This window comes from Roseovarius sp. 10, from assembly GCF_033100315.1.
Lineage (GTDB): Bacteria > Pseudomonadota > Alphaproteobacteria > Rhodobacterales > Rhodobacteraceae > M30B80.
This window is the reverse complement of sequence record NZ_JAWLVH010000001.1, coordinates 285433-343103: the sequence shown is the minus strand read 5'-3', so window position 1 is coordinate 343103 and position 57671 is coordinate 285433. Positions and strand designations below refer to the sequence as shown.

Sequence of the window (57671 nt, the reverse complement as noted above, 5' to 3'; positions counted from 1 at the left end):
ATCGGAAAGCTTTCATTCTTCGCGCGCCATCCATGCTGCGATTGTCCGTGGCATTACTGAGGCTGGCCTGCCCGCAGAGGCCGTGCAAATCGTGCCAACACGGGATCGCGCGGCTGTCAGCGCCATGTTGAATGCACAAGGACAGATTGATGTCATCGTGCCGCGCGGTGGCAAGGCCTTGGTCGGTTTGGTGCAGGCTGAGGCCCGCGTGCCTGTCTTTGCCCATCTTGAAGGCATCTGCCACATCTATATCGACAAGGATGCCGATTTGGATAAGGCGCTGCGCGTGGTGTTAAATGCAAAAACCCGCCGCACAGGTATTTGTGGCGCGGCTGAATGTTTGCTGATCCATCAAGACGCGATCAATAGCCATGCGGAACCCATTATTGCCGCACTTCTTGCCGCAGGGGTTGAGGTGCGCGCCGATGGGGCCTTGGCAGATATCGCAGGCACAAACCGCGCCGCACCAGACGATTTTGGCAAGGAATTCTTGGATATGATCATCGCCGCCAAGCCCGTGGAAAACCTATCTGCTGCGATGGATCATATTGCCCAGTTTGGCTCGGGCCATACGGATGCGATCCTGACGGAAAACCCTAAGGCCGCGCAGATTTTTGCCGCGAATGTCGACAGCGCGATTGTGATGGTCAACGCCTCAACCCAATTCGCCGATGGTGGGGAATTTGGAATGGGCGCTGAAATCGGTATCGCCACAGGCAAAATGCACGCCCGCGGGCCCGTAGGCGCAGAGCAGCTGACCTCATTCAAATATATCGTCAAAGGAAATGGGACGACCCGCGCATGAGTAAAGATCCCAAAACCACCAGTCAGATCATCCGCCGCCAAGCCATGGATATTGGCGCGGCGCGGCCAGTGGCCACGCCTTTACACCAATCCGTGGTCTATGCCGCAGGCAGCCCTGACCAGCTGGATGCGCAATATAGTGGGCAATTAGCGGGCTATACCTATGCGCGCGAAGGTCATCCTAACGCAGCCGCATTGGCCGCGCGTATTGATGCCTTAGAAGGCGCAGAGGGCGGCCTGATCACGGGGTCTGGCATGGCCGCAATCACAGCCGCACTTCTGGGGCTTTTGAAGGCGGGTGATCACATGATCGGCGCTGACCAGCTATATGGCCGCTCCTTGCGGTTGATGTCGCAAGACCTGCCGCGTTTTGGAATCGAGACGGGTCAATTTGATCCGACCGATGCGCCAAGCCTCAAACGCGCCCTTCGCCCCAATACAAAATTGGTTTTGGTCGAGGCCCTCTCAAACCCCACCTTGCGTGTGGCCGATATGGCAGGCATTGCCAAGATTTGCACCCAACATGGTTTGATCATGGTGTTGGATAACACCTTCACCACGCCCGCAATGATGCGCAGCTATCAGGTCGGGGCAGATATCATCATCCATTCCGTGACCAAGCTTTTGGCGGGCCATGCCGATGTGACCTTGGGATATGTTGCCGCGAAAAACCCAGACCATCGCAAAGCGATCTATGATTTTGCGGTCACAACGGGCATGACGCCTGCACCCTATGAATGTTGGTTGGCCGAACGGGGTCTGTTCACCTTTGATCTGCGCTATGCGCGGGCACAGGAAAATGCCGCTGCCTTGTCCGAATTTTTGGCCCACCATCCAAAGGTAAAGCGCGTGCTATATCCAACGCGTCCTGACCACCCTGATCACAACCGCGCCATGGCGCTATTTGAGGGGCAGGGGGGCAATATGCTGTCCTTTGAGATTGAGGGCGGTCGCGAGGCGGCCAATCGCTTTGTGCAAGCGGCCCCCAATATCGCCTTTGCGCCCACATTGGGGGATGTGGCCTGCTCTCTTAGCCATCCCGCCTCGAGCAGTCACCGCGCCTTAACGCCAGAGGGGCGCGCGGCCCTTGGCATCAGCGAAGGCTTTTTCCGCCTGTCAGTCGGGATTGAAGATGTGACGCAACTGAAATCCGATTTCACAGCGGCATTGGCGGCGGTCTAAACCCTGATCTACCTGTCCTTATCGCCCAAAACCAACAGGCTAACCGTAAACCCCAAGGCCTGATTTTCCAGTTCTTGTCGGATCAAAGAGGGGTCAGGCAACTTATCGCAAATGACCACCAACCGCCCCCGAAATGCGGCCTTGCGCAGTTGAACCGCCAATTCAATCGCGTCAAATTTCGGGCCAATCAAGGGTGAGATCACCATATCAGGGCGCTCAGTGGCCAAAATTTCGGGCATTTTATCAATATTCGCCGCCATAACCATTTCCGCGGCATCAACCACCATGCGCGGCAAACGAGATGCGAGATTTGGGGGAACATCCACCAAAACCAAGTTGCGCATCTGACGCAACGCGGTGTCGTTATTCGAAGCCGATGACATCGTCCCGCACTCTCAATTCGGACATCTAAGCCCTAACGCCTAATCCATTATCCGCCGCAAAATCGTTACAGATGCAACGAATTAGAATGAAAAAGCACAAAAAAAAGGGGCGGTCGACATTTTCTGAAACTTGGCGAAGCTAAAGAGCGTATTGATTCGACCCTTTACCCCCCGAAAAGGCCCAGAAAATGACCAACACCCATTCCTTTGAGGCAATTGTGACAGCCATGTTCGATTGCGTGCCTGACCCAATGGTGCGCTTGGGGCCAAATGGTATTTTGCTCGAACAAAACGAAGAAGCTGAGGCCATGTTTGGAACATGGGCGCAAGGCCGCTCTTATGTGACACTGTTTCGCCAGCCTACTTTAGCACAGGCGATTGAGCAGGTTTTGCAATCTGGCGTCTCATCCGAGGCGGAATTTATCCAAACCAGCACCGCAGGGGCCGAGCGGTTTATCGTGCGCATCACGGCCTTGCCCGAAGCAAATCTGGGCATTGTTTTGCATTTCGAAGATGTCACCCATCTGACCGAGGTCGAAGAAATGCGCCGCGATTTTGTGGCCAATGTCAGTCACGAATTGCGCAGCCCGCTTACGGCAATTCTTGGGTTTATCGAAACACTGCGCGGGCCTGCCGCCAAAGACCCCGCAGCGCAATCGCGTTTCTTGCAGATCATGCAGGATGAAGCACAGCGGATGAACCGCCTGATCGGGGATCTTTTGTCGCTGTCACGGGTTGAATCGCAACAGCGTCAACGCCCCGATCAAGTGATTGACGTGATGCATGTTGTCTCGCGCGTGCAGGCAGCCTTGCGCCCCTTGGTCGAAGAAAGCGGCTGTCAGGTGATGATACAGCGCCCCGATGATGTCAGCACCGAATTGCGCGGCGACAGCGATCAACTGACACAGGTTTTCCGAAACCTTATTGAAAACGCCCTGAAATATGGCGGACAAAACAAGACCGTAACAATCAAGATGCGCCACGAGATGGGGCAGGGCAGCCTTAAGGGCAGGCTTTTATGTGTCGATGTCATCGATCAAGGGGAAGGAATTGATCCCTTGCACATCCCGCGCCTGACAGAGCGATTCTATCGCGTGGACAATCACCGCAGTCGCGCCATGGGGGGAACGGGTTTGGGCCTTGCGATTGTAAAACACATCGTCCAGCGCCATCGCGGGCGTTTGAAAATCACTTCGGAACAGGGGAAAGGCAGCTGCTTTTCCGTGATTCTTCCGAGCGAATAACCATCGAAATCCGCCGTTTTCCTAATGAAATGCTCAAAATTTCCAAATTTCGCAGAATTTTCACAAAATTTGGGCGATCCGAGGGCATTGTCACATAACTGTTACGTTTCTGTCACAAAAGCTTGGTGAACCACGCATAGGCAGGCCCACAAGAGCGCGGCACTGGTGCCCGTTCTGCCAACCCGAAAACCACTTGGAGTGACAGAAGAATGTCTTTCACAAAATTGACCGTTTCCGCCCTTGCCTTGGCGGCATTGTCCGCAACGGGCGCAGTCGCGCAAAGCCGTGACTATGTCAGCATCGCGGGCTCATCCACGGTTCTGCCTTATGCAAATATCGTTGCCGAAGCGTTTGGCGCTGAAACCGATTTCGCAACCCCCGTTGTTGAGGGTGGCGGTTCGTCCACTGGCCGCCGCATGCTGTGCGAAGGCGTTGGCGAAGGCACAATCGATATCGCGAACTCCTCTAGCTTGATGAAAGACTCCGAGCGCGAAGTATGCGCAGGCAACGGTGTAACCCCAATCGAAGTTCGCATTGGCTATGACGGCATCGTATTCGCCTCTGACATCAATGGCCCTTCTTTCGCTTTCACACCTGCAGATATCTACTTGGCGCTTGCCGCTGAGTTGCCTGTTGATGGCGCAATGGTTGCCAACCCAAATGCCAACTGGGCTGACGTAAATGGCGATCTTCCTTCTCAGGAAATCAACATGTTCGTTCCTGGCACGAACCACGGCACGCGCGAAGTTTTCGAAGAAAACGTGATCCTCGCAGGTTGTGAGGATACTGGCGCAGCAGAAGCAATGGCTGGTATGGGCATGGACGAAGATGCAGTTGAAGAAGCCTGCATGACCCTGCGCACCGATGGCCGTTCGGTTGATATCGAAGGCGACTATACACAGACGCTTGCAAATCTCGACAGCACCCCAACAGGTATTGGCGTATTCGGTCTGTCTTTCTATGAAAACAACACCGACCGTCTTCAGGTTGCGACTATGTCTGGCGTAACTCCAACCGTTGATGCAATTGCATCTGGCGAATACCCCGTATCGCGCCCTCTGCAGTTCTACGTCAAGCAAGAGCATATCGGCGTGATCCCAGGTTTGAAGGAATATGTTGAGTTCTTCATCTCTGACGAAATCGCAGGCCCTGGTGGCCCATTGGCTGAATACGGCCTTGTTCCTGATCCAGAATTGGCAGCGACCCAAGCAATGGTTGCAGGCCTCTAAGATCTGACGGCTTTCTAAATTCGGTCTGGGCGGTTCCACCGCCCAGATCCACCCCGCCCAAAGGGCAAAACTTAAAAGAGCAGAGCGGACGACCAAATGCCCCTGACAATCAGCATTTCGCTTGTTTTGGCCCTAATTGCAGTGCTTGCGATTGTGGGCTTTTTTATCGGGCGCGCCCGCGCGATTTCTGTCGCAAACGGGGTCGAGTCGAGCCTGCATTCACTTCCGAAACAGCATGGCATGCATGTGGTCCTTGCGGCCTCTGTGCCAGCACTGATTTTCATTATTCTCTGGTCGATTGGATCAGGGATTGCTTCGAACAGCTATACCGCTTCGATCATTGATCCCAATGCACCTGAATTGCAGTTATCCGCTGACGTTACCGATGGCTTGCCGCAGGACGAGATAGACGTCCGCCTTGCCGCGCAGCGCGATCTCTTCGTTGCGAATGTCAAAGGGTTGGCGGTTGCGATTGATGGCTATATCGCCAATGGCAACGCAACCGAAGCCGATGTTGAGGGCTGGCGTGTAGATTTCACCCCGTTGGCGCAGCGCTTGCGCGATGACGGGCAAATTATTGGCGCGAATATCTCGCAAAAAATGTTTGAGACCGCTTTGCGCCTGCGCGGCTTTAACGCCACGATCGAACTGATAGGGCGGCTCGGCGCAGTATTTTTGGCCATCGGCGGGTTTCTCTATGGTCTAAAATTGATCAACCGCGATTTCCGCGCCCGCATCTCGGTCGAGCGTTGGATTCTTGCCTTTTTGATCTTTGCCTCCACTATCGCCATTTTGACCACTGTTGGCATTCTGTCAGCCATCACATTCCCCACATTAGCCTTTTTCAAGGAATACGGGATTTTCAATTTCCTCTTTGGGATGGAGTGGGCCCCTGCAGGTGATGTTGCAGGCGCGCCTGAGGGGCCAGATGGCAGCTATGTCTCGGCGCTTGGCTTTTTGCCTTTGATATGGGGCACGCTTTACATTGCGCTTGTGGCACTTTTGGTTGCGGTTCCCTTAGGCCTCTCTGCGGCAATCTACCTGTCGGAATTCGCCCCAAGCGCGCTACGCGCCACGATCAAACCCGCGCTAGAGATCCTCGCGGGGATCCCGACAATCGTTTATGGTATCTTCGCCCTTGTGACAGTCGGCCCGTTTTTGCAGGCGGTGGTGGGGTCAACGATTATGCCCAACACGGTCTCTGTTCTGACCGCAGGCGTGGTGATGGGGATGATGTTGGTGCCGTTCGTCTCGTCATTGTCCGATGATGTGATCAATGCCGTGCCACAGGCGATGCGGGATGGCTCGCTTGGTCTGGGGGCGACACCCGCGGAAACGGTGACCAAGGTGATCTTGCCTGCCGCGCTGCCTGGCATTGTGGGCGCCATCGTTTTGGCCGCGTCCCGCGCGATTGGGGAAACCATGATTGTGGTTCTGGCCGCAGGCGCGCTGTCTTCGGTCACAGGGTTGGAGCCAAACCCATTCGGGGCGGTTGTGACTGTGACAACCCGCATTGTGGCCGTTCTCACGGGCGAGGGGTCAGGGTTCGACTCGATTGATGTTCTGGCGGTTTTCGCGCTGGCCTTTACACTCTTCTTCGTCACGCTGGGGTTGAACCTGCTCGCACAGCGGATTGTTGCCAAATATCGGGAGCAGTATGACTGATGACTGATCTGTCCAACCCCTCTGATCTGCCAAAGCGCAGGATGCAATCGTTGTATGCCCGCTCAGAACAGGTGCAAAAGCGCCACCAAAAGGGTCTTGCGCTGCGGATTCTTGGCATCTCGGCCATCACAGTGGTTTTGTTTTTCCTATGTGTGCTTCTGTGGTCAATCGTCTCGCGCGGCATTCCCGCGCTCTGGCAATATCAAGCCGAGATTGAACTCTATTACGACCCTGCAATTCTGAATGAAAACGGGGGCGAAGTTACGCCAGAGGAACTCGCTGACGTCAGCCTGCGCTCGGGGTTTGAGCGCGGGATTTACGCAAACTCTCTCAAGGCCACAATTGAGGCCGCAGGGATTGACGTCATGGCCACTGTGACCGCGCGCTACGCTGACCGTGCGGAGGAAATTCTTGCCCAAGCAGGGCTCATGGATGGGGCAGGGGTGCCTCTGTCGGATCTGCGAAACGGTGCTGTTGCAGGGGGTGATGTCGCCCGTATCTTCGGCCAAGCGGGCAGCGCTTTGCGCGGGGCACAATCTGCCCTTGAGGGCGACGATGTCGCGGCCGCAAATACCGCGCTTGAGGCCGCCGTTACGGCCCTTTCTGGTGCGGGCTTTGCATCTGCCGCGTCACAGGTTCAGGCCATTGCCGATGGGATCACGGTTGATGCCATGCCCGCTGCCGCCGCCGCATTGGCGCAAACAGGCCTGCAATCTGCCTTACTCGATGCCGCAGGTCTGATGCGCCAACCCGCTGAATTTGATGATGCGGCCTTGGCCTCGATGATCTATGCCGCCAATCGCCGTGATACGCGTGATTACCTCGTAGCTAATCCCAATCTGGTCGGCGAAACTGAATTCACAGGCGTGCCTGTTGCAATCTCGCTCACCCGCTATCTGACGGGTGAATTGCAAGGCCGCGGTCAGGCCGATATGCCACCTGGTTTTGGATTGGGTCATCTGGCCATGGCGGATGCAATGGTTGAGGCCGACATCATCAATCGCCATTTCCATTGGAAATTCTTCACCAATCTTTACTCGCAAAGCGGTGAGATTACGGGGATCGGCCCTGCCTTGATGGGCTCGCTCTATATGATGCTGGTGGTGTTGGTGTTCTCGCTGATTTTTGGGGTCGCAGCCTCGATTTATCTTGAGGAATTCGCGCCCAAAAACAAATTCACCGATTTCATCGAGATCAACATTGCCAACCTTGCGGCGGTGCCGTCCATCGTGTTCGGTATCCTTGGGGCCGCAATTTTGTTCGCGCTGACGGATCTTGGAATTACAACCTCCATTCGCGGCACGGCCTTGCTTGGTGGCTTTGTTCTGTCTTTGATGACACTGCCCACCATTGTGATCGCGACCCGCGCGGCCCTCAAGGCGGTGCCGCCTTCAATCCGCGAAGCAGCCCTTGGGGTAGGGGCCTCGAAGGTGCAGGCCATGTTCCACCATATTCTGCCCCTCGCAGCGCCTGGCATTCTAACGGGCACGATTATCGGTATCGCGCAGGCCCTTGGGGAAACCGCACCTTTGCTGTTGATTGGTCTGTCTGTATCAACGGGCGCGGATCTGCTATCCTCGCCCTTCAGCGGGGGTCTGTTGGAGCAGACACAATCGATGCCAACGGTTGTTTACCTTTTGGCACAAAATGAAGATGCGCCTGTGCGCGAAGGTTTGGCACAATCCGCGATTATCGTGATGCTGGCCCTTCTGTTCTTGTTGAACTTCCTCGCCATTATCCTGCGCCGTAAATTCGAGCGGAGGTGGTAAGTCATGGAGACGAAAGTGAATAATATGCAACTCGACACCCGTATTGCAGGCGAGGATGCCATCAAGATCGCCGCGCGCAATGTGCAGGTCTATTATGGCGACACCCATGCGATTAAGGATGTGAATGTCGACATTCTCGATAAAACTGTGACCGCCTTTATTGGGCCGTCAGGCTGTGGAAAATCGACCTTTCTGCGCTGCTTGAACCGCATGAATGACACCATCTCGATTGCGCGTATTGAGGGCGATATTCGCATTGATGGCGAGGATATTTACGACCGCCGCGTTGACCCTGTGCAATTGCGCGCCAAGGTGGGGATGGTGTTCCAAAAACCAAACCCGTTTCCGAAATCCATTTACGAAAACGTGGCCTATGGCCCGCGCATTCACGGCTTGGCCCGCAGCAAGGCTGATCTAGACGAGATTGTCGAAAAAAGTTTGCGCCGTGCGGCCCTGTGGGATGAGGTGAAAGACCGCCTTGATGCCCCGGGAACGGGTCTATCGGGCGGGCAGCAGCAGCGCCTTTGTATCGGGCGGGCTGTGGCCACCAACCCTGAGATTTTGTTGATGGACGAGCCTTGTTCAGCGCTTGACCCTATCGCGACCGCGCAGGTGGAAGAATTGATTGACGAGCTGCGCAGCAATTATTCGGTCGTGATTGTAACCCACTCGATGCAACAGGCCGCACGCGTCAGCCAAAAGACCGCGTTTTTCCACCTAGGAAACTTGGTTGAATTTGACGACACCTCAAAGATTTTCACCAATCCCGAAGACCCGCGCACCGAAAGCTATATCACGGGCCGTATCGGCTAATTCTCGGCTTGGAAGGGCTGCCATGAACACGAATGAACATATCGTTTCCTCATTTGACCGCGACCTAGAGAGCATTCAGGCGGGGATCATGAAGATGGGCGGGTTGGTCGAGGACTCGATCCATAAATCGGTCTTGGCTTTGGACACGCGCGACCCTGAACTGGCCGATCTGGTGCGGGCAGGGGACGCGGCCATTGATGCCTTGGAAACCCAAGTGAACGAGGAAGCCGCGCGCATTTTGGCCTTGCGCTCGCCGACAGCGTCCGATTTGCGCACGGTGCTTTCTGTTTTCCGCGTCTCGACCAATTTGGAACGGATTGGGGATTATTCCAAAAACATCGCCAAGCGCAGCCATGCGGTGATGGCGCAGCCCCCGATTGAGGGCGCAACTGCCTCACTGCGCCGAATGGCGCGCGAGGTGGAACTGATGCTTAAAGATGTGCTTGATGCCTATATCCAACGGGATCTGGGCTTGGCCGAAGATGTGCGCGAGCGCGATCTTGAAATTGATCAGATTTATTCTGCACTTTTCCGCGAATATCTGACCTTTATGATGGAAGATCCAAGATCAATTACGGCCTGTATGCATTTGCATTTTATGGCAAAAAATATTGAGCGCATGGGGGATCACGTCACCTCGATTGCAGAGCAGGTGGTCTATCTCGTAACAGGCGCAATGCCTGAGGATATCCGCCCCAAGCAAGATGTGATCTCTGAATCCTCTAACAAGTCGTAATCCAACAAAAAAGTAGCGTAACATGGCACATTCCCCCGTAATTTTGGTTGTCGAAGACGAACCCGCACAGCGCGAGGTTTTGGCCTATAATATCGCGGCCGAAGGGTTTGACGTGCTGACCGCCGATAGCGGTGATGAGGCATTGCTTATCGCGCGCGAAACACCGCCCGATTTGATTATCTTGGATTGGATGCTGCCCAATGTGTCAGGCATCGAAGTGTGTCGTCAGTTAAAGTCAGGCACGCAAACGGCGCGGATACCTGTGATCATGCTTTCTGCGCGATCCGAAGAGGTCGACAAAATTCGCGGCCTTGAGACGGGCGCAGATGACTATGTCACGAAACCTTATTCCTTGGCCGAACTTCTGGCCCGCACCCGCAGCCAGTTGCGCCGCACACGGCCATCTTCGGTGGGGGAGACATTGGAATATGAGGATATCAAACTCGACACCAGCGCACATCGCGCATTCCGCGGTGAAGCACAGATTAATCTTGGGCCGACTGAGTTTCGTTTGCTGACCGCCTTCATGGAACGTCCTGGTCGCGTTTGGAGCCGTGAACAATTACTCGACCGCGTCTGGGGCCGCGATATCTATGTCGACAGTCGCACAGTCGATGTTCATGTTGGCCGTCTGCGCAAGGCGCTGCGAGGCGGGGGCGAGGGCGACCCAATTCGCACTGTGCGCGGCGCCGGATACGCTCTTGGGTGATCAGAGGGGCGCGAGATTTTGCGCCCATCCATTTATCCGATAATCATGATTATGTTAATTATTGTAATGCGGAAACACGCAGGATCACTTCAATAAAGCAACGCAACCACCTAATTTAACGAAGAAATAATATTCGCTCGACAGCCATCCCCCCGCGCAGATACATTCAATTCGCTAAACTTGGGGGTTGTTATGGTTGATGCACGAACTGCGCGTTACTTAGCCTGCGCTGATGCCGAGAGCTTGGTCACGCTTCATCAAGAGATGCTGACGTCTTACGGCTTTCGCTGTTTCATATATGCCACCAACCCAATTGCTGCTGAATTTGGCAAAACGGGTCACGCGCATGACAACCGTATCCTGCACAACTGCCCTAAAACGTTGGTTGCGGGCTATGTTGGCGAAAATCTCTATCGCGTCTGTCCTATCGTCAAATGGGCCATGTCCAACACTGGTGCAGAACCTTGGACACATCTGTCATCAGCGACACCTGATGGAACCGCGTTATCTCGTGCCGAGCGCGAATTATATGAGCTTTTTGCGGCTCACGCGATTACAGCGGGATATACAGTTTCGCTGCCACAGCGCCACCATGCGGCAAATGCGGAATTCGGATTGATCGGCGCAGAACATATGACCCAAGAGGCACTTATCGACATCTGGGATGAATATGGTGCAGCTATCTTTGGCTATTGTCATCTGTTTCACCTATGCGCCACTGCACTGCCCGTATCGCCACATTTGCGAATCCTAACCGAACGACAGCGCGAAGCGTTGGAATTGGTAATCAAGGGACGCACCATGCGCGAGATAGCCTTTGCCATGGGGATAAATGTAACAACGGTTGAGAAACATCTACGCGGCGCACGAGATGTGCTACAGGCTGACACAACTGCGCAAGCCGCCGCTAAGGCACTGGTTTTAAATCAAATTTTTATTTGAGATTGATCGCAGAGCAAGTTTATTAACCAATTTTTAACCTATCTCACAGTTGCGTGACCATGGTCAGCCCTGAGGAATTCCTCAGTGTCGAATGTTCTTAAATTGAATATAATAACGCTATGTGTCGCGCGGTGTCCCCCGCAGGCACATACAGGTTGTACCTAGAGCAACCTGTCAGTCCCGCGTCCCCAAATTAAAAGCGGGCTGTTGGCGGCGTCATTCATGTCCCTGAGTGACGCCGTTTTCATTTAACAAGAAAAAAGGCAGGGGTTGCCCCCTGCCCTTCATTGTTTCGCAATTTGGTGCGGAGTTAGCCTTGGACGGCCTTCGCAACTTCTGCGGCGAAATCTTCTTTTTCCACCACAATGCCTTCACCAACCTCAAGGCGCACAAACCCTGTCAGCTCAACACCCGCTTCTTTCGCTGCAGCCGCGACAGTCAAGTCTGGGTTGATGACGAAGGCTTGGTTCACCAAGGTTACTTCGGAGAGGAATTTCTGCATACGGCCTTCGATCATCTTCTCGATGACAGCCTCTGGCTTGCCAGATTCACGCGCGATGTCGATTTGCACCTGACGCTCTTTTTCCACAATCGCAGGATCCAGATCATCCGTAGACAAGGATGCAGGGTTCACTGCTGCAACATGCATCGCCACCTGACGGGCAAAACCTTCATCGGTGCCATTGAACGCGACAAGAACGCCGATCTTGCCCATGCCATCAGCCGCGGCGTTGTGCACATAAGACACAACCGTCTGGCCCGACAATTTTGCCATGCGGCGCAGCGCCATGTTTTCACCGATTTTCGCAATCGCATCGGTGATCACTGTTTCAACAGGCTTGCCGCCCATATCCGCAGCTTTCAACGCATCTACATCATCCACGTCAAGCGCCGCTTGCGCGATGCTTGCAACCATGGATTGGAATTCAGCGTTTTTCGCAACGAAATCGGTTTCCGAGTTCACTTCAACCGCAACCGCGCTGCCGTTTGAAACAGCAACAGCAACCAAACCTTCGGCCGCAGTGCGACCAGATTTCTTGGCCGCCTTCGCCAAACCTTTGGTGCGCAACCAGTCAATCGCGGCGTCAAAATCGCCATCGGTTTCGGTCAGCGCTTTTTTTGCGTCCATCATGCCTGCGCCAGTTGCTTCGCGCAGGTCTTTTACCATTGCAGCTGTAATTGCCATGGTGAGAATCTCCTGATTTGTAAGTCAGGCGGGGATATGCCCCGCCGATATGTCACAGATATGTCAGTCGAGCGGGAAAGGCGCGCTTCCCCGCCAAACTTAGAACCCCTTAGGCAGAAGCGTCTTCTGCGGCTTCTTCAGCAGGTGCTGCTTCGGCCAAGGTTTCTTCGACAGTCTCTTCCATTGCGCCAAGGTCAACGCCAGCTGCATCCATCTGCGCGCTCATCCCATCAAGGGCTGCGCGCGAGATCAGATCACAGTAAAGGCTGATGGCACGCGCCGCGTCATCATTTCCAGGAATGACGTAATCCACGCCTGCGGGCGAACAGTTGCTATCAACAACCGCCACAACGGGAATGCCCAGCTTGTTGGCTTCGGCAATGGCGAGGTCTTCTTTGTTGACGTCAATCACAAAGATCAGATCAGGCAGGCCGCCCATTTCGCGGATACCGCCAAGCGAGGCTTGCAGCTTCGCCTGATCGCGCTCCATGCCAAGACGCTCTTTCTTGGTCAGGCCCTCAATACCATTTTGCATCGCTTCATCAATCTCGTTCAAACGCTTGATCGAGTTGGAAACAGTCTGCCAATTGGTCAGCGTGCCGCCCAACCAACGGTGGTTCATGTAATACTGTGCGCAACGCTCTGCCGCTTCGGCAATGGGGCGCTGTGCCTGACGCTTGGTGCCTACGAACAAGATGCTGCCGCCTTTGGCAACAGTTTCGCGCACAGCAACCAAAGCCTGCTCAAGCAGGTCAACAGTCTGGGTCAGGTCAAGAATGTGAATCCCATTGCGGTCGCCGTAGATATACGGAGCCATGCGAGGGTTCCAACGATGGGTCTGGTGACCAAAGTGAACGCCAGCTTCCAAAAGCTGACGCAAAGAAAAATCAGGAAGCGCCATAATAGTTTCCTTTCCGGTTTGCGCCTGAGCGAGGGATCAGGGGCCGTGCCCCAACCGGTGGATCGATAGGGATGTCTCCCCTATGCGACCCGCCCTCGCCTGTGAATTGCCCTTTCGGACAGGCGCGCTTTAGGGCATTTTCCCCCTGCCCGCAAGGGCCATCTGCAACAGCACTGCTGGGGCATAGACGTAGGCCGATAGGCGGGATAGAGACGCAGCCATGACAAAAAACAGCATTATCTGCATCGGATCGGTTCTGTGGGACGTGATTGGTCGCACAGATACGGCAATGGCCCTTGAGGATGATGTTGCGGGGCGTGTTACGCGCATCCCTGGCGGGGTGGCGTTGAATATTGCCATCGGGCTTGCCGCCTATGGGATGCAGCCCGTTTTGCTGACCATGATCGGGCGTGATGCCGAAGGCGCGGATTTGCTGGCCTTTTGCGAAAAGCGCGGCATGAATTGCGACCATGTTTTTCGCAGCTCTGAATGGCCGACCGACCACTACATGGCGATTGAGGCGCAAGGCCAAGTGATGGCTGCCATCGCCGATGCACATGGCCTTGAGGCCGCAGGCGCGCAGATTTTAGCCCCCCTAGAGCATGGCCCCTTGGGGGATGCCGCGGCCCCCTATCAAGGCGTAGTGGCGCTTGATGGCAATTTGACCGAGGCGCTTTTGGCTTATATTGCGGATGCCCCTGCCTTTCAGGCGGCGGATTTACGCATTGCGCCCGCATCACCCGGCAAGGCCACGCGTCTTTGCCCGCTTTTGCATCACCCAATGGCAAGCCTTTATGTCAACCGCCGTGAGGCCTGTTTGATTGCAGGGCAAGCGCCTGACCTCTCGGCCACAGAGGCCGCAGATGCGCTGATCGCGGCGGGGGCGGCGCGCGTGATCGTGACCGATGGTGCGGGCCTGACTGTAGACGCCAAGGCGGGTGCCGAAAAAGTAACGGGCACGCCACCACAGGTCACCGCCACCCGCGCGACAGGTGCAGGGGATCGGTTCATGGCCGCCCATATCGCCGCCGAAACCGGTGGTGCATCGCGTCAAGAGGCGCAAATGTTTGCACTCAACGAAGCCGCCGCTTATGTGGCGGGAAAGGATTAAGCATGCTTCCCCTCACCATAGCCCCGGATGTTGCGCATGCCCTAAAGACAGGCGGCGCTGTGGTTGCCCTTGAAAGCACCATCATCACCCATGGCATGCCCTACCCCGCCAATTTTGAAACCGCACAGGCCGTTGAGGCCGAAATTCGAGATCAGGGTGCGGTGCCTGCCACAATCGCAGTGGTTCAGGGGGAAATTAAAATTGGGCTTTCCGAGGCAGAGTTGCGCAACCTTGCGCAGGTCACGGGGGCTGCAAAACTTTCGCGGGCTGATTTGGCGGCGGCGCTTGTTCTTGGCCAGACAGGTGGCACCACAGTGGCCGCAACCATGATCTGCGCCCATCTTGCAGGCATTCGCGTGTTTGCTACGGGGGGCATTGGGGGCGTGCATCGCGGGGCGGAGCACAGTTTTGACATCTCTGCCGATTTGCCAGAACTGGCCGAAACGCCTGTGACGGTGGTCTGTGCGGGGGCAAAGGCCATTTTAGATTTGCCCAAAACATTTGAAACGCTCGAAACATTGGGCGTGCCTGTCATTGCCTATGGCCAAGAGATGATCCCTGCCTTTTGGTCACGCGACAGTGGCATTCGCGCGCCCCTGCAAATGAACAGCCCCCAAGAGATCGCCCGCGCCCATCTGATGCGCGGGACATTGGGGCTGAATGGCGGGCAATTGGTTACAAACCCAATTCCTCAGGCGGATGAAATCACCGCCGAAACCCTTGCGCCTGTGATCGAAAATGCGGTGCGCAAGGCCGATGCACAGAACATCACCGCAAAGGCACTGACCCCCTTTCTTCTCGCTGAAATTCTAGAGGCCACCCAAGGGGCAAGCCTTGCAGCCAATATTGCCCTGATCCGTAACAATGCGCGCCTTGGCGCGCAGATTGCGCTGGCCATGGCAATGGAACCCTGACGACCCCGCCGCCCCTTGCCTCTTGTAAGGTTAACGAAACCCCCTTACATCTGATCAACACAGATTTAACGGTTCCCCAACGCGCCCCCGCATCATGCAATTGCCCGAAAATCCCAAACCCCCACGCCGCGGCATCTTGGCCGCCCTACGCAATAATTTCTTTACAGGCGTGGTGGTCATTGCCCCGATTGCGGTGACCATTTGGTTGGTCTGGACGCTGATCGGATGGATCGACAGTTGGGTTTTGCCCTTTATTCCAGGCCGCTATAACCCGCTTTTTTTGATCCAACATTATACGGGCCTTCAGGTTGATATTCGCGGCCTTGGCGTGGCGACCTTCCTCGTTTTTGCGGTGATTGTTGGCTGGATTGCCAAGGGCCTCATTGGCCGCTCGCTGATCCGTTGGGCCGAAAGTTTGGTTTTGTCGATCCCGCTTGTGCGCTCTGTCTATTCAGGGCTGAAACAGATTGTCGAAACTGTTTTGGCACAAGGCGAGCAGAATTTTGACCGCGCCTGCATGGTCGAATATCCGCGCAAAGGTATCTGGGCCATCGCCTTTGTCTCGACCAAGGCCAAAGGCGAAGTAGCCGAAAAGCTTGGCGATGATCTGATTTCCGTGTTTTTGCCCACTACACCAAATCCGACATCAGGCTTTTTGCTCTTTGTGCCTCGCAAGGACACGATTGAACTGGATATGACTGTCGAGGACGCAGCAAAGCTGATCATTTCCGCGGGGCTTGTCTACCCTAATGGAAAGGATGCAAAAAAAGCGGTCGAGGCTATGGCCGCGTCCAAGACCGCAAAATAGACCCGCGACCGCATCAGCCTAAAACACTAAAAAAGGGCGGCTCTTCGACCGCCCCTTTTTTTATTGCGCCTCTACCCACCAGACATCGGGCTGCCATCCGATCCAATCGCCATAAATCGGGATGTAGTCGGGGAATTTCAGCTCTGCATTATGCGCCAAGCGGCTGATTGGCGAATACCAAAATGGGATCACATAACGCTCGCTCATCAGCACGCGATCCAACGCGTGGACAGCCGCGCGGTAATCCTCTTGATTTGCCGAGGTCAACATTTGGTCAATCATCGCCTCAATCGCAGGATGGCAGGCCCCCATCAAATTGCGTGATCCTGTGGTTTCCGCCAAATCACAGCCCCAATAAAGCCGCTGCTCATTGCCCGGGCTTAGCGACAGACCGCGGGTGATATCGGTCATATCAAAGTCGAAATTATCAATCCGTTCGCGATATTGTGCGCTGTCAACAGTTGTGACTGTGGGAACAATCCCAAGCCGTGCCAAAGCCTCGACATAGATATTCACGATGGATTGCATCTCGGTCGACCCTTGGGAGAGCAGAATATCAAAGGTAAAAGGCGCCCCTTCAGGCGTCTGCATCACGCCATTTTCAACGCGATATCCTGCCTCCTCAAGCAGCGCCATTGCGCGGCGAATGCCTGCGCGATTGGCCTCGGTGCTATCGGTTTGTGGCAGGGCATAGCCCTCAAGCGCCCCTTGCAGCAAATCCGCCTCAAACGGCGCAAGGAACTCGGCCACACGGCCCGTGGCCGCCCCATCGCGCATGCCCAAGGGCGAGTTTGAGAAATAAGAGGTAATCCGCGGCTCGACCCCGCCATTCAAGGTGAGATTGATATATTCGAAATTAAAGGCTTGGATCATCGCCTCGCGGACGCGCCAATCGGAAAAGGCCGCGCGGCGCGTGTTCATCACCAACCCATTCATTCCAGAGGGGCGCTGATGCGGCACTTCGGAAAGAATAACCTCGCCTGATTGCACGCGGGGGAATTGATAATTCTCAGCCCAATTTGCCGCGTTTGTTTCGCGCATTGTCGTCACGATACCCGCTTTGAACGCCTCAAACATCGCATTGCCATCGGCAAAGAATTCCAAGCGGATTTCATCAATCACATTGGTGCCACGGCGCACGGGCAAGTCCGCCCCCCAATAATCAGGATTACGGCGTAAGGACACAAAACGCCCCGCCTCGAAATCATCAACCACATAAGGGGCCGAAGCGATGGGGATCACATCCAAACCTGAGGCCTGAAAATCTTGCCCGTCCCATTGCGCCTTTTTCAAAATGGGGCGCAGGCCCATGATCAGCGCCATTTCACGATCAGCTTCCTTGAACGTGATCCGCAAGCGGCGCTCATCAAGCGCCTCGATTGTTTCGACATTCTGCCACGCATTCAGATAGCGCGGATGCCCTTCGGTGCCCAAAGTCTCGTATGACCAAATCACATCTTCCATTGTGACAGGGCTGTTATCCGAGAATCGCGCCGCAGGGTTAAGCGTGAACTCAACCCAAAACCCCGCAGGATCAACCTCTACCGATTCGGCCAACAGGCCGTAAAGCGTGAACGGTTCGTCCCAAGAGCGGATCAAAAGCGATTCATATGCCAAGAACCGCAATTGCCATGGCGTGCTGCCCAAACGGATATGCGGGTTGAGGCTGTCAAAGCCCCCAACCTCGCCTGTCACGATCCGCCCGCCTGTCGGCGCATCTGGATTTGCATAGGGCAAATGCACAAAATCTGGTGGGAGGGCAGGCTCGCCATACATAGCAATGCCATGTTGCGGTTCGGCATGTGCGGTTGACACAGCGACAATCGCGGCCACCACCCATACCCCCAAACGTGTGAAACAAACTCGTGCCATTTTGAAAACAATCCCCGTTTTCTTATGAATTATAGGAACAATGCTAGGGGCTTGGCGCAAGAAGCGCAAACTTTTCTCTTGGAACTCTACCGCAAACATGATTATACATAAGGCACTGCTCGATAGGTTTCTTGCCTGTATGAAACCTGCCTCAATAACTTGCGCCGGCCTTGTGCCGGCGTTTTTTTTGGGGTTTTCTCTGCGGCAGCGGGTCTAGGCCCCCTCCCCTATATTCGAGCCGCAGGAGATTCTTACCATGGCATTGCAGACTGATCTTTCAGGAAAAACCGCTGTTATCACGGGTTCAAACTCGGGGATTGGGCTGGGCGTGGCTGAGATACTGGCGCAGGCGGGCGCGGATGTTGTTCTCAATTCCTTTACGGACCGTCCCGAAGACCATGATCTGGCGGCTGATTTAGGCAAACGTCATGGCATCAGCGCACGCTATATCGCGGCAGATATGTCGAAGCCCGATCAATGCCGCGCCCTTATTGAGGCGGCGGGGCGATGTGATATTCTTGTGAACAATGCGGGCATTCAACATGTCGCCCCGATTGAGGGCTTCGCACCCGAAAAATGGGACGCGATCATCGCGATCAATCTCTCCTCCGCGTTTCATACCACGGCTGTGGCGCTGCCGATGATGCGCAAGGCGGGTTGGGGGCGCGTGGTCAATATCGCCTCGGCGCATGGATTGACCGCCTCGCCCTATAAATCGGCCTATGTGGCGGCAAAGCACGGGGTCGTTGGCCTGACCAAGGTGACCGCCCTTGAAACTGCCGAAGACCCCATCACAGCAAACGCCATTTGCCCGGGCTATGTCTTGACGCCATTGGTCGAGGCCCAAATCCCCGATCAAATGAAAACGCATAATATGAGCCGTGACCAAGTTGTGCGGGATGTAATGTTGGCCCGCCAACCTTCCAAAGAATTCGCCACAGTTGAACAACTGGGCGGCACAGTTGCGTTTCTGTGCAGCGCTGCAGCCGATCAGATCACAGGAACAACCCTATCCGTTGATGGCGGTTGGACAGCCCTATGAGCATCAAACTCGATATCCTATCCGATCCGATTTGCCCGTGGTGCTATATTGGTTGGACAAACCTTGCCCGCGCAATGGAACAGCGCGCAGACCACCCCTTTGTGGTCGAATGGCATCCGTTCCAATTGAACCCCGATATGCCGCCCCAAGGGATGGATCGTGCCACCTATCTTGAGACAAAATTTGGCGGGCGCGCCAATGCCGCCACCGCCTATGCCCCCGTTCTGGAACATGCCGAAAAAGCGGGTTTGTCGATAGATTTTGCCGCTATTCCCCGCACGCCCAATACATTGAACGCGCACCGCCTCATCCATTGGGCGGGGCTAGAGGGGCGCCAAACCGCGGCTGCGGTGGCAATTTTCAAGGCCTATTTCATCAGCCACCGCGATATCGGTGCCGCAGATGTTCTAGAGGGTATCGCAAGCGAGATCGGTCTTGACCGCGCAATGATCGCGCGCCTCTTGGCGGGTGATGCGGATCAGGCCGACATCACCGCACGCGACCAACATGCCCGCACCCGTGGGGTGACGGGGGTGCCCTGTTTTATTATCGCCAATCAACACGTTGTAACTGGCGCACAGCCTAGCGATTTCTGGCTCAATGTGATTGATGAGCTCAACCAACAAGTCCAAGAAACGGCCCCCGAATGACCCCTGCCTCAAAATCCCCGTCAAAGCTTGAATTTACAGCGATGATGGGGGTGCTCTTTGCAACCATCGCCTTTTCGATGGATGCAATGCTGCCCGCCCTGCCCCAAATCGCGGCCGAGCTTTCGCCAGATGACATCAACCGCGCGCAATTGATCCTGACCTCATTTATTTTTGGCATGGGGATCGGAATTTTCATCGCTGGCCCAATTTCAGACGCTTTGGGACGCAAGCCCGTGATTTATCTCGGCGCAGGGTTCTATGCGCTTGGGGCGATCTTGGCCCATTATGCCCCCTCTCTCGAGCTTGTTTTGGCGGCGCGCGTTTTGCAGGGCATCGGTGCCGCAGGCCCGCGTGTTGTGACCTTGGCAATGGTGCGCGACCTTTATCAGGGCCGCGCGATGGCACAGATTGTGTCCTACGCCATGTTGGTTTTCACCATTTTCCCTGCCATCGCCCCGTTAATCGGTGCGGCGATTATCGCGGGCTTTGGCTGGCGGGCGATCTTCGTGGCGTTTTTGGTCTTTATCGTTTTATCAGTCTCATGGCTGGGTCTGCGGCAACCCGAAACGCTACCGCCCGAGCGGCGGCAAAAGCCAAATCTTGCTGCCCTTAAATCCGCCATTTCGACCGCCCTTGGCATGCGCCAAATGCAGCTTTCCATTCTTGTGCAAACCTGCGTATTCGGGGCGCTTTTTGGGGTGATTTCCTCAATTCAGCAGGTGTTTGACCTCAGCTTTGGACGCGGCGCTGAATTTCCATTCTGGTTTTGTGCGATTGCATTGATGGCTGCCCCCTCAGGGCCAATCAACGGCAAAATGGTTATGCGATTTGGTATGCGCGCGATGGTGCGCGGCACGTTATTTGCGGTGCTGTTCAACAGCAGCATCGCGCTATTAGCCTTTGGCCTGATCTTTGAGGCGGGGCAAGGCTTTGCGCTTTATATTGCATGGACGCTGACCATCTTTGCCGCTGCAGCCTTTACCTTGGGCAATCTAAACGCCCTCGCGCTAGAGCCTTTGGGCCATATCGCGGGCACGGCCAGTTCGGTAATGGGCGCCATCGCAACCATCGGCGGCGCGGTTCTGGGGGCGATTGTGGGCCAGTTTTTTGACGGCACACCCCTGCCCCTGATCTCATTCGCGCTGATCTTTGCCGCAATCGCCGTGGGGCTGATGCAAATGATGCCAAAATCCGAACAGGCAGGCTAGCCCTTCGCCTGTTCGGCCAGATCGCGGGCAATTGCGAAGGCCCCTTTGATCTTATCGGCATCCTTGGCCCAGTCACGGCGAATGACGATTTTATTATCTTTGATCTTAGCCAACCCGCGCTGATTTTCGACAAAGGCAACAAGGCCCGCAGGGTTCGGGAATTTGTCATTATGGAATTGCAAAGTCGCCCCTTTGGGCCCCGCATCCATCTTGGCGATATGGGCGCGTTTGCACATCGCCTTGATGCGCATGACCAAAAGCAGCGTGTTCACTTCGCGCGGCAGCGGGCCGAAGCGGTCAATCATCTCGGCGGCAAACCCTTCGAGATCGACCTTGCTTTCCAATTGCGACAGGCGGCGATAGAGGCCAAGCCGCACATCCAAATCGGGGATATAGGCCTCGGGGATCATGACAGGCACGCCCAAATTGATCTGCGGCGACCATTGCCCGTCACTGACAGTGCTTTCGGCCGCACCAGAGCGGATGGCGGCAATCGCCTCCTCCAACATGGATTGATACAGCTCGAACCCCACCTCGCGGACATGGCCCGATTGCTCCTCACCCACGATATTGCCTGCCCCGCGAATATCGAGGTCTTGGGATGCGATGGTGAAGCCTGCACCAAGACTGTCGAGGCTGCCCAACACCCTGAGGCGTTTTTCAGCGGCGGGGGTCAATTTTCCGCGCGGCTTGGTCGTCAGATAGGCATAGGCGCGGGTTTTCGCGCGCCCTACACGGCCCCTGATCTGATACAACTGCGCCAGACCAAACATATCCGCGCGGTGAATGACCATCGTATTGGCGGTCGGGATATCAATCCCCGATTCAATGATCGTTGTGGCAAGCAGAACATCGTATTTGCCATCGTAAAACGCATTCATGCGATCATCGAGATCACCTGCGGCCATCTGGCCATGCGCCACCACGAAACAGACCTCTGGCACATGATCCCGCAGGAAGGTTTCGATCTCGGGCAAGTCTTCAATGCGCGGCACAACATAAAAGGACTGACCACCGCGATAATGTTCGCGCAACAGCGCCTCGCGGATGGTGGCCGCGTCAAATTCGCTGACATAAGACCGAATAGCCAACCGATCAACCGGCGGCGTTCCAATCAGGCTAAGGTCACGCACACCAGAAAGCGACATCTGCAATGTGCGCGGAATGGGCGTGGCCGATAGGGTCAGCACATGAACCTCAGAGCGGAATTCTTTGAGCAGCTCTTTGTGGTTCACGCCAAAGCGTTGCTCTTCATCAATCACCAAAAGCCCAAGATTGGCAAAGCGCACCCCTTTGGCCAAGAGCGCGTGGGTGCCGATGACAATATCCACTGTCCCATCCGCCAACCCTGCGCGGGTTTCTGCGGCTTCTTTCGCGGACACAAAGCGAGACAATTGCGCAACTTTAAGCGGGAAGCCACGAAACCGCTCGGCAAAGGTGCGGGCGTGTTGACGCGCAAGCAATGTCGTGGGGGCGATCACCGCCACCTGCAGGCCAGAGGCCGCCGCAATAAAGGCCGCGCGCATGGCGATTTCGGTTTTGCCGAACCCAACATCGCCCACGATCAAGCGATCCATGGGGCGGCCACGGGCCAAATCTTCCACCACATCCGCGATGGCAGACAGCTGATCCTCGGTTTCCTCATAGGGGAAGCGGGCGCAGAAATTCTCCCACATGTCATCGGGCGTGCCCAAAATCGGCGCTTGGCGCAATTCGCGTTCGGCGGCAATCCGAATAAGCTTATCCGCAATCAGGCGGATGCGTTCCTTCATCCGCGCCTTTTTCGCCTGCCATGCGCCACCGCCAAGCTTATCAAGCAGACCCTCATCATGGCCATAGCGACTGAGAAGTTCGATATTCTCAACGGGCAAGAACAGACGATCCCCGCCTGCATATTCAAGGGCCAAACATTCATGCGGGGCGCCCGCGGCGGTGATGGTTTCAAGCCCCTTAAACCGCCCGATGCCGTGATCAACATGCACCACCAGATCACCCGCTGAAAGGCTTTGCGCCTCGGTCAGGTAATTCTCGGCACGTTTGGTTTTGCGGCGGGGACGGATCAGCCGGTCGCCCAACACATCTTGCTCTGAGATCACTGCTAGATTGGGGGCGGTAAACCCCTCCTCAAGCGGCCAGATCACGCAAGAGATGCTGCCTTTGGGCAGATCAGGCGTGAAATGATCAAGTTTGACCAAACCAGACAAGCCTTGATCGGTCAAAATCTGCATCAGGCGTTGCCGCGCCCCTTCTGACCAAGAGGCCAAAATTACCGCGCGCGATTGGCGCATATCGCGGATATGATCGCAAAGCGCCTCAAATATATTGATATTCTCTTGCTGCCGTTCAGGCGCGAAATTGCGCCCGACACGTCCGCCTGCATCAATCACATTCGGGCCCGTGGCGGCAGGCAGCGGTGAGAAATGCAAAACCCGATGCGGCGCCAAAGCGGCGGCAAACCGCGTCTCGTCCAGATAGAGCAAGTCAGGCGGCACAGGTTTATAGACGCTGTCCAACCGCCCCTTTTGCGTCAATGCCGTTTTGCGCGTGTCATATTGATCGCTGATCGTCTCCCATCGTGCGGCGTGCTGCGGCGCAGTCTGGTCATCCATCGTGACCACGGCATCGGGCAGATAATCAAACAAAGTCTCAAGCTTGGGGTGAAAATAGGGCAGCCAATGTTCCACGCCTTGGTATTTACGCCCCGCACTGACCGCCTCGTAGAGCGGATCATCATTTCCCGCAGCCCCAAATTCGATGCGGTAATTCTGTCGAAACCGCGTGATTGCGGCCTCGTCCATCACAACCTCGGAGACGGGCGAAAGCGATAAATGGGTCAGAGTTTCAAGACTGCGCTGCGTGACAGGGTCAAAACTGCGCAGCCCATCAAGAACATCGCCAAAAAGGTCAAGCCGATAGGGTTGCGGCGTTCCCGCAGGCCAAATGTCAATAATCCCGCCGCGCAGGGCATAATCCCCCGCCTCGGTCACAGTGGTGGTTTGCGTGAACCCCATGCGCACCAAAAAGGCGCGCAAGGCGTCTTCGTCTATGCGCTGACCCACAGTGGCGTGAAAGGCCGCCTCACGCAGCAAATCGCGCGGGGGCAAAAATTGCGTGGCCGCATTGAGCGTGGTTAAAACAACCGCAGGCCCAACCCCGTCCTGCACCAACCGCGCTAAGGTCGCCATGCGCCGCGCTGAAATTTCGGCATTGGGGGAGATGCGATCATAGGGCAGACAATCCCAGCCGGGAAAGCGCAGAAGGGTCAGATCAGGGGCAAAGAATTGCAGCGCAGCGGCAATGCTTTCAGCACGTTTGTCATCACGCGCAATATGCAGCACCATTGTCTCATCAGACCCCGCGCGCTCTAATTCGCGCAGGATCATCTGCGCGTCATATCCTTCGGGCACGCCAGAGGCGCGAATATGGGCGGGTTGGGGTTTTGCGTGTAACATGGAAGCGTCAGGTAAAGGGGCAGCCCCGCGTGTCAAGATCAAAGCGGTGATTGCGGCACCCGTTGAAGGAAAAACACGCCCCAAATCGCCGTGAAAAAAATCAACACGCTGCCAAGGAATTGCAAACGGCGGCGATGGCGCATCAATGCGCGGATCTGATCCTGTGGCGGGATCTGCGGCCAAGCCTGCGCCAAACGATTGCGCAAATAGCCGACACCTACGGCGGGCATCACAAGAAAGAACACCGACTGCGCCAAAGGACTGTCATAATAAAAGCCAAGCGCAGCCAGAAAGCCCAAGATCAGCCCTAAAAGCGTCACCAAGATTGGCCCAAACTGTGCATTGAGGCCGCGCAAATCACGCGCGGTGATCTCGGCCAATTGCAGCGCATCGCTTCGCGCAGTTTCATCCCCTAATTCGGCACGGCGGATCATTGCAAAGGGCACACCAAGCGTGGTTTGTGTCCAATGTGACCACAAAAGCGCAAACAACACCCAATACCACACCGCCTCAAAAGCGGAGAAATCCAAAACCGTGATGATATGATCGAGAAACTGCACTGATTTTCTTGGCCCTATTTTCGCACCCCGCCCCCTTCTACGCGGCAATTATGGCCTTTTCTAGCCTTGAGAAATCTCCTGTGACCTGTCAGAAATTTGAGACAGATAGGATCAAGGAGATCAGCGTGACCCAAGCCCCGTTTCCCCTCGCCCGTCATCGCCGCACCCGCGCAAGCGCCGCTTTGCGCAATCTGACCCGCGAGGTGGAATTAAGCGTCAATGATCTCATTTGGCCCGTGTTTTTGCGCGATGGCAAAGGGGTTTGCGAACCTGTCGCCTCCATGCCTGGGGTCAATCGTTTGTCGCTTGATTTGGTGGTCAAAGCCGCGCAGGAGGCCGAGGCGCTTGGCATTCCCGCGATCTGCCTGTTCCCCTATACAGATCCCGCGCTGAAAACCGAGGACTGCGCCGAGGCGTGGAACCCTAAAAACCTGACCAATCGCGCGATTGCCGCCATTAAAAAGGCCGCCCCGAATATTGCGGTCATGACCGATATTGCCCTCGATCCTTATAATATCAACGGGCATGACGGCTATGTGCGCAATGGTGAAATCATCAATGACGAAACCGTTGAGGCATTGGTGAAAATGGCATTGGCGCAGGCCGAGGCAGGCGCAGATATCTTGGGGCCATCGGATATGATGGATGGCCGCACCCGCGCCATTCGCAGCGCGCTTGAAGGGGCAAACCACCGCAATGTGACGATTATGTCCTATGCGGCAAAATTCGCCTCAAGCTATTACGGGCCATTTCGTGATGCGGTAGGTGCGTCTGGTGCGCTGAAAGGTGATAAAAAAACCTATCAAATTGATCCCGCCAATCGCAACGAGGCCTTGGCCTGCGTTGAGCGCGATTTGATGGAAGGGGCGGATATGGTTATGGTGAAACCAGGCCAGCCCTATCTCGACATTGTGCGCGCGGTCAAAGACCGCTTTGGCGCGCCGACCTATGCCTATCAGGTCTCAGGCGAATACGCGATGATCGAGGCTGCCGCAGCTAACGGGTGGATTGACGGCGAGAAAGTCATGCTTGAAAGCCTGATGTGTTTCCGCCGCGCGGGCTGTGATGGTGTGTTGACCTATTTCGCCCCAAGGGTTGCGGCCATCCTACAGGGCTAGGCAAAAACACCTCAAACCTGCGTCAATTGATAAAATTGCGCCGCTTTGGTCATGACAAACCACGCGCGACCCCGTAAAAGATAGGCAGAGACATTACAGGGAATGAGGTCACATATGAGCAGTGAAACAAAAACATCTCATTCGCCCCAAATTTTGACCCGCCGCAATTTCGTGCTTGGCGGGTCGGCGGTGCCGCTCTTGGCGGCCTGCGGCAATGGGGTGAATTCGCAAGCCTCGCAGCGTCTGGATGCACGCGTGGACAGCGCGCAGGAATTCATGTTCCAAGAAGTTCCAGGAACAGAAGAACTGGCCTATAACGCGGCTGGTGTTCTGATCATGCCATTGGTCACCGAGGCTGGCTTTGGCTTTGGCGCATCTTATGGGCGCGGCGCATTGCGTATCAATGGCGCAACAGTTGATTATTACAACGCAATCAGCGGATCTTTCGGATTTCAAATCGGTGCGCAGCAATATGCACATGCGCTGTTTTTCATGACTGAGGAGGCGCTTAGTTCGTTCCGTGGCTCGCCGGGTTGGGCGGTTGGTGCCGATGTACGCTATGCCTTTAACGCAAGCGGTGCATCTTTGGGCATCGACAGCAACACCCTGACAAATCCCGTGATTGCGGTGGTGTTTGGTCAGGCGGGGCTGATTGCGGGCGCCACGCTTGAAGGCACGCGCTACTCGCGCATCATCCCGTAACTGACAGGGCAATGGGGTCGCTGCTGCGTTGGTTTGTGCGGATCACCTCAGTGGTGATCTTTGTGGTTGTGGTTGCAACCACGATTGCCTATTGGTTTGCCGCGCGATCCCTGCCCCAGTATAACGCCACATGGCGTATGGCAGGCTTGGAAAACGGCGCCGAGATTGTGCGCGCGCAAGGGGCAATCCCGCATATTTTTGGGACGACTGACCAAGATGTGTTCTACGGCCTTGGCGTTGCGCATGCCCAAGACAGGCTGTGGCAGATGTTGGTTTTGCGCCGCACGGCACAAGGCCGCCTTTCTGAAATATTCGGAGACCGCAGCCTACGCAGCGATGACCTTATGCGCCGCCTTGATCTCGAGGCCTATGCGGAAGCATCCTATGCCAATTACTCGGCCGCCGCCCGCAACGATCTCGAGGCCTATGCCGCAGGGGTCAATGGGTGGTTGGATCAAATCGCGCGCGAGGCCTTAGGGCGTGGTGCGCCCGAATTGTTCTTGTTTGAACCCGATATCGCCCCATGGCGACCGCAAGACAGTATCGCAATCTCAATGTTGATGGCCCTCACCTTGAGTGACCAAGCGCAAAGCGATGTCTTGCGGGCCCGCGCGATTTTGGCCCTAGATCGCCCTGAACGCATTCGAGATTTGCTGCCCGATGCCCCGGGTGCGGGCATCGCGGCGCTGCCGCAATATGCAAGCCTATTCAACGCCGATCCCAGTGATTTTGCTGAAATCACAACCACGCCCCGCATTGAGGACCCGCTCTATCCTGTGGCGCCCCGCGGCCTTGCGGGGGCGTCCAACGCATGGGCCGCAGCCCCATTTCGCGCGACAAGCGGCGCGACCCTTCTGGCCAATGACCCCCATTTGGGTTTAAGCGCCCCATCGATTTGGTATCTGGCGCGGCTTGAACTGGCCTCAGGCGGGGTAATTGGGGCGACCATTCCTGGCATGCCCATCGTGGCCGTTGGGCGGTCTGATCGTTTGGCATGGGGCATGACCTCGGCCTATATCGATGATATGGATCTCTTCGTTGAAGAACTTGATCCAAACGATCCTACGCTTTACCGCGCGGGGGCGGAGTTTATCCCCTTTGAAACGCGCCAAGAGATTATTCAGGTCGCCGATAGTGCGCCTGTAACCATCACTCTGCGCAACAGCCGAAATGGCCCCGTTATCCCTGCGACCCATTGGGATTTGGGCACGGTCACGCCTGAAAACCATGTCATGGCTTTGGCATGGACGGCGCTCAACCCCCGCAATACCAGTTTGCAAGCGGGGCTTGCCTTGATGCGTGCGCAATCCGTGGATGCAGCCATTCGCGCCACGCGCGCTCATATCGCGCCCTCGCAAAACCTGACTTTGGCCGATAGTGCAGGCAATATCGCGCTGCAGGTCATTGGCCGCCAACCCCGCCGCAATCCTGAGATGATTGGTCAGGGGCGCATCCCTGCGCAAGGATGGCTTGACCAGAACCGATGGCGCGGCATGATGCCCGCTGAGGCCAATCCAAGCTTTGTGAACCCAGAGGGCGGGATCGTTGGCAACACCAATAACAAAACGATAGATCGCGCCTTTCCAGATCATTTGAGCTATAATTGGGGCGATACGCAGCGCGTGTTGCGCTGGCAGCGGTTGATGCAAATGCGCGAAGTGCATACGCGCGATAGTTTCATCGAAGCGCAGCTTGATCCCGTCTCTGCTGCGGCTGTGAATATTCTGCCTTTGGTTGGGGCGGAGTTGTGGTTCACAAGCACAACCGCCCCCGAAGGCACGCCCGAACGGATGCGCGCCCGCGCCTTGGAGCGTTTGGCGGATTGGGACGGCAATATGAACGAGCATATGCCCGAGCCCTTGATCTACATCGCGTGGATGCGCGCGCTGCAACAGCGGCTGATCCGTGACGATATCGGCCCCTTGGCTGATCAATTTTATGCGGTTGAACCAATTTTTATCGAGCGCGTGTTCCGTAACATCGATGGCGCAGCGGTCTGGTGTGATCTGCGAACGACATCGCGCGTTGAGACCTGCCCCGAAATCGCAGAGGCCGCGCTTGACGATGCCTTGCTTGAATTGCGCGAGACATATGGCGCGAATTTGGACAGTTGGCGGTGGGGCGCGGCACATGAGGCGGTGCATCGTCATCCCGTCTTGGGCCAAACCGATCTTTTTTCGTGGATTGTAAACATCCGCCAATCCACATCGGGCGGGCCGCATAGCCTGATGCGCGGGGCTATTTCATGGGAGGGGAATGCGCCCTATGAAAATCGTCACGCGGCAGGCTATCGCGGGGTGTATGACTTTGCCGATCTCGACAGCAGTGTCTTTGTCATTTCCACGGGCCAATCAGGCCATCCGTTAAGCCGTCATTATGACGACTTATCTGAACTGTGGCGGCGCGGCGAATACCTTCCCATGAGCCTTGATCCAACCCTTGCGCGGGCCGGAAATCTTGGTATCACAACCTTGATCCCCCGCTAAAGTTTTGAAAACCGCGCACTTTGGGTGGCAGTCCATTCGACTGTGAAATGCTGGCCCTGATCATCAACGTGCTCTTCGCGCACCACGCCCTGCTCAAACAGCCATGCACGCGCGCGGCCTGCGGAATGGGGCAGATGCAGGGTTTCGGTGATCTTTGGCGGGGCCAGTTGCGCGGCAATCATGCGGTGCAGGTGATCTACCCCCTCGCCTGTCAATGCCGACATTGCGACAACATCAGTGCGCCGCGCGGCTAACACGCGCAAACTGTCCTGCGCCTCAGGGCTAAGTCGGTCGATCTTATTCCATACTTCGATCTGCGGCACATCCTTGGACACCCCCAATTGCTCAAGGATCAAATGCACTTCGGCGGCCTGTTCCTCGGTTTGCGGGTGCGAAATGTCGCGCATATGCAAAATAAGGTCAGCGTCCAAAACCTCCTCCAAGGTGGCGCGAAAGGCCGCCACCAATTGGGTCGGCAAATCCGAGATAAAGCCAACCGTATCGGACAAGATCACCTCTGACCCATCAGCCAAATGAATGGCGCGCATGGTCGGATCAAGCGTGGCAAAAAGCATATCTTGCGCCAAAACATCCGCACCCGTTGCGCGATTGAACAGCGTGGATTTCCCCGCATTGGTATATCCCACCAAGGCCACAACGGGATAAGGCACTTTGGCGCGCGCCGCGCGATGCAAAGATCGAGTTTTGACCACCTTTTCTAATTGCCGCTTCAGGCGCACCATTTGCGCGTCAATGGCACGGCGGTCTGCCTCAATTTGGGTTTCGCCAGGACCGCCCACGAACCCCAAACCACCCCGCTGACGTTCAAGATGCGTCCATGCACGCACAAGGCGGGTGCGCTGATAGGATAGGGCCGCCAAATCGACCTGTAACACACCCTCGCGGGTGGCGGCGCGGGCTGCAAAAATCTCAAGGATCAGACCTGTGCGATCCAGCAGCTTGACCCCCCAATCCTTTTCCAAATTGCGCTGCTGCACGGGCGTCACTGCGCCATTGATCAAGACAAGACCCACATCATGGTCTTTGATTTGATCTTTCAATTCTGCCAATTTGCCCGTGCCAAACAAACGCCCCGGCTTAGCCGCCGGCAGTCGCACCACCTGAGACAGGGCAACCTCAAGATCAGGCAGCGCCCTAGCAAGCGACACCGCCTCCTCAAGGGCTGCGGTGGGTTCGGGACGGTTTTTATCGCTCAGGATGTCAGGGTGGAGAACAAAGGCGCGCATATCCACGCCCTTGGTCAGACCTTCATCACGGCCCTTATTTGGCGTCACTCTTCGCCTTCATAGAGACTGATTGGTTGCGCGGGCATAATCGTGGAGATCGCATGCTTATAGACAAGCTGCGACTGGCCATCGCGGCGCAGAAGCACGCAGAAATTATCAAACCAAGTGATGACGCCTTGCAGCTTCACCCCGTTAATCAAGAAAATTGTCACAGGCACTTTTGCCTTGCGCACATGGTTCAGGAAAGAGTCCTGCAAGTTTGTTTTCGTGTCGGCCATTTTAGTTTCGCCTTATCGTTGTGCTGTTTGGTTGGCTCCAAACACTGTCAGATTGCGTTAAGTATGAAGATAATTTTGGGAAAATTAAACCCCGATTCCAAACTGCCAAAATAAAACGTGAAAAAATATATATTAACCGCGCCAGAACCGTGGCGAGATCAATGCGACCAGCACCAATGTTTCCATCCGCCCCACAATCATCGCAAAGGCCAGTAACATTTTGGCAAGGTCATTCAAACCCGTGAAGCTGATCGCCGTTTCCCCCCCAACAGCGGCCAAAGGCCCTGTAGTGGTGAGCGCAGAGATGGTCAAAATCATGGCTGTCTCAAAATCGAGGCCCGTGGCCGCCAAAAGACACATGAACAGCGCCATGGAGAGGGTCAAAAGCATGAAAAACACCCATGCGATATAGGCCCCCTCACGGCGGATGCGCCGCCCCAAGCGGCCTGCGCCCGCGACCGAATGCGGGTGGATCAGTTTCTCGACTTCGCGCAACCCGTGCTTATAGAGCGCGTAAACCCGCAGCAATTTCACCCCGCCCGCCGTGGTCGCAACCCCACCCCCCATCAGGGCCAGACCGATCAACACCATGCCCGGCGCATCGATGCCCGACCATTGGCTTGCAGCATCCCAGCCTTGGCTGACAAAGCCCGTGGTGGTCAGGAAAGAGGCCACGGTGAAAATGCCCCCCCATAGGGATGCCACTGCATCTGAAAACTGCGCTGTGTCCGTCTCAACGGCGCCAAACCAATGGCGCAGGAACAACAGCGCAGGCACGATCACAATCGCGGCCAAGGCCAGACGCACTTCACGATCTTTTAACATGCGGCGCGGGTATTCGCGGTTCAACGCATGGGTGAAACTGCGGCGTGACAGGGCAAATATAAAGAAAATCAAAACCATCGCCTCGGCCCCAACAGAGCCAATTTGACCATTCAAACTGATCCCGGATGTGGACAAGGTTGACATTGCATGGATCAGCGCGGCCAAGCTTTCCGACCCTGTGATCATCAGCAAAACCCACAAGATAATCGTCAAGGCGATATAGGTCGGGGCCAAGCGGCGTGCATGTTTGACAAGGCGCTGCTCTGGCGAAGCGGCGCGCATCTGCCCCGCTGATCGGGTCTGAAGCCCCTGCACCTGCGCCTCGGATGTCACCTCATAGCCGCCCAAATTCAGCGGTGCCAAAATCGCAATCGCAGAGAGCCAGATTAGGAAACCGCCAAACCACGCCACAGTCGCGCGCCACATCACCAACGGATCGCTGAGGCGTTCTGCATCAAAGAAGCTTGCGCCTGTCGTGGTCAGGCTCGAAACCATATCGATATAGCAGGTGAAAAAGCGGGCATCCTCCATGGCGGCATCCATAGGAAAGGCCAAGATCAGCGGCAAAAGCAGATAGGCCAAAAGCAAGGTGATCAGCTGTGTCCACCCCGTTTGCACCCGCGCGGAACTGGTGGTCACAAACCCAAGAAGCATTGCCAGAATGAAGAATAAAATTGCGCTGTAAAAGAAGACGCGGCTTGTTGGCATGTCGTCTTGCCCCAAAGCCACGATTGAGGGCAATAACATCGCCGCTGCTGAAATCCCGATGAGGACAACGAACAGCGGCAGTTTAGCGATGCTTTGACCAATGCTCATACTGACTTCACGGGCTGACTTCACGGGCTGACTAAACGGGCGGGCCGCAGCGGCGGCTGCTTAAAAGAAATCGACCGAGACTTGTAACAAGGCCTCGACCGCAGGCACATCTTTCGACAAGGCGAACATCACGATAATATCGCCCTCATCCAAACGGGTCGAGCCTGCAGGGCGGATCACATCCCCCGCTTTCAACAGCGCCCCAACCAAAACGCCCTCGGGGAATTCGATATCGCGGATTTGCTTACCCGCAAGCGGCGAGGTCGACATTACTTCGGCCTCGATGATCTCGGCCTCGGCATCGCCAATTGAATAAACCCCTTGCACACGGCCATGGCGGATATGGCGCAGGATGCTCGACACTGTAGTTGCACGCGGGTTGACATAGGCATCAATGTCCAATGGGCCCATCATCGGCACCATAGTAGGATCATTCACAAGCGCAATCGCCATCCCTGCCCCTTCGGCCTTGGCGCGCACAGAGGCGAGAAGGTTGGTTTTATCGTCATCCGTGACGCAAAGAACGGCATCGGATTTATCAATCCCCGCCTCGCGCAGGATCTCGATATCCATGCCATCGCCATAAAGCACGATGGAGCGTTCCAACGCATCTGCCGCCCGTTCAGCGCGGGCGCGATTGGCCTCGATCAGACGCACGCGGGGACGATGTGCAGCACTTTCCAATTTGCGCGCAACAGCAAGCCCCACATTGCCCCCGCCAATGATCACCACACGTTCTTGACGCGATTGCGTTTTGCCAAAAATCTCAAGGGTGCGCGCCGCATCATCCGTATGGGTAAAGACGTAAATCTGATCCCCTGCAAAAAGCTGATCGCGGGGTTCGGGGGCAAAAAGCGTGCCGTCACGGCGCACCCCCACGACCATCGCGCGCAAGGTCGAGAACAATTCCGTCAACTGACGCAACGGGGTTTCCAAAACGGGGCTGTCATCCTCAAGCTGAATACCGAGCAGCTGCACCTTGCCGCTGAGGAATACCTCGGACTCAAAACTTGCGGGTTGTGACAAACGGCGCAATGCGGCCTCGGCCACCTCGCGTTCGGGGGAAATTACAACATCAATGGGCAGGTGATCCCTACGATAGAGATCGGAATAGTCCGCCTTGAGGTAGGATTGCGCACGCAATCGCGCGATTTTGCGCGGAACCCCAAAGACCGAGTGCGCCACCTGACAGGTGACCATGTTCACCTCGTCAGAATAGGTAGCTGCGATAACCATATCGGCATCGCGCGCCCCTGCGCGCTCAAGCACATCGGGGTGGCTGGCAAACCCCGTGAGGCCCTGCACATCCAACGTATCGGTCGCACGGCGCACCAATTCGGGGTTGTTATCCACCACCGTTACATCGTTGCTTTCGCCTGAAAGATGTCGCGCAATTTGCCAACCCACTTGGCCCGCGCCACAAATGATGACTTTCATCTTTCCCGTATCCTTACGCGATAACGTTCAGTGCGCCTTCAAGGGGATCAGGATTGGCAGAAACCCAGCACGGGGTCAATTACCAATACCCACCCTTACGCTTGTGGCTCACTCCACCTCTTCGCCCGATTGCGTCTTGCCAGATGTCACCACGCCGAGCGATTTCAGCTTGCGGTGCAGCGCGCTGCGCTCCATCCCGACAAAGCCCGCAGTTCGGCTGATATTGCCGCCAAAGCGGTTGATCTGGGCCATCAGATATTGCCGTTCGAACAATTCACGCGCCTCGCGCAACGGCAGCATGGTCAAACCGGGTGAGAGGCTGGCCTCACTGGTGCCTGATTTTCCTTCATCGCTCATGGGAAGATCATCCAAGCTGATCGGGCCTGTCCCTTCGCCCAAGATCAAGACGCGCTCGATCAAGTTGCGCAATTGGCGCACATTGCCTGGCCAACGCATGGTTTGCAAAGTTGCCATCGCATCATCGGCAATTTTGCGCAAAGCCAGACCTTGCTCGCGGTGGAACATCTCGATGAAATATTCAGCCAAGATCGGAATATCTTCGCTGCGCGCCTCAAGGCTTGGCACCTCAATCGGCACAACATTGAGGCGGTGATACAGCTCCTCGCGGAAGCGACCTTCGGAAATTTCGTTCGGCAGATGTTTTGTCGTTGAGGAAATCACCCGCAAATCCACATGCACCTTTGAAGCACCGCCAACGCGGGTAAAGGCCTGATCGACCAAAACCCGCAAGATTTTCGACTGCGTGCCAAGGGGCATATCTGCCACCTCATCAAGCAGCAAAACACCGCCATTTGCCTGCTCAAGCAACCCCTGCTCAACCCCGCGTTCGGGGCTTTCGCGGCCAAACAGCACCACCTCCATCTGATCAGGTGCAATCGCGGCACAGGCCACAGTGACAAAAGGCCCGTCCGAACGGTTAGAATGTGCATGAATATAGCGCGCGGCCATCTCCTTGCCGCTGCCCGCAGGGCCTGTCAGCATCACGCGACCATTGGATTTCGTGACCTTATCCAATTGCGATTTGAGATTGCGGAAGGTGGCAGATTGCCCAAGCATTTCGCCAACCCGCGTCTCGCCACGCTTCAGTGCCGAATTCTCGCGGCGCAGTTTGGACGTCTCCATCGCGCGGCGAATGACCACCAAGAGCTGATCAATATTAAAGGGCTTTTCAATAAAATCATAAGCCCCCTGTTTAATCGCAGCCACCGCGATTTCGATATTCCCATGACCGGAAATGATGACCACGGGCACCTCTGGCATATCGCGCTTGACTGTTTTGAGGATATCAATCCCATCCATATGGCTGTCTTTGAGCCAAATATCGAGGATGATCAGCGCGGGCAGCTCTTGCTGCAATTGCGCCATGCATTCATCGGAATTTCCCGCCATGCGCGTGGAAAACCCCTCATCCTGCAGAATATCGCAAACCAATTCGCGAATATCACGCTCATCATCGACAACAAGTATATCAGCCATGAATACCCCTCATTTAGCCAATCATTAACGGCAGGTGGATCACCGCCTGCGCTCCTTGATGCGCGCCATCCCCAAATGGCGGCGCATCTCTCAATTCTAGGCTTGCGCCATGTTCTTCGATTATTTTTTTCACAATCGCCAGGCCAAGCCCTGTCCCCTTTTCACGGGTGGTGACGTAGGGCTCAAAGAGGCGCGCACGGTCTTCGGGCAGGCCTATTCCATTGTCGCTGATTGTAATTTTCAGCACGGGCTGCGCTGCACCAGTCTCGACCACCAAATCCACGCGGATCTCGCCGTGATGGGGCGTTTGTGGATGTTTCTCGCAATATGTTTCGATGGCCTCGCCCGCGTTTTTGATCAAATTGGTAAAGGCTTGCCCGATCATGGTTGCGTCAATCTCGGCCCAAATCTCGCCTTCGGGCTTTGTCAGGGTGATCTCAACCTCAGGCTGACCTGCGCGTTGAAGGGTCACAACCCCCTCCAACAGCTTGGCGATATCCTCACGGCGGCGGCTTGGTTCAGGCATACGCGCAAAGCGCGAGAACTCATCCACAATATGGGCCAGATCATTGGTCTGGCGCACGATCACATCGGTCAACTCTTTAAGGCTTTGACCGTCTTCTTCGGGCAAAATCTTGGTAAATTTACGCGCCGCACGTTCCGCTGACAAACGAATAGGGGTGAGTGGGTTTTTGATCTCATGTGCAATGCGCCGCGCGACATCGCCCCATGCGGCCATGCGCTGTGCCGCGACCAAATCGCTGACATCATCAAATGCAACCACATATCCCTCAATCGCGCCATCACTGCGCCCCCGCACCGCGATGCGCACCAAAAGCGTCTCTTGCGCCCCATTACGGGTGAGGCGCAATTCCTCTTGCAACGTATCGCTGCCCCGTTCCCGCAAGCGCGAGGGCAGATCAGCAAATTCTGGCACAAGCGCCGCCAAGGCACCGTGATGCTGCAATTCATCCTCAGACAGGCTCAAAAGCCGCTGCGCAGAGCGGTTGATAAACTCAACATCGCCCTCTGCTGTGACACCAATCACGCCAGCCGTAACCGACCCAAGCACACTATCAAAGAGGCGTCTTTGCCCCTCGGTTCTGTCATTTTGTTCAACCAAGCGATCGCGCTGCGCCTTAAGTTGCAGGGTCATCTGGTTAAACACGCGACCAAGCGTTGCGATTTCATCCCCGCTTTTTTCTTCAGGCACGCGCGCCTCAAGATCACCGTCACCGATCCGCTCAGCAGCGGCGGCCAACCGCCCCACGGGACGCGACAGACGTTCGGCAAACCACAGCCCCAACCAAATGGCCGCCATGATCACAATCAGAGCAAAGCCAATATAGAGCAGGCCAAATTCGAATAAAACGCGCCCGCGCTCATTTTCCAATTGCCTGTAAAGCTGCACAGTTTGTTGGGTTTCATCGAGCAGCGACATAATCTGCCCATCCACCTCGCGGCTGACATAGAGATAGCGGTCAAGATATTGCGAGAGCTTCAGCAGGGCGCGGAACTCATTTTGGGCGCGATCTTCGATCAACACGACCTCACCCTCAGCCGCACGGATAAGATCAGCGTCACTGGGTTGATCATAATCAAACAAATACGAGCGTTCGCCGCGCGCGCGAATTTCGCCTGTTGCACTGATCACATAAGCCTCGCGCAGACCACGCTGAATAAGGCCCTGCCCCTGCCCCAAAAGGCGGCGAAGGTCGCCATCGGTGGTAGCCCCGTCATTGCGTGCGGCATTGTCCAAAAAGGCCGCAAGGGCGCGCGCATCTTCGTCTAAATCCGTGCGATGTTCTTGCTGATAGGCGATGGCGGCATCCACCGAATTGCCAAGTGCGCCTGAAACGCGGGTCGAAAACCATCCTTCAAGTCCCATGTTCAGGGTGATGGTTGCAAAAACCGCTACCAAAATGGTCGGCAAAAGTGCAACAATCGCAAAGACGCCTGTCAGGCGCATATGCAATCGCGATCCTTGCGAGCGGCTGCGCCGTGCTGCGATCATCCGCACCACTTGGCGCGCCACGAGCGCGGCGATTACAAGAATGTAGACCAAATCCGCCAACAAGATTAGGCGCAAGGCAGGCGAAGAGGCTAAATCGCCAAGCGGGCCAAGCACCAAAAATGTCAGAAGTGCCAATACAGGCCCGAGCGTTACAAGCCCCAACGTGCCCGCATTGCGCAAGCGCTTGGTGCTTTGTAACAGGATCAATCGGCGCCAAGCCGATATCGCCTTATCATTTGATGGCTTTGCCACCTGCCCCGCCTGTATTTTACGCGGCCCCGAAACGCGGCCACGAATTTCGCCTGACGCGCGCCATATGTCGCCCATATGTCACGCCCTGTGGCGGGTTTACATCAATTTGCGCCGCCGTGTCACGCGTATATCGAGATCAGAGACTTTCTTTCTGAGGGTATTTCGATTGATCCCGAGCAAATCAGCACATTTCGCCTGATTGCCGCCCGTGGCCTCAAGCGCAATTTCCAAAAGTGGCGTTTCCACTTCGCGCAGGATTCGTGCGTGCAAGCCTGGGGGCGGCAAAACACCGCCGTGAAGATCAAAATAACGCCGCAAATGCTTGGCCACAGAGGCGGATAAACGATCCCCATCGCCGCCGCCTGTTAATGGCTCCATCGCGGGCTGGTTGCCAAGCACAATTTGCAATTCGGCACGCGCGATTTCTTCGCCCTGTCCTGTGACCACCAAACGGCGAATGGTATTTTCCAATTGCCGCACATTTCCCGGCCATGAATAGGCACGCATCAATTCAACCGCATCATCAGACAAGCGGCGCAAGGGCATGCCATCGCGTTCAGCGCGGATCAAGAAATGCTCGGCCAAAAGCGCAATATCATCCACCCTTTCGCGCAAGGAGGGCACAGAAATCGACACGCCCCCAAGGCGGTAGAATAAATCTTGACGGAAATCGCCTGCATCCATTTTTTCGGACAGATCGCGCTGGCTTGTGGCCATCACACGGGCATCATTCTCGCGCATCGTGTCAAGCAGACGCACGATACGGGCCTGCGCCTCATCGCTGAGATCAGACACCTCATCAAACAGGATCGAGCCGCCCTTGGCCCGCGCAAGCAGCGTGGATGGCCCATCGACCCCCTCAAGATCATCGGCGCTCGCCACAACAAAAGGCAGCGTACGGCGGTCTGAAAAATCATGGATCGCCCGTGCAATCAGGCTTTTGCCCGTGCCGCTTTCGCCAGAAATCAGAACGGGCAGATCGGTGTTCATCACCCGCGCAACCAATCGATAGAGCGCCTGCATCGCTGCCGTGCGCCCCACAAGCGGCAGATCATGCTGCGCGACAGTGGCGCGCGCCTCACCATCAGCGCCAGTATCCCGCGCAGGCGGCGCAACGGCGGCCCGCCGTTTTTGATCCAGCGCGCGGGCCGCGCGTTTCATCAAATCTGGCAAGTCAAAGGGTTTAGGCAAATAATCATAGGCATCTTTTTCGGTGGCTTGGATCGCCGTCATGATCGTGTTTTGGGCCGATATGATGATGACCGGCAGGCCGGGGCGCGTTTCGGTGATCTTCGGCAATGTCTCAAGGCCGTTGCCATCTGGCATGACCACATCGGATATCACCAGATCACCCTTGCCTTCTTCGACCCACCGCATCAGCGTCATCAAGCTAGAGGTTGCGTGAACCTTGCACCCTGCCCGCGTCAACGCCTGCGTCAATACAGTGCGGATTGTGCGGTCATCATCTGCAACCAGAACGGTGCCATCCATCGTCTCAACTCCTACTCACACGCCGCGCGGCGCGATTGGCAAAGATATCCGAAACACTGTTCGGCCTGGCACGCTGTCCAGCGCGATCCAGCCATCGTGGTCGGAAATGATTTTAGAAACCAAGGCAAGGCCAAGCCCCGTGCCATTTTCGCGCCCCGATACGAAGGGTTCAAAAATTTCGCTTTGACGCTCGAGCGCAATGCCTGGGCCATCGTCAATGATCTCGACCTGCAGGGGCATAGACGCGGCGCTGCCATCGCGCTTGCGCAGTCGCAAGCCTGCCTCGTAAAAACTGCGAATGGTGATTGTGCCCCCTTCACGGCCCGCTTCGGCGGCGTTTTTCAAAAGGTTCAAGAACACCTGCAAAATCTGATCCGAGTCCACCCAAGTCGGCGGCAAAGACGGGTCATATTGATCCAAAATGCGCATATGCGCAGCAAACCCCACCGCCGCAGATTTGCGCGCGCGATCAAGGATATCGTGGATATTTACCGCCTTACATTCAGGCGGGCGCAGGTTTCCGAATTCTTCGACCTGCTCAAGCAGTTTTACGATACGCCGCGTTTCCTCTACGATGAGATCGGTCAACTCGCGGTCTTCGCCGCTGGCATTCATCGATATCAACTGCGCGGCACCCGTGATGCCTGCAAGTGGGTTTTTGATCTCATGGGCCAGCATCTCGGCCATACCAATGGCTGACCGCGCGGCGGATTTACTGACCAAGCCCCGATCAAGCCGCCCCGCCAATTCGCGGCTTTCAAGCAGCATCATCACCTGATCGCCCCCCTCGCTCACAGGGGCAAGCTGCACGTCACAAGATACTGGTTTTTTAGATCCCGTGCCAACATCCACACCGCCCACAAAAAGCGCGGATTGACCTTGACGCACGCGGGCCAATGCCTCCTCCATCGGGGCATCCACAAAGACGCGATCCCAGACTGGGTTGCCTGTCAAACTGCGCTCTGAGGCGTTCAGAAATGTCTCAGCCGCAGGATTGACCGATAGGATCAAATCGCCCCCGTCAATGATCAGCACGGGGATTGGCAAGGATGACCAGATCATATCAGAGGTTACAGGGCTCATGCGGCGCAGCCCGTTTGTGCGCGTTCATCGGTTAGGGCCGCGCGCAGCAGGCGCAAAACCTGCTCGGGGTCATCTGTGGTCAGCACGGCACGCCGTGGCGCATCCCCAACCCCAGCCGCATCCAGATACCAACCCAGATGCTTGCGGGCGACCTTTGCCCCCAGTGTTTTGCCGTAGAAGGACAGCATATCCTCGTAATGGCGCGCGATGATCTGAAAAAGAGCCGCGCCTTTGGGGGCATCAGCGCGCGTCTGGCCCGATAGGCCCGCCGCGATATCGCGCAGCACCCAAGGCCGCCCTTGCGCACCGCGCCCCACCATGACGCCATTCGCCCCCGATTGCGCCATGGCCCGCGTGGCGCTTTGCGGATCCACGATATCGCCATTGGCGATCAGCGGAATATCAACCACCTCACGAAAGGCACGAATGGCCTGCCAATTGGCATGGCCCTTATAGAACTGTGCGCGCGTGCGGCCATGCACGGTTAGCATCGCAATCCCCAAATCTTGGGCCATACGGGCGACCTGCGGTGCGTTTTCGCACGCATCATCCCAACCAAGGCGCATCTTTAGGGTGACGGGAACTGCAACCGCATGTGTCACCGCCTCAAGGACGGCGCGAGCATGAGACAAATCGCGCAGCAAAGCCGCCCCACAGGCCCCCGCACCTGAGCCAGATGTGACCTTTTTCGCAGGGCAGCCCATATTGATATCAATGATCCTTGCGCCTTCGGCCTCTGCCATGCGGGCGGCCTCCCCCATCCAATGGGGGTCACGGCCAGCCAATTGAACGGCTGAGGCCGCAATGCCGAACCCAAGCTCGGCCTTCGCGCGGGCGGCGGGCTTGGCGTTGACCATATCTTGGCTTGCAACCATCTCTGAGACGACCAACCCCGCGCCGAAAGACGCAACCAATTTGCGATACGGCAAATCGGTGATCCCTGCCATCGGGGCCAGAAAGACGGGCGGGTCAAGACTGATATCGCCAAGTTGGATGGGCATATGCGCTGTGCTGCCTATTCTTTGTGCAGTTGGGTTTGGCCTAATCTGCTTTGGGGCGGGAGATCAAAGGAAACGCCACCTTATACTGGGGCAATTTACACAAATGCACAATATTTAATCACCACGACCAAAAAATGTGCAGGACGTTGATCCGTATTGTGCGTCATAGGCTTAGCCCCTATCACCTGATCCATGGATAAATCTGGCCCATCCCACACCGCACACTCTTTGACGGCTGCACCGCTCGTGGCGCTGGTTGTGGCCGCGGGGCGGGGCACGCGCGCAGGCGGCGGTTTGCCCAAACAATATCGCAGTTTGGGGGGCGTCCCCGTTTTACGCCGCGCCGTTCAGGCGCTCTGGGATGCTGCTGATTTCGCGCAAACCATCGTGGTTATTCACCCCGATGATGAGGCGCTCGCCCGTGAGGCGCTTGGGGCGGATGCCGCGCGAGTTACACTTGCCCCTGGCGGGGCCACGCGCAGCGCCTCGGTGCAGGCGGGTTTGGCCGCCGTGAGGGATAAAACCGCCCATGTTTTGATCCATGATGCCGCGCGCCCCTTTGTGGCGGCCCGCATCGTGCAAGATGTGATTGCCGCGCTGCGCGAACCCGGCTGTTTTGCTGCCGCACCTGCCCTGCCCATGACCGATGCCCTGTGGCGCGCGGGCGAAGGCCACGTTTCACAAATTCAATCTCGAGACGGATTGTTTCGCGCACAAACGCCACAAGCCTTTCATTATCCCACCATTTCACAAGCCTATGCCGCCGCAAGCGAAGACGCCGCAGATGATGTCGCAATTGCCCTAGCGCATGGCGTGAAAATTAAGGTGGTTGCGGGGGATGAACAAAATTTTAAACTGACCACAGCGGCGGATTTTATCCGCGCGGGCCATGTCATAGGGGCAAGCGGCGCAATGGATATTCGGATTGGTAATGGCTTTGATGTTCATGCCTTTTGCGCGGGGGATCACGTCATCCTCTGCGGGGTTAAAATTCCGCATGATCGCGCGCTCAAAGGGCATTCGGACGCGGATGTTGGGTTGCACACGGTAACAGATGCGATTTACGGGGCCTTGGCCGAAGGGGATATTGGCACCCATTTCCCGCCATCCGACCCGCAATGGAAAGGCGCGCCAAGCGACATTTTCCTCATTCATGCGGTCAAACTGGCAGCATCGCGTGGCTATGGGATCAGTAATGTTGATCTGACCTTCATGTGCGAGGCCCCAAAGATCGGGCCCGTCTCAGCCGCGATGCGTGCGCGTTTGGCAGAATTGCTGAGCATCGACCTAGATCGCGTATCGGTCAAAGCCACAACAACCGAAAAACTGGGCTTTACAGGCCGCAAAGAAGGGATCGCCGCGATGGCCACAGTCACATTGGTGAAACCATGACATATTGGATTGCAACTGTTTTTGGCGTGGGTCGCCTGCGCCCTGCCCCTGGCACATGGGGCAGCTTGGCCGCGCTGCCGCTTGCATGGGCCTTGCATGAATTGGGCGGGTTTTGGCTGCTTGCTATGGCGACAATCGCCGTCTTTGCCCTTGGATCATGGGCGATTGAAACCGAAATCCGCAGTGGCGCGGAAGATGACCCTTCGGAATTTGTGATTGACGAGGTCGCAGGACAATGGATCGCGCTCTGGCCCGTCTCTTGTGGGGCTATCTTCGCTGATGTCTCTATCTTGGCGCTATGGCCGGGCATTCTAACGGCCTTTGTCGCGTTTCGCCTTTTCGACATTTGGAAACCCGCCCCCGTGGCTTGGGCAGATGCCAAGCGCGGCGGGGTTTGGGTGATGATGGATGATGTGATTGCAGGCTGGCTTGCCGCGCTTGTGGTCGCAATTCTGGCCGCGATCGCGCATCTATGGCTGATTTAAGCGCGGATATCATCCAGACGGCCCGCGACAAGGGGCTGCGCATCGCGACTGCCGAAAGCTGCACGGGCGGCATGGTCAGTGCCGCGCTGACCGATATTGCGGGATCAAGCGCCGTGTTTGAGCGCGGCTTTGTCACCTATTCCAATCAGGCCAAAATTGACCTTCTCGGTGTCTCGCCTGAGACGCTTGCCGCGTTTGGCGCGGTTTCAAACGAGGTTGCGCGTGAAATGGCCCTCGGCGCGAAAACCCGTGCGGGGGTTGAGATGGCCGTGTCGATTACCGGCATCGCAGGGCCTGGGGGTAGCGCACATAAACCTGAGGGCCGCGTTTGCTTTGGCCTTGCAAGCCCTGCGGGCGTGGCGGTCGAGCAAGTTGATTTTGGTGCGCTTGGACGCGCGAATGTGCGCATCGCCGCGCGCGATTACGCCTTGCGCCTGCTGCACGACGCCATTTCGCAAAGCGATTAAAATTTAAGCATAGCGTGTAATTTGCGCATTAATTTCGCGCCAATTTGAAGATTGACCAAGATTTCAGCGCCCATTTCACAGCTTGCCTCTTTTTTCGTCAGATGAATCCCGCTTTGAGGCGGGCAAATGACAAAAGAAGGGACGATGCAATGAATGCTGCCGATACAGCGTGGATCATAGTCGCCACAGCGTTGGTTTTGTTCATGACCTTGCCAGGCTTGGCGCTTTTCTATGGAGGGTTGGTGCGTGCGCGCAACGTGCTCAGCGTGTTTATGCATTGCTACGCAATCGCCTGTTTGATGTCGATTTTATGGCTCGCTTTTGGCTACTCCATCGCCTTTGGGTCTGGCACCTCAGGATTTTGGGGCGGGTTGGACAAGGCATTTCTCAACGGGGTTACCGCAGATAGCCTGTCTGGCAGCCTGCCGGAAATCCTGTTTTTCGCGTTCCAAATGACCTTTGCCATTATCACGCCCGCCTTGATTGTGGGCGCCTATGTGGAACGGGTTGGGTTTGGCTTTGTGCTTTTGTTTTCTGCGCTTTGGATGCTGATCGTTTATGCGCCTGTCGTGCATTGGATCTGGGGCGGCGGTATGATGTCGGATGGTGGCATCTTTGGCGAGACAGGCGTGCGCGATTTCGCGGGCGGGATTGTCGTGCATGAAACCGCAGGCCTTGCGGCCTTGGTGATCGCAGTTTTCTTGGGCGCACGGAAAAATCAAACCACGCCCCCCCACAATCCGGGCTTTGTGATGATCGGGGCCGCGATGCTGTGGGTGGGTTGGTTCGGCTTTAACGGCGGCAGTCAGCTTGCGGCGGATGGCAGCGCGGCAATGGCGCTGACGGTCACGCATATTTCTGCCGCAGCAGCCTCGCTTAGCTGGGGCCTGTGGGAGCGCGTGAAATACGGCAAAACCTCGCTTGTGGGTGTCGTCACAGGCACGATTGCAGGTTTGGCCTCTATCACCCCTGCCTCTGGCTTTGTCGGGCCTGTGGCGGCGCTGATCATCGGGACGATTGCGGGCATTCTTTGCCAAGAGGCGGTGAATTTGATCCGCAACAAGGTCAAGATTGACGACACATTGGATGTCTTCGCTGTGCATGGTGTGGGCGGGATTTTCGGCACCATCATGATCGCCGTCTTTGGACAGGGTGCATGGGTGGCGCAGCTTGGCGCCTTGGCGGTGGTTGGCGCTTACACCATCGTCTTGACCGTGGCCCTTGTAAAACTCGTTGGCATGATCACGCCGCTGCGCGTGGATGCGGAGACCGAAGTAAATGGCCTTGATCTCAGCGTCCATGGCGAACGCGCCTATGATATGAGCAGCTAAATCAAAGATTTACCTGACGACATGAAAGCGGGCTGTCAGGCCCGCTTTTTATTTTTTCCCATATAACGCCTCTGCGCGGGCCTCAAAGGCGCGCACAATCCGCGTCATCGCCTCATGGAAAAACATGCCTGCCGCCCCTTGCAGCAGGCGGTTTTTGAATTCGAAATCCACATCAAAGCTGACCTCGCACCCGCCCTCGGGCAAATCACGCATGCGCCAATTGGATATCATATGGTGAAAAGGCCCATCAATATAGGCGGTTTCAATCCGCATTTCTGCATCGAACAGGCGCACGCGGCTGCCAAATTTTTCGCGAAACATCTTAAAACCGACGATTAAGTCCGCCAACATTTCGCGATGGTCGCCCTGATCTGTGACACTGCGCACGCGTGCGGCCACGGCCCAAGGGATGAATTCAGGATAGCGCGCCACATCCGCCACAAGATCATAGATCTCATGGGCGCGATAGGGCAGCGTGCGCGTCTCGGAATGGGAGGGCATAGACAGCCTTTCATCTTTCTTTGCACCTTGTGATGTCTTAGATATGGCGGCGGAATTCAAGGTAATGAGCGCAAGAAAATGACAGATCGCCCCTATGAAATTGACGTTTTAATCTCGGCCAAGGCCATTGCCGCGCGGATCGAGGAATTGGCACGCGAGATTGAAGCGCGATTTGAGGATACCGATAAACTGGTGGTTGTGGGGCTTTTGCGCGGATCATTCATGTTTATCGCGGATCTGTTGCGCGAATTGAACTTGCCTGTTGAAGTCGATTTCTTAGAGGCGTCTTCCTACGGGAATGAAATGACCTCCTCGCGGGAAGTGCGGATTCTCAAGGATTTGCGCGGCGAAATCGGGGGGCGCGATGTGTTGGTTGTCGAGGATATCGTGGATACAGGGTTTACCTTGAGCCATGTTCTGTCGCTGTTAAAATCGCGCGATCCGAAACGATTAGAAACAATCGCGCTTTTGGATAAACCCGTGCGCCGCGGGGTGGACATCAGCGCCACATGGACGGGGTTCGAAATTCCCGATCATTTTGTTGTGGGCTATGGCATTGATTACGCGCAACGAAATCGTAATTTGCCCTATATCGGCGCCGTGCGGTTCACCTAAGTTAATTGCAGCCAAGGCGATCTACCCCCATATGACAGGGGCTAAATCGGTTTTGGGGGTGGAAGATGGGGCCAATATGGTTGATGCGGGCGGCCAAATGGGCGCGCAACCCGCCATCGGCGCAGCAGGTGAAGCGCCTATTGGTGATTTTCGCGATTGTATTTGCAATCTTTATTGCCGAGCGTTTGGGATTTTGGCCCGATGCCCTAACCTTACCCCCGCGTTAGGGCCGGTCATGTCTCTCACAATCTTGTGACCTTAGCGCGCTATGGCACAGGTCTTGTGCAAAATTAGCATATAAAGTTCGTACCATTCGTGCTTGAATGTCGCGATACTGCTGGTGGTGACCTGATGCTGGACGGGTCATTTGGGACGACCGATTAACAATCCCGCATGAAACGGAGGGTTTCACATGACGTTTTCTGCAAGTTTCACGACCAAATCCATCTTACTGGCTGCTGCTCTTGCTATGGCGGGCCTGCCTGCTTTTGCCAATGAAGGGGCGATTGGTGCGCGTCAGGGGCAGTTCAAGATTATGGCGCTGAATATTGGGGTCTTGGGCGGTATGGCGCGCGGCACAGTGGAATATGACGCTGCACAGGCACAAATTGCGGCAGATAATCTGGCGGCAATTTCGCAATTGAACCAAGCCTTTAACTGGCCCGAAGGCAGCGACATGATGGCCGCAACGACCAATCGCGCCTTGCCCGCCATTTGGGAAAATCAGGACGATTTTCTTGCAAAATGGGCGGCCTTTGGCACAGCCGCGACAGGGTTGCAGGCCGCAGCGGGCAACGGCCTTGAGGCGATGCAAGCGGCGCTTGGCCCTGTGGGGGGCAGCTGCGGCGCCTGCCACGATGCCTATCGCCAGCCCCAATAAGACACAGGATACGGGCCGCCCATGTGGAAGAAACTGATCATCAGCGCCAGTTTGGCCGCTTTTGGCGGGTTTCTTTTGATATGGGCGGTCTTTCCGCGCAACCCAATCACGGCAAGCACAATGGCGGCCCTCGCTGACCCCAATTTAGAGAATGGCGCGCGGGTGTTTTGGGCGGGGGGATGTGCCTCATGCCACGCAGCAAACGGGGCCGAGGGTGAGGCGAGGTTGATCTTGGCAGGTGGGCGCGCCTTTGAAACGGAATTTGGCACATTTTACGCGCCAAATATCAGCCCTGACGCGACTGCAGGCATAGGCGATTGGACAATGCCGCAGTTCTTACACGCCATGCAACATGGCCGCGGACCGAATGGTTTGCCCCTTTATCCTGCCTTTCCTTACACAGCTTATCGTTTGGCTGACCCTCAAGATATGGCTGATCTATATGGCTATCTGCAAAGCCTGCCTGCCGACCCAAGTCTGTCGCGCGACCATGATCTGACCTTTCCCTTCAACATCCGCCCCGCCCTATTCTTCTGGCAGGCCCTCTACCTTGAGCGGGGATATGCGGTCACGGCCCCCTTGAGTGACGAAGCCCTGCGGGGTCGTTATCTGGTTGAGGCCCTCGCGCATTGCGGTGAATGCCACACATCCCGCGGCGCGCTTGGCGCAGTGGATCATGGCGCGTGGTTGAGAGGGGCACCAAACCCTTCGGGACAGGGGCGCATCCCCCCCCTCACCCCAGACGCATTAACCTGGTCGAAGGATGAGATCGCGGCCTATCTTAATGATGGCTTCACCCCAAGCTTTGACAGCGCAGGCGGCCATATGGTCGATGTGATCCGAAACATGGCCATGCTGCAGCCCGATGATCGGGCCGCAATTGCGCAATATCTCAAAGAATTGCCTTAAGCGCCTAATTTTGCCAAACGCGCCGCTTTGAGGCGGGCAAAATCATCCCCTGCATGATAGCTAGAGCGCGTCAAAGGCGTGGCCGAAACCATCAAGAACCCTTTGCCAAACGCCGCCTTTTCATAGGCCTTGAATTCCTCTGGCGTCACAAAACGATCCACCGCGTGATGTTTTGGGGTTGGCTGCAAATATTGGCCAATGGTCAAAAAGTCGATATCGGCGGCCCGCATGTCATCCATAACCTGCAACACCGCTTGGCGGTCTTCCCCAAGGCCAACCATGATACCAGATTTGGTGAACATGGTCGGATCCATCTCCTTGACCCGCTGCAGCAGGCGCAGGCTATGGAAATAGCGCGCACCGGGGCGCACCTCAGGGTAAAGACCTGGCACAGTTTCGAGGTTATGATTGAACACATCGGGCTTTGCACGCACCACGATTTCCAAAACACTTGGGTCGCATTTCAAAAAATCGGGGGTTAGAATCTCGATGGTTGTGTCAGGGGATTGGCGGCGAATAGCGCGAATGGTCTGGGCAAAATGTTCTGCCCCACCATCCTCAATGTCATCGCGATCCACCGAAGTGATGACAACGTGGTTCAGGCCAAGTTTCTTGACCGCATCGGCCACGCGGCCCGGTTCGAAGACATCCAAGGCCTCGGGCGGTTTACCGGTTGCGATATTACAAAAGGTGCAGGCACGGGTGCAAACCTCGCCCATAATCATCATCGTGGCGTGACCTTGGCTCCAACATTCGCCGACATTGGGGCAACCCGCCTCCTCGCAAACGGTGGTCAATTTATGCTCGCGCATGATTTTATGCGTGGCCTTATAGCCTTCCCCAACAGGGGCCTTCACCCTTATCCAAGAGGGTTTTTTCGGCTGTGCCTGATCGGGACGATGCGCCTTTTCTGGGTGACGCTGCTCGGGCAATTTAAGGTCGCGCATGGGTCTGGCTCCGTGACGTTGCGGGGGTAATTTAATCCCTTTGCCACACGATTGTAACCCCGCAGATCACTTTGCCTCACTCGATCATGGCGGGCACCAAGCCGTGATGCGTTTGATAAAATTCCAAAAGGCGTTGCAGCCCAATTTTCAGAACAACCTTTCCTGACCGCGCCGACCATCCCAAGCGGCGCTCGGCCGATTCCATCCCCTCAAGGAAACAGCAGACCCGCATCACAACATCGGACAGACCCGGCCCTAAATGATCCATTGCATCCAAAACACGTTTGCGCGCGGCGGCAGGCCCTTCGCCGATCCCACCATCGCCAAACACGCCGCGATCTGCTGAGGTCAAAAACCGATCCCAATTTTGCGCCACGCGCGGCCCCAATTGGGCGCGCTCAAAATCTTCGCGCAGGCGTTCAGCAGCCTGCACCAAAGGCGCGCTGAGAAACGGCTTGCCATCTGCACCCTTGCGCCGCGCCAAGCCTGACAGGGGCGACTCGTTAAGGTTAACGCGCATCTGTGCATGGCTGCCATTGGCAAAATTTTCGCGCTTGAGGGCATAGTCACCATGCTGCGCAGCAAAGACATTTGGCCCCTGCCCCATATCCCCATCCGATTTGCGGCGGCGGCGGTCTTCCTCGATCAGGCGCTTTAGGGCCAAACGCCCCGTTGGCGTAATCCGATAGGAGGCCACCCGCCCTTTGCGGGTGGCGCATATCCAATCCTTCAGCACAAAAGATTGTGCGTGGCTGCGATCCATCACCGCCGTGCGGGTTTGACCCCCTTCAAGGTTCGGGCGCAAAACAACCGCGCGATCCATATCTTGAGCCACAACCAAAACCGCGTCTTTCTCGCAAAGACGGCGCAAGATACGCCGCGCCTCGCCATCGCTATTAGGGGGGTATTTTTGCGCCTGCTTTGGCGCATGAGCATTCGGAATTGAGGGCATAGGGAGAACATCCTTGGGAGGGAGAGGATCATCGAGATCGGCCAAAGCCTGATCTAAAAGCGGATCATCACGGGCATCTTCGATTTGGCGCACATGGCGCAGTATCGTGCTGGGATGGCTGTGATAGGCCGCGGCGATTTTGGTGAAGGTCAGCCCGTAATGAACGTGGCAAATGTAGTGCTGCACAGGGTCAGAAAACCCCGTCAGCCGATCTGGGTCGGGAAGATCAATCTGATAGGTCAGATCATCATCAGTCATGGATGGAGCCCCCAGATCAAACAACCATAGCGGTCAAGTTGCTTAAGATTTCCCGCAAAGGGTTACTGAAGGGTTAATTTTTGCGAATATGGGGAAAACTCTTTAAATTTCGTAAAGAAAAACGGGCCGCGCGCGCGCTGTGCGCGGAATTCTGCAAGCCTTTGATATGCGAGTGCATTCTTGGGGGGTAAATCTTTATCAGAGAAAGACCCCTCCCCATGGCTGATTTGATGACAACCCTTCAAGATATGCGCCGCCCGCCTTCTCTTGTGCGTGCGGCGCGCTTTGCCGCCGCAGGTCAAAAACCCTTGCGCCAATCAAGCCAAGATCTTTTGGCACGCGAAGAAGCTCTCAATACTGCGCGCTTAAGCGGGGCCGCCCATTACTCGCCCACGCAACATATCACGACCCTTGCTGCGCTGATCCAACTGGCTGAGCGCAAAAGCACAGATGCGACTGCCGCAAAAGAAAACCGCCCCAAGCTTGTGGCATGGGGCGGCGAAAGATCGTGTGACCTAGAAGCTCAAATAAAGGCGTCTGGCATCTCAGATTTGCGTTGCGCGATATAGGCCTTGAGGGCCTCGTCAACCGCAGGGTCTAGCGCGGGCTGGACATATTCAGACAGCATTTTGTCCACCCGCGCAGCCGCCAAGGCCACGCTGTCACGGCTGCCCTCATCCACCCATGTTTCATAGGGCTTATAATCAAGCACATTGGTTTTCCAGAAGGCGGTTTTAAAATTCGCCTGTGTATGCGCACAACCCAAGAAATGCCCGCCAGGGCCAACTTCGCGCAACGCATCCATCGCTTGGGCATTCTCGTCAATCGGCACACCCGCCGCCAGATGGTGCAACACGCCAAGCTGATCCGCATCAAGCACGAATTTCTCAGGGCTTGCGGCCAAGCCACCCTCAAGCCAGCCGCAAGAATGCAGCATGAAATTCACGCCTGACAGCAAACCCATATTCAGCGAATTTGACGTCTCATAGGCTGCCTGCGCATCGGGCAATTTCGAGCCGTTAAACGACCCCGCCGAGCGGTAAGGCAAGTTCAAACGCCGCGCCAATTGGCCTGCACCATATGTGATTTGCGCAGCTTCTGGCGTGCCAAATGTGGGTGCGCCTGAATTCATATCAATCGATGTCACAAAGGCCCCGAATATCACAGGCGCGCCTTTGCGGATCATTTGGCTATAAGCGACAGCCACCATCACCTCGGCCAACACTTGGGTCAGCGTGCCCATAACCGAAACAGGCGCCATTGCGCCCCCCACGATAAAGGGCGAGACGATGCAAGCCTGATTATTCGCGGCATAAACCTCCAATGCGCCCATCATGGTTGCATCGAAAGTCAGCGGGGAATTGATATTGATCAGCGATGTCATGACCGTGTTATTGGTCGCGAAATCTTCGCCGAACAGGATTTTGCACATATCAACTGAGTCTTGCGCCCGCGATGGTTCGGTCACCGACCCCATAAAGGGCTTATCGCTCAGGCTCATATGCGCGTACAGCATATCAAAATGGCGCTTGTTGACGGGAATATCCGTAGGTTCGCACACTGTGCCACCCGAATGGTGCAACCATTTCGACATATAGCCCAATTTCACGAATTTCTGAAAATCAGCCATAGTCGCATAACGGCGGCCACCGACACTGTCCCAAACGAAGGGAGGGCCGTAAACAGGCGCAAGCACCAAAGATTTGCCGCCGATCTCAACACTGCGCTCTGGGTTACGGGCGTGTTGGATAAACGAGGACGGCGCGGTTTTAATCAGGCTGCGAAGCAGTCCTTTGGGAAAACGCACACGCTCGCCGTTTACATCGGCCCCGACATCTTTCCACCGCTTCAGCGCCTCGGGATTTTCCACGAAATTGACACCGATCTCTTCGAGAACAGTTTCCGCGTTCGCCTCGATGATCTCCAGCGCCTCATCCGAGAGGATTTCGAGATTGGGGATTTTGCGTTCGATATATTTCGCCGCTTCAAGTTTGGGTGCGCTGCGCTCCGCACGGCGGGCGGCTCCGCCACCCCCTCTGCCCCGACGTCGATCTGCTGCTGCTTCGCTCATGGTTTTGCCCTCTCGAAGTGACATAAATTTCAATCCCGCAAAAATTGCGGGGCAGGTGTGTTGCCGCTTTTATCTTGCGAAACATTGGGGGCGATGGCGATTTGCGCCATTTGCGAGGGGAAAGCGACATTCGCGCTCTTGCGCGCGCGCAAAGCCTCGCCTATGCGAAGCATATGACGATAGAACCCATTGCCCAATCCCATGAGCGGCTTCTGATCATTGATTTCGGCAGCCAAGTGACGCAACTGATTGCTCGCCGCCTGCGCGAGCAAAATGTATATTGCGAAATTCATCCCTATCAAAATGTCGATGCCGCGTTTTTGGCGGAATTCGACCCCAAGGCGGTGATTTTCTCTGGCGGGCCAGATTCGGTGATGCGCGAAGGATCCCCGCGCCCGCCGCGCGCCGTGTATGATCTGGGCGTGCCGATCATGGGCATCTGCTATGGTCAGCAGGTGATGATGCAGGATCTCGGTGGCACGGTTGAGGCAGGCGAACACGCCACCGCCGAATTTGGACGCGCCTATGTGACAAAAACCACCTCCCAATCAGATTTTGTGGATGGATGGTTCAGCGCGGAGGATGGCCGCGAACAGGTTTGGATGAGCCACGGCGATCATGTCAGCAAAATTGCCGATGGGTTCGAAGTGCTTGGCACTTCCCCAGGCGCGCCTTTTGCGATCACCGCCGATGTGAACCGCCGTTTTTACGCGGTGCAATTCCACCCCGAGGTGCATCACACCCCCAATGGCGCGCAGCTCTATAAGAATTTTCTCTCCATCGCAGGTTTTCGCGGCGATTGGACGATGGCGGGCTATCGTGACCAAGCGGTCGCCGCCATTCGCGAACAAGTTGGCGATGCTAAGGTGATTTGCGGCCTCTCAGGCGGGGTTGATAGTTCGGTTGCGGCGGCGCTCATCCATGAGGCCATTGGCGATCAGCTCACTTGCGTCTTTGTCGATCATGGCCTGCTGCGCATGGGCGAGGCTGAGGAAGTGGTCACGATGTTCCGCGATCACATGAACCTGTCCGTGATCCACGCGCAAGAACAGGATTTGTTCCTTGGTGCGCTCGAAGGGGTCAGCGATCCCGAAGTAAAGCGCAAAACCATCGGCAAATTGTTCATCGATGTGTTCCAGAAATATGCCGATGGCATCGAAGGTGCCGCCTTTTTGGCGCAGGGCACGCTTTACCCCGATGTCATTGAAAGCGTCAGCTTTTCTGGCGGGCCAAGCGTCACGATCAAAAGCCATCATAATGTGGGCGGCCTGCCCGAAAAGATGGGTCTGAAACTGGTCGAACCCTTGCGCGAATTGTTCAAGGACGAGGTGCGCGCCTTGGGGCGTGAACTGGGTCTGCCCGCGCATTTCATCGGCCGCCACCCCTTCCCTGGGCCCGGTCTTGCGATCCGTTGCCCCGGTGAGATCACGCGCGAAAAGCTAGAAATCCTGCGCAAGGCCGATGCGGTTTATATCGACCAAATCCGCAAGCATGGGCTTTATGACGAGATTTGGCAGGCCTTTGTCGCGATCTTGCCCGTGCGCACCGTGGGTGTCATGGGCGATGGCCGCACCTATGACTACGCCTGCGCCCTGCGGGCTGTGACATCAGTTGATGGGATGACAGCGGATTACTACCCCTTTAGCCATGATTTCTTGGGCGAAACCGCAACGCGCATCATCAATGAGGTCAAGGGCATCAACCGCGTGACCTATGACATCACCTCAAAACCGCCCGGAACGATTGAGTGGGAGTGAGGCGCGAGCCTTAACTCTCGGGCGCTTGATACACACCCTGCTCTTTAAGAGCGTCAATTACCTCTTCGGGCATATAGGTCTCGTCATGGCGGGCGAGGATTTCGGTTGCTTCAAACACGCCATCAATTAGGCGGCCTGTGCCAACCATGCCTTCGCCCTCGCCAAACAGATCTGGCAAAACACCCGTGTAAGACACAGGGATGGAGGCCGCGCCATCGGTGACGTTGAAGGTGATGGTCGCTCCTTGGCCGCGGCGCAGGGTCCCCTCCTCGACTAAACCGCCGATGCGGAAGGTTTTATTCGCTGCGGGCGGGTTTTCGGCCACCTCGGCGGGCGGCATGAAGAAATTGATGCCATCACGAAACCCATACCCAACCAGCACGGCCATGCCCCCAAGGAAAAACACAGCCAGCATAACAATTTGAATACGGCGTCTTTTTTTCAATGTTTGCATCGTCTTACACCTATCATTCCATCACGCCGTCACGCGGGATCATGGGAAAAGCGCGAGGTTTTCTAACCCTTGCTTTTCGTCAAACCCAAGCATCAGATTGGCGTTTTGCATCGCTTGACCCGATGACCCTTTGCACAGGTTATCAAGCGCGGCAAAAACAATCGCGCGGCCCGCGCGCCGATCTTTTGCCACCCCTATATAGGCATGGTTCGAGCCACGCACATCATGCGTTGACGGGGCTGCGCCAAAGGGTAGCACATGCACAAAAGGCTCGGATGCATAAGTTTCGGCCAATGTGTCGTAAATCGCCTCAGCCTCGCCCTTGACATAGACCGTAGCCAAGATCCCGCGGTTAAACGGGGCGAGATGGGGGGTGAATTGCACCTCAACCTTGCGCCCTGCGAGGGCCGAAAATTCTTGATCAAATTCCCCCAAATGGCGATGTGTGCCGCCCACCCCATAGGGGTTTGTGCCTTCGGAAAGTTCGGCATGAAGCAGGTTTTCTTTTAGGCTACGCCCTGCCCCCGACACGCCAACCACCATGTTGATGATGATCTCATCAAGATCAATCAGCCCTGCCGAAATCAAAGGCCGCAAGGCATATTGCCCCGTGGCCGCGTTGCAGCCTGTGCCTGCGACAAGGCGCGCCGCTGATATTTCATCGCGGTAAAATTCGGTCAGGCCATAGATCGCTTCGGCCTGCAATTCTGGGGCGGCATGGGGTTGGCCATACCATTTTTCATAGGCCACAGGATCGCGCAGACGAAAATCCGCGGAGAGATCCACAATTTTCAAATCGCGCGGCAGGTCTTTGATCACCGCCTGCGAGGTCGCATGGGGCAGCGCGCAAAAGGCCAGATCAATATTCGTGAAATCAATGTCTTCGATTTTCTGAAGAACGGGCAAATCTAAGTGGCGCAAAAAGGGAAACACATCCCCCATCGCCATACCCGCCTTGCGCTCGCCTGACAGGGCCAGGATGCGCATGCCCCCATGCCCATGGATCAGCCGCACCAATTCCGCGCCCGTATATCCAGAGGCCCCTAGGATCGCGATATTCTTTGTCATTCCATCTCTTTCATGCATCAGGAAGCTCTGCCTGTTCAAAGGCAATCTTGCGGCGCAAAAACTGTGTGGCCTTATTCGATACTTTTTGCGGGTCGCCTGTTGTCAAAAACTTCGTCACGGCCCCCGCACCGACCATTTCAGGGCGGCGGGTCAGATAATCGGCCAGACTTTCGGCAACCAGATTGGGCTGGCTGTATACGGCCACATCAGGGCCAAGGGCAGTGCGGAAATGCTCTTCAACCAGCGGGTAGTGGGTGCAGCCCAAAATGGCCGCCTCGGGGCGCGGCATACGGCGCAAAAGCGCCTCAACATGGCTACGCACCATCGCCTCGGCCAAGATCATATCGCCCATCTCAATCGCATCCACCAAGCCGCCGCAGGGCTGTGCTTCGACATCAACGCCAATGGCGCGAAAGGCCAATTCACGTTGAAACGCGCGGCTTGAGACAGTTGCAGGCGTAGCAAAAAGCGCCACATGTTTTACCGCAACTTCGCGGGGGGGCGAGTTATCCCCCCACTGCCGCTCGGTCAGCGCCTCAATCAGGGGCACAAACACGCCAAGGACGCGCTTGTCTTTCGGAACCCACCCCTCCTGCATGCGCCGCAACGCGGCAGCAGAGGCGGTGTTACAGGCTAAAATCACCAGATCACAGCCTTGATCAAACAGGCATTGCACCCCGCGCGTGGTCAGGTGGTAGATATCTTCTGCATCCCGCACTCCATAGGGCGTGTGCGCGTTATCGCCGAAATATACCAATGGCAAATCGGGCAATCGCCGCGTGACCGCATCCAACACTGTCAGCCCGCCAAGGCCTGAGTCAAATATGCCGACCGCCATCTTCCTGCCTTTCATGCCGCTTGGCGAGACGCTTTTGATCAAATTCAAACCCGCGCAGGCGGGGGTCAATCGGCGTTTGGCTCAAGCGATAGGTTTCGCTGCGTAGAAAATCCATCAATGCGGGCGGATTGTCCAGATGAGCTGCCATATCTTGCCGCGAAATTGGCCTGCCCACGGTCACGTCAAGCGGCACTTTCATCCGTTTGCGAAATTCACGGATCAGCAACCCCATGCGCAAGGTGACATGGATATGGCTCATGATCTGGAAAAGACGCGAATTCTGCCCTTCAAAGAAAATCGGGATCATGGTTGCCCCTGAACGCGCGACCATGCGCGCGGTAAAGACTCGCCAATCTGGATCCATCGGAACGCCAAAGGGCTTGGCCGCAGTCGAAACTGTGCCGCCAGGAAAAATGCCAATCGCGCCCCCTTGATCGAGATAGGAAAACGCGGCCTTACGTGTGGTGATGTTTTGCGCAACCGCCTCTTTGGTTTCATCGAAGGAGACGGGCAAAATGATCCGCTCAAGATCGGGGGCCTTGCGGAAAATTTGATGCGCGAGAATGCGAAAATCCCCGCCACGGCGCTGCGATAAGATATGCCCCATAATCAACCCATCCAAAATACCAAACGGATGGTTCGCAATCAAAATCAGTGGCCCCGCCTCGGGAATGCCCTCTAGCCCTGCCCCGTGATAATTGATCTTCAGGCCGTAGCGATCGCACATCACCTGCCAAAAATCATGACCTGCCGCCACTTGATCCTCATAGCCTTCGGCACGGCGGATCAAGGACAGGCGCCCTGTCGTGTTTTCCAACAGACGTATCACCGCACGCCCCATTCGGGTCTGCGCCGAGGTCGCATAGGTGATATCACGCGCCACCTGATAGCGCTTTAATTTGCGGGGATGTTCTGTCATCCATGCCCCCGCTTCGGCCAACCCCAAAGGCAGATCAGCTCTAGCGCAACATGGGCGGCAGCCACCGCCGTGATCTCGCCCGTGTCATAGGGGGGGGACACCTCAACCACATCGCCGCCGATTAGGTTAATCCCCGCCAATCCGCGCAGGATCAGGGCCACCTCACGGCTGCTCAAGCCCCCCCAGACGGGCGTGCCTGTTCCAGGGGCATGGGCCGGATCAAGCGCATCAATATCAAAGGAAAGATAGACAGGCGCATCACCAAGCCGCGTGCGAATTGCTGAAATCACATCCGCCACACCGCGCCGCGCCACATCTTGGGCACTGATGATCTCGATGCCAAGATTGTCGTCCACCACTGTGCGGATACCCACATGGATTGACCGCTGAACATCAATCA

53 protein-coding genes (2 of these 53 only partly in view) are annotated in these 57671 nt (G+C 56.1%); 29 read left to right on the top strand and 24 right to left on the bottom strand.

Annotation, left to right across the window (positions count from 1 at the left end; all coding sequences use genetic code 11):
• Both RYZ18_RS01630 and RYZ18_RS01625 read left to right on the top strand, forming a co-directional pair.
• Positions 1 to 805: the 3' portion of a glutamate-5-semialdehyde dehydrogenase gene (locus tag RYZ18_RS01630; RefSeq protein ID WP_317655786.1), read on the top strand. 431 nt of this gene lie to the left of the window's left edge; only the last 805 of its 1236 coding nucleotides appear in the window; its start codon lies beyond the left edge, outside the window; the stop codon is at positions 803 to 805.
• Positions 802 to 1986 carry a trans-sulfuration enzyme family protein gene (locus RYZ18_RS01625; RefSeq protein ID WP_411567068.1) on the top strand — a complete coding sequence of 395 codons (1185 nt, stop codon included), beginning with the start codon at positions 802 to 804 and terminating at the stop codon, positions 1984 to 1986. Before RYZ18_RS01630 ends, RYZ18_RS01625 begins: the two co-directional genes overlap by 4 nt.
• Positions 1987 to 1994: 8 nt before the next feature.
• On the opposite strand, the gene RYZ18_RS01620 is transcribed toward RYZ18_RS01625, so the two are convergent.
• A complete protein-coding gene (locus RYZ18_RS01620; protein ID WP_317654641.1) occupies positions 1995 to 2369 on the bottom strand; it encodes a hypothetical protein in 375 nt (124 codons plus the stop codon).
• Positions 2370 to 2557: 188 nt separating this feature from the next.
• On the opposite strand from RYZ18_RS01620, the gene RYZ18_RS01615 reads away from it, so the two are divergent.
• From RYZ18_RS01615 to RYZ18_RS01580, 8 genes are all read left to right on the top strand, one after another.
• Positions 2558 to 3613, top strand: coding sequence for an ATP-binding protein (locus tag RYZ18_RS01615; RefSeq protein WP_317654640.1), 1056 nt, complete (start codon positions 2558 to 2560; stop codon positions 3611 to 3613).
• A 209-nt stretch (positions 3614 to 3822) separates the two neighbouring features.
• Positions 3823 to 4842 (top strand): PstS family phosphate ABC transporter substrate-binding protein, encoded by a 1020-nt coding sequence (locus tag RYZ18_RS01610; RefSeq protein ID WP_317654639.1) that lies wholly within the window; start codon positions 3823 to 3825, stop codon positions 4840 to 4842.
• Between the two features lie 96 nt (positions 4843 to 4938).
• Positions 4939 to 6507, top strand: a complete 1569-nt coding sequence (gene pstC, locus RYZ18_RS01605) for a phosphate ABC transporter permease subunit PstC (RefSeq protein ID WP_317654638.1) — start codon at positions 4939 to 4941, stop codon at positions 6505 to 6507.
• Positions 6507 to 8276, top strand: coding sequence for a phosphate ABC transporter permease PstA (gene pstA / locus RYZ18_RS01600; protein ID WP_317654637.1), 1770 nt, complete (start codon positions 6507 to 6509; stop codon positions 8274 to 8276). The genes pstC and pstA overlap by 1 nt, the downstream gene beginning before the upstream one ends.
• A gap of 3 nt (positions 8277 to 8279) precedes the next feature.
• Entirely contained in the window at positions 8280 to 9089 is an 810-nt protein-coding gene (gene pstB, locus RYZ18_RS01595) for a phosphate ABC transporter ATP-binding protein PstB (protein ID WP_411567067.1), read from the top strand.
• 22 nt (positions 9090 to 9111) lie between these two features.
• Positions 9112 to 9825, top strand: a complete 714-nt coding sequence (phoU, locus tag RYZ18_RS01590; RefSeq protein WP_317654636.1) for a phosphate signaling complex protein PhoU — start codon at positions 9112 to 9114, stop codon at positions 9823 to 9825.
• A gap of 22 nt (positions 9826 to 9847) precedes the next feature.
• The gene (phoB, locus tag RYZ18_RS01585; RefSeq protein WP_317654635.1) at positions 9848 to 10534 is read left to right on the top strand and encodes a phosphate regulon transcriptional regulator PhoB; all 687 of its coding nucleotides are present in this window, start codon (positions 9848 to 9850) and stop codon (positions 10532 to 10534) included.
• A 192-nt stretch (positions 10535 to 10726) separates the two neighbouring features.
• Positions 10727 to 11476, top strand: a complete 750-nt coding sequence (locus tag RYZ18_RS01580; RefSeq protein WP_317654634.1) for a helix-turn-helix transcriptional regulator — start codon at positions 10727 to 10729, stop codon at positions 11474 to 11476.
• 310 nt (positions 11477 to 11786) lie between these two features.
• Here the strand turns inward: RYZ18_RS01580 and tsf are convergent, their stop codons facing one another.
• Entirely contained in the window at positions 11787 to 12662 is an 876-nt protein-coding gene (tsf, locus tag RYZ18_RS01575) for a translation elongation factor Ts (protein ID WP_317654633.1), read from the bottom strand.
• Positions 12663 to 12771: 109 nt separating this feature from the next.
• Complete coding sequence (gene rpsB / locus RYZ18_RS01570) at positions 12772 to 13563, bottom strand: 30S ribosomal protein S2 (protein ID WP_317654632.1); 792 nt, start codon at positions 13561 to 13563, stop codon at positions 12772 to 12774.
• A 220-nt stretch (positions 13564 to 13783) separates the two neighbouring features.
• Between rpsB and RYZ18_RS01565 the strand changes: the two genes are divergently transcribed.
• The 3 genes from RYZ18_RS01565 (at position 13784) to RYZ18_RS01555 (ending at position 16396) form a co-directional block, all read left to right on the top strand.
• Positions 13784 to 14674 carry a PfkB family carbohydrate kinase gene (locus RYZ18_RS01565; protein ID WP_317654631.1) on the top strand — a complete coding sequence of 297 codons (891 nt, stop codon included), beginning with the start codon at positions 13784 to 13786 and terminating at the stop codon, positions 14672 to 14674.
• Between the two features lie 2 nt (positions 14675 to 14676).
• Entirely contained in the window at positions 14677 to 15588 is a 912-nt protein-coding gene (locus RYZ18_RS01560; RefSeq protein ID WP_317654630.1) for a pseudouridine-5'-phosphate glycosidase, read from the top strand.
• Positions 15589 to 15682: 94 nt separating this feature from the next.
• A complete protein-coding gene (locus tag RYZ18_RS01555) occupies positions 15683 to 16396 on the top strand; it encodes a DUF502 domain-containing protein (RefSeq protein ID WP_317654629.1) in 714 nt (237 codons plus the stop codon).
• Between the two features lie 60 nt (positions 16397 to 16456).
• Here the strand turns inward: RYZ18_RS01555 and RYZ18_RS01550 are convergent, their stop codons facing one another.
• Positions 16457 to 18268: an extracellular solute-binding protein gene (locus RYZ18_RS01550; RefSeq protein ID WP_317654628.1), complete on the bottom strand. Its 1812-nt coding sequence runs from the start codon at positions 18266 to 18268 to the stop codon at positions 16457 to 16459.
• 256 nt (positions 18269 to 18524) lie between these two features.
• Between RYZ18_RS01550 and RYZ18_RS01545 the strand changes: the two genes are divergently transcribed.
• Genes RYZ18_RS01545 through RYZ18_RS01535 form a run of 3 tightly spaced genes read left to right on the top strand, consistent with a single transcriptional unit; the run spans position 18525 to position 21168 of the window.
• Complete coding sequence (locus tag RYZ18_RS01545; RefSeq protein WP_317654627.1) at positions 18525 to 19310, top strand: 3-hydroxybutyrate dehydrogenase; 786 nt, start codon at positions 18525 to 18527, stop codon at positions 19308 to 19310.
• Positions 19307 to 19960: a DsbA family oxidoreductase gene (locus RYZ18_RS01540; RefSeq protein WP_317654626.1), complete on the top strand. Its 654-nt coding sequence runs from the start codon at positions 19307 to 19309 to the stop codon at positions 19958 to 19960. Before RYZ18_RS01545 ends, RYZ18_RS01540 begins: the two co-directional genes overlap by 4 nt.
• Positions 19957 to 21168, top strand: coding sequence for a multidrug effflux MFS transporter (locus tag RYZ18_RS01535; protein ID WP_317654625.1), 1212 nt, complete (start codon positions 19957 to 19959; stop codon positions 21166 to 21168). The genes RYZ18_RS01540 and RYZ18_RS01535 overlap by 4 nt, the downstream gene beginning before the upstream one ends.
• Here RYZ18_RS01535 and mfd read toward each other — a convergent pair.
• Both mfd and RYZ18_RS01525 read right to left on the bottom strand, forming a co-directional pair.
• Positions 21165 to 24620 (bottom strand): transcription-repair coupling factor, encoded by a 3456-nt coding sequence (mfd, locus tag RYZ18_RS01530; protein WP_317654624.1) that lies wholly within the window; start codon positions 24618 to 24620, stop codon positions 21165 to 21167. The two genes, RYZ18_RS01535 and mfd, sit on opposite strands and share 4 nt — an antisense overlap.
• Positions 24621 to 24658: 38 nt before the next feature.
• Entirely contained in the window at positions 24659 to 25180 is a 522-nt protein-coding gene (locus tag RYZ18_RS01525) for a hypothetical protein (RefSeq protein WP_317654623.1), read from the bottom strand.
• A gap of 119 nt (positions 25181 to 25299) precedes the next feature.
• Between RYZ18_RS01525 and hemB the strand changes: the two genes are divergently transcribed.
• The 3 genes from hemB (at position 25300) to RYZ18_RS01510 (ending at position 29486) form a co-directional block, all read left to right on the top strand.
• Positions 25300 to 26298, top strand: coding sequence for a porphobilinogen synthase (gene hemB / locus RYZ18_RS01520; RefSeq protein WP_317655783.1), 999 nt, complete (start codon positions 25300 to 25302; stop codon positions 26296 to 26298).
• A 114-nt stretch (positions 26299 to 26412) separates the two neighbouring features.
• The gene (locus RYZ18_RS01515; protein WP_317654622.1) at positions 26413 to 27000 is read left to right on the top strand and encodes a YSC84-related protein; all 588 of its coding nucleotides are present in this window, start codon (positions 26413 to 26415) and stop codon (positions 26998 to 27000) included.
• Positions 27001 to 27011: 11 nt separating this feature from the next.
• Complete coding sequence (locus RYZ18_RS01510) at positions 27012 to 29486, top strand: penicillin acylase family protein (RefSeq protein WP_317654621.1); 2475 nt, start codon at positions 27012 to 27014, stop codon at positions 29484 to 29486.
• Here the strand turns inward: RYZ18_RS01510 and hflX are convergent.
• From hflX to dusB, 9 genes are all read right to left on the bottom strand, one after another.
• Positions 29483 to 30733, bottom strand: a complete 1251-nt coding sequence (hflX, locus tag RYZ18_RS01505; RefSeq protein ID WP_317655782.1) for a GTPase HflX — start codon at positions 30731 to 30733, stop codon at positions 29483 to 29485. The genes RYZ18_RS01510 and hflX overlap by 4 nt on opposite strands.
• 44 nt (positions 30734 to 30777) lie before the next feature.
• A complete protein-coding gene (gene hfq, locus RYZ18_RS01500; protein ID WP_317654620.1) occupies positions 30778 to 31011 on the bottom strand; it encodes an RNA chaperone Hfq in 234 nt (77 codons plus the stop codon).
• Positions 31012 to 31143: 132 nt separating this feature from the next.
• Positions 31144 to 32652, bottom strand: a complete 1509-nt coding sequence (locus tag RYZ18_RS01495; RefSeq protein WP_317654619.1) for a TrkH family potassium uptake protein — start codon at positions 32650 to 32652, stop codon at positions 31144 to 31146.
• A 60-nt stretch (positions 32653 to 32712) separates the two neighbouring features.
• Positions 32713 to 34089: a Trk system potassium transporter TrkA gene (gene trkA, locus RYZ18_RS01490; protein ID WP_317654618.1), complete on the bottom strand. Its 1377-nt coding sequence runs from the start codon at positions 34087 to 34089 to the stop codon at positions 32713 to 32715.
• Between the two features lie 108 nt (positions 34090 to 34197).
• Positions 34198 to 35586, bottom strand: a complete 1389-nt coding sequence (locus RYZ18_RS01485) for a sigma-54 dependent transcriptional regulator (RefSeq protein WP_317654617.1) — start codon at positions 35584 to 35586, stop codon at positions 34198 to 34200.
• A 13-nt stretch (positions 35587 to 35599) separates the two neighbouring features.
• Complete coding sequence (locus RYZ18_RS01480) at positions 35600 to 37927, bottom strand: PAS domain-containing sensor histidine kinase (RefSeq protein WP_317654616.1); 2328 nt, start codon at positions 37925 to 37927, stop codon at positions 35600 to 35602.
• Between the two features lie 21 nt (positions 37928 to 37948).
• Complete coding sequence (locus tag RYZ18_RS01475; protein ID WP_317654615.1) at positions 37949 to 39343, bottom strand: response regulator; 1395 nt, start codon at positions 39341 to 39343, stop codon at positions 37949 to 37951.
• 15 nt (positions 39344 to 39358) lie between these two features.
• Entirely contained in the window at positions 39359 to 40426 is a 1068-nt protein-coding gene (locus RYZ18_RS01470; protein WP_317654614.1) for a two-component system sensor histidine kinase NtrB, read from the bottom strand.
• A complete protein-coding gene (gene dusB / locus RYZ18_RS01465; RefSeq protein ID WP_317654613.1) occupies positions 40423 to 41427 on the bottom strand; it encodes a tRNA dihydrouridine synthase DusB in 1005 nt (334 codons plus the stop codon). The genes RYZ18_RS01470 and dusB overlap by 4 nt, the downstream gene beginning before the upstream one ends.
• A gap of 192 nt (positions 41428 to 41619) precedes the next feature.
• Between dusB and RYZ18_RS01460 the strand changes: the two genes are divergently transcribed.
• The 4 genes from RYZ18_RS01460 to RYZ18_RS01445 all read left to right on the top strand — a co-directional run bounded on the left by RYZ18_RS01460 (position 41620) and on the right by RYZ18_RS01445 (position 45102).
• Positions 41620 to 42819, top strand: coding sequence for a bifunctional 2-C-methyl-D-erythritol 4-phosphate cytidylyltransferase/2-C-methyl-D-erythritol 2,4-cyclodiphosphate synthase (locus tag RYZ18_RS01460; protein WP_317654612.1), 1200 nt, complete (start codon positions 41620 to 41622; stop codon positions 42817 to 42819).
• The gene (locus RYZ18_RS01455; RefSeq protein WP_317654611.1) at positions 42816 to 43304 is read left to right on the top strand and encodes a phosphatidylglycerophosphatase A; all 489 of its coding nucleotides are present in this window, start codon (positions 42816 to 42818) and stop codon (positions 43302 to 43304) included. Before RYZ18_RS01460 ends, RYZ18_RS01455 begins: the two co-directional genes overlap by 4 nt.
• Positions 43292 to 43771: a CinA family protein gene (locus RYZ18_RS01450; RefSeq protein WP_317654610.1), complete on the top strand. Its 480-nt coding sequence runs from the start codon at positions 43292 to 43294 to the stop codon at positions 43769 to 43771. The genes RYZ18_RS01455 and RYZ18_RS01450 overlap by 13 nt, the downstream gene beginning before the upstream one ends.
• Positions 43772 to 43920: 149 nt before the next feature.
• Complete coding sequence (locus RYZ18_RS01445) at positions 43921 to 45102, top strand: ammonium transporter (protein WP_317654609.1); 1182 nt, start codon at positions 43921 to 43923, stop codon at positions 45100 to 45102.
• Between the two features lie 48 nt (positions 45103 to 45150).
• Here RYZ18_RS01445 and RYZ18_RS01440 read toward each other — a convergent pair whose 3' ends face one another.
• Positions 45151 to 45603: a type II toxin-antitoxin system RatA family toxin gene (locus RYZ18_RS01440; protein WP_317654608.1), complete on the bottom strand. Its 453-nt coding sequence runs from the start codon at positions 45601 to 45603 to the stop codon at positions 45151 to 45153.
• A 78-nt stretch (positions 45604 to 45681) separates the two neighbouring features.
• Here RYZ18_RS01440 and hpt point away from each other — a divergent pair, with 78 nt between their 5' ends.
• From hpt to RYZ18_RS01420, 4 genes are all read left to right on the top strand, one after another.
• The gene (hpt, locus tag RYZ18_RS01435; RefSeq protein WP_317654607.1) at positions 45682 to 46218 is read left to right on the top strand and encodes a hypoxanthine phosphoribosyltransferase; all 537 of its coding nucleotides are present in this window, start codon (positions 45682 to 45684) and stop codon (positions 46216 to 46218) included.
• Between the two features lie 65 nt (positions 46219 to 46283).
• Positions 46284 to 46445, top strand: a complete 162-nt coding sequence (locus tag RYZ18_RS01430; protein WP_317654606.1) for a hypothetical protein — start codon at positions 46284 to 46286, stop codon at positions 46443 to 46445.
• A gap of 185 nt (positions 46446 to 46630) precedes the next feature.
• Positions 46631 to 47098, top strand: a complete 468-nt coding sequence (locus tag RYZ18_RS01425) for a c-type cytochrome (RefSeq protein ID WP_317654605.1) — start codon at positions 46631 to 46633, stop codon at positions 47096 to 47098.
• Between the two features lie 21 nt (positions 47099 to 47119).
• Complete coding sequence (locus RYZ18_RS01420; protein ID WP_317654604.1) at positions 47120 to 48007, top strand: cytochrome c; 888 nt, start codon at positions 47120 to 47122, stop codon at positions 48005 to 48007.
• Here RYZ18_RS01420 and lipA read toward each other — a convergent pair.
• Together lipA and RYZ18_RS01410 are read right to left on the bottom strand one after the other, a co-directional pair.
• Positions 48004 to 48954, bottom strand: a complete 951-nt coding sequence (lipA, locus tag RYZ18_RS01415) for a lipoyl synthase (RefSeq protein WP_317654603.1) — start codon at positions 48952 to 48954, stop codon at positions 48004 to 48006. The two genes, RYZ18_RS01420 and lipA, sit on opposite strands and share 4 nt — an antisense overlap.
• A gap of 76 nt (positions 48955 to 49030) precedes the next feature.
• Positions 49031 to 50164, bottom strand: a complete 1134-nt coding sequence (locus RYZ18_RS01410; RefSeq protein WP_317654602.1) for a DUF6456 domain-containing protein — start codon at positions 50162 to 50164, stop codon at positions 49031 to 49033.
• 218 nt (positions 50165 to 50382) lie between these two features.
• On the opposite strand from RYZ18_RS01410, the gene RYZ18_RS01405 reads away from it, so the two are divergent.
• The gene (locus RYZ18_RS01405; protein WP_317654601.1) at positions 50383 to 50733 is read left to right on the top strand and encodes a DUF6477 family protein; all 351 of its coding nucleotides are present in this window, start codon (positions 50383 to 50385) and stop codon (positions 50731 to 50733) included.
• On the opposite strand, the gene RYZ18_RS01400 is transcribed toward RYZ18_RS01405, so the two are convergent.
• Positions 50688 to 52235 carry a trimethylamine methyltransferase family protein gene (locus RYZ18_RS01400; RefSeq protein WP_317654600.1) on the bottom strand — a complete coding sequence of 516 codons (1548 nt, stop codon included), beginning with the start codon at positions 52233 to 52235 and terminating at the stop codon, positions 50688 to 50690. The two genes, RYZ18_RS01405 and RYZ18_RS01400, sit on opposite strands and share 46 nt — an antisense overlap.
• 173 nt (positions 52236 to 52408) lie before the next feature.
• Here RYZ18_RS01400 and guaA point away from each other — a divergent pair, with 173 nt between their 5' ends.
• On the top strand, positions 52409 to 53992 hold the full coding sequence (guaA, locus tag RYZ18_RS01395; protein ID WP_317654599.1) for a glutamine-hydrolyzing GMP synthase: 1584 nt from the start codon (positions 52409 to 52411) through the stop codon (positions 53990 to 53992).
• Positions 53993 to 54002: 10 nt separating this feature from the next.
• Here the strand turns inward: guaA and ccmE are convergent, their stop codons facing one another.
• The 5 genes in view from ccmE to speB are tightly spaced (at most 39 nt apart) and all read right to left on the bottom strand, a layout consistent with a single transcriptional unit that may run on beyond the window.
• Positions 54003 to 54446: a cytochrome c maturation protein CcmE gene (gene ccmE / locus RYZ18_RS01390; RefSeq protein WP_317654598.1), complete on the bottom strand. Its 444-nt coding sequence runs from the start codon at positions 54444 to 54446 to the stop codon at positions 54003 to 54005.
• A gap of 39 nt (positions 54447 to 54485) precedes the next feature.
• The gene (gene argC, locus RYZ18_RS01385; protein WP_317654597.1) at positions 54486 to 55514 is read right to left on the bottom strand and encodes an N-acetyl-gamma-glutamyl-phosphate reductase; all 1029 of its coding nucleotides are present in this window, start codon (positions 55512 to 55514) and stop codon (positions 54486 to 54488) included.
• 10 nt (positions 55515 to 55524) lie between these two features.
• Complete coding sequence (locus RYZ18_RS01380) at positions 55525 to 56352, bottom strand: glutamate racemase (RefSeq protein ID WP_317654596.1); 828 nt, start codon at positions 56350 to 56352, stop codon at positions 55525 to 55527.
• On the bottom strand, positions 56333 to 57271 hold the full coding sequence (locus RYZ18_RS01375; protein WP_317654595.1) for a lysophospholipid acyltransferase family protein: 939 nt from the start codon (positions 57269 to 57271) through the stop codon (positions 56333 to 56335). Before RYZ18_RS01375 ends, RYZ18_RS01380 begins: the two co-directional genes overlap by 20 nt.
• Positions 57268 to 57671, bottom strand: partial view of an agmatinase gene (gene speB / locus RYZ18_RS01370; RefSeq protein WP_317654594.1) — the 3' portion only. Its footprint extends 568 nt past the window's final position; the window shows 404 of its 972 coding nt (coding positions 569-972); its start codon lies off the right edge, out of view; its stop codon occupies positions 57268 to 57270. The genes RYZ18_RS01375 and speB overlap by 4 nt, the downstream gene beginning before the upstream one ends.

Bases quoted from the DNA above. Each gene is read 5' to 3' on its own strand.
- RYZ18_RS01445 (WP_317654609.1), top strand. From the start codon at position 43,921: ATGAATGCTGCCGATACAGCGTGGATCATAGTCGCCACAGCGTTGGTT.
- RYZ18_RS01475 (WP_317654615.1), bottom strand. From the start codon at position 39,343: ATGGATGGCACCGTTCTGGTTGCAGATGATGACCGCACAATCCGCACT.
- RYZ18_RS01510 (WP_317654621.1), top strand. From the start codon at position 27,012: ATGGGGTCGCTGCTGCGTTGGTTTGTGCGGATCACCTCAGTGGTGATC.
- rpsB (WP_317654632.1), bottom strand. From the start codon at position 13,563: ATGGCGCTTCCTGATTTTTCTTTGCGTCAGCTTTTGGAAGCTGGCGTT.
- trkA (WP_317654618.1), bottom strand. From the start codon at position 34,089: ATGAAAGTCATCATTTGTGGCGCGGGCCAAGTGGGTTGGCAAATTGCG.
- RYZ18_RS01375 (WP_317654595.1), bottom strand. From the start codon at position 57,271: ATGACAGAACATCCCCGCAAATTAAAGCGCTATCAGGTGGCGCGTGAT.
- mfd (WP_317654624.1), bottom strand. From the start codon at position 24,620: ATGTTACACGCAAAACCCCAACCCGCCCATATTCGCGCCTCTGGCGTG.
- RYZ18_RS01535 (WP_317654625.1), top strand. From the start codon at position 19,957: ATGACCCCTGCCTCAAAATCCCCGTCAAAGCTTGAATTTACAGCGATG.
- RYZ18_RS01400 (WP_317654600.1), bottom strand. From the start codon at position 52,235: ATGAGCGAAGCAGCAGCAGATCGACGTCGGGGCAGAGGGGGTGGCGGA.
- RYZ18_RS01455 (WP_317654611.1), top strand. From the start codon at position 42,816: ATGACATATTGGATTGCAACTGTTTTTGGCGTGGGTCGCCTGCGCCCT.
- RYZ18_RS01410 (WP_317654602.1), bottom strand. From the start codon at position 50,164: ATGACTGATGATGATCTGACCTATCAGATTGATCTTCCCGACCCAGAT.
- RYZ18_RS01610 (WP_317654639.1), top strand. From the start codon at position 3,823: ATGTCTTTCACAAAATTGACCGTTTCCGCCCTTGCCTTGGCGGCATTG.
- phoU (WP_317654636.1), top strand. From the start codon at position 9,112: ATGAACACGAATGAACATATCGTTTCCTCATTTGACCGCGACCTAGAG.
- lipA (WP_317654603.1), bottom strand. From the start codon at position 48,954: ATGCGCGACCTTAAATTGCCCGAGCAGCGTCACCCAGAAAAGGCGCAT.
- RYZ18_RS01430 (WP_317654606.1), top strand. From the start codon at position 46,284: ATGGGGCCAATATGGTTGATGCGGGCGGCCAAATGGGCGCGCAACCCG.
- RYZ18_RS01495 (WP_317654619.1), bottom strand. From the start codon at position 32,652: ATGAGCATTGGTCAAAGCATCGCTAAACTGCCGCTGTTCGTTGTCCTC.
- RYZ18_RS01420 (WP_317654604.1), top strand. From the start codon at position 47,120: ATGTGGAAGAAACTGATCATCAGCGCCAGTTTGGCCGCTTTTGGCGGG.
- pstC (WP_317654638.1), top strand. From the start codon at position 4,939: ATGCCCCTGACAATCAGCATTTCGCTTGTTTTGGCCCTAATTGCAGTG.
- RYZ18_RS01450 (WP_317654610.1), top strand. From the start codon at position 43,292: ATGGCTGATTTAAGCGCGGATATCATCCAGACGGCCCGCGACAAGGGG.
- hflX (WP_317655782.1), bottom strand. From the start codon at position 30,733: ATGCGCGCCTTTGTTCTCCACCCTGACATCCTGAGCGATAAAAACCGT.
- dusB (WP_317654613.1), bottom strand. From the start codon at position 41,427: ATGCCCATCCAACTTGGCGATATCAGTCTTGACCCGCCCGTCTTTCTG.
- guaA (WP_317654599.1), top strand. From the start codon at position 52,409: ATGACGATAGAACCCATTGCCCAATCCCATGAGCGGCTTCTGATCATT.
- RYZ18_RS01470 (WP_317654614.1), bottom strand. From the start codon at position 40,426: ATGAGCCCTGTAACCTCTGATATGATCTGGTCATCCTTGCCAATCCCC.
- RYZ18_RS01540 (WP_317654626.1), top strand. From the start codon at position 19,307: ATGAGCATCAAACTCGATATCCTATCCGATCCGATTTGCCCGTGGTGC.
- RYZ18_RS01405 (WP_317654601.1), top strand. From the start codon at position 50,383: ATGGCTGATTTGATGACAACCCTTCAAGATATGCGCCGCCCGCCTTCT.
- RYZ18_RS01460 (WP_317654612.1), top strand. From the start codon at position 41,620: ATGGATAAATCTGGCCCATCCCACACCGCACACTCTTTGACGGCTGCA.
- RYZ18_RS01480 (WP_317654616.1), bottom strand. From the start codon at position 37,927: ATGGGCGACATATGGCGCGCGTCAGGCGAAATTCGTGGCCGCGTTTCG.
- RYZ18_RS01555 (WP_317654629.1), top strand. From the start codon at position 15,683: ATGCAATTGCCCGAAAATCCCAAACCCCCACGCCGCGGCATCTTGGCC.
- RYZ18_RS01625 (WP_411567068.1), top strand. From the start codon at position 802: ATGAGTAAAGATCCCAAAACCACCAGTCAGATCATCCGCCGCCAAGCC.
- RYZ18_RS01580 (WP_317654634.1), top strand. From the start codon at position 10,727: ATGGTTGATGCACGAACTGCGCGTTACTTAGCCTGCGCTGATGCCGAG.
- RYZ18_RS01545 (WP_317654627.1), top strand. From the start codon at position 18,525: ATGGCATTGCAGACTGATCTTTCAGGAAAAACCGCTGTTATCACGGGT.
- RYZ18_RS01380 (WP_317654596.1), bottom strand. From the start codon at position 56,352: ATGGCGGTCGGCATATTTGACTCAGGCCTTGGCGGGCTGACAGTGTTG.
- RYZ18_RS01560 (WP_317654630.1), top strand. From the start codon at position 14,677: ATGCTTCCCCTCACCATAGCCCCGGATGTTGCGCATGCCCTAAAGACA.
- pstA (WP_317654637.1), top strand. From the start codon at position 6,507: ATGACTGATCTGTCCAACCCCTCTGATCTGCCAAAGCGCAGGATGCAA.
- RYZ18_RS01485 (WP_317654617.1), bottom strand. From the start codon at position 35,586: ATGGCTGATATACTTGTTGTCGATGATGAGCGTGATATTCGCGAATTG.
- hfq (WP_317654620.1), bottom strand. From the start codon at position 31,011: ATGGCCGACACGAAAACAAACTTGCAGGACTCTTTCCTGAACCATGTG.
- phoB (WP_317654635.1), top strand. From the start codon at position 9,848: ATGGCACATTCCCCCGTAATTTTGGTTGTCGAAGACGAACCCGCACAG.
- RYZ18_RS01425 (WP_317654605.1), top strand. From the start codon at position 46,631: ATGACGTTTTCTGCAAGTTTCACGACCAAATCCATCTTACTGGCTGCT.
- RYZ18_RS01620 (WP_317654641.1), bottom strand. From the start codon at position 2,369: ATGTCATCGGCTTCGAATAACGACACCGCGTTGCGTCAGATGCGCAAC.
- tsf (WP_317654633.1), bottom strand. From the start codon at position 12,662: ATGGCAATTACAGCTGCAATGGTAAAAGACCTGCGCGAAGCAACTGGC.
- RYZ18_RS01565 (WP_317654631.1), top strand. From the start codon at position 13,784: ATGACAAAAAACAGCATTATCTGCATCGGATCGGTTCTGTGGGACGTG.
- RYZ18_RS01515 (WP_317654622.1), top strand. From the start codon at position 26,413: ATGAGCAGTGAAACAAAAACATCTCATTCGCCCCAAATTTTGACCCGC.
- argC (WP_317654597.1), bottom strand. From the start codon at position 55,514: ATGACAAAGAATATCGCGATCCTAGGGGCCTCTGGATATACGGGCGCG.
- pstB (WP_411567067.1), top strand. From the start codon at position 8,280: ATGGAGACGAAAGTGAATAATATGCAACTCGACACCCGTATTGCAGGC.
- RYZ18_RS01550 (WP_317654628.1), bottom strand. From the start codon at position 18,268: ATGGCACGAGTTTGTTTCACACGTTTGGGGGTATGGGTGGTGGCCGCG.
- RYZ18_RS01615 (WP_317654640.1), top strand. From the start codon at position 2,558: ATGACCAACACCCATTCCTTTGAGGCAATTGTGACAGCCATGTTCGAT.
- ccmE (WP_317654598.1), bottom strand. From the start codon at position 54,446: ATGCAAACATTGAAAAAAAGACGCCGTATTCAAATTGTTATGCTGGCT.
- hpt (WP_317654607.1), top strand. From the start codon at position 45,682: ATGACAGATCGCCCCTATGAAATTGACGTTTTAATCTCGGCCAAGGCC.
- RYZ18_RS01440 (WP_317654608.1), bottom strand. From the start codon at position 45,603: ATGCCCTCCCATTCCGAGACGCGCACGCTGCCCTATCGCGCCCATGAG.